Consider the following 57,671-nt stretch of genomic DNA (forward strand, 5'->3'; position numbering starts at 1 on the left):
GATGTATGTCCCAGACCCTTTTTATATAAATTAAATTCAAATGCTAAGAAGTTATTGTGCAAATTGGCTACTTCTTGATGACTCTGAAGTATGAGATGCTTTTTGACTTTTTAATGTTACGTCGATTTCTTTTGTATTTCCGTCTCTAATAATAGTTAAAGTTACCTTTTCACCAGGTTTTTTATGTTGATATAAGTACGTTCTTAAATCGGTATCTTCTTTAACTGTTGTATTATCTATCTTTGTAATAATATCACCTTTCTTGATCGTACTTCCATGTTCAACCTTAGCCACATATACGCCTTCTTTTCGATTTGTATGCAATTCTTCACGATACGAGTCTGGAATTTCACTTAAATTTAGTAATCCAATACCAATTGAAGGACGTTCGATTTTGCCGTTTTTTACAAGTTGTTCAATCGTAACTTTAACTTCATTACTAGGAATAGCAAAGCCGATACCTTCAACTTGTTCAGCGGCAATTTTCATTGAATTTATGCCCACAAGATTACCGTTTATATCAACAAGTGCACCTCCAGAATTACCTGGATTAATCGCAGCATCAGTTTGTAAGACAGTCACTTTTGTACCGCCAGACGATGTATTTGCATCGATGGTACGTTCGTTGGCTGAAATGATACCTGAAGTAACTGAATTAGCGAATTCAAGTCCTAAAGGATTACCCATTGCAAATACAGAGTCACCTGTCTGCACTTTGCTAGAATTAGCAAATTTAATGGCTTTAACTCCATTTGTTTGTTTGATTTTCAAAACTGCAATATCTGAAACCGCGTCTTTACCAACGAGTTTAGCATCAACTTGTTTACCATTATGTAATTGTACCTTAACTTCATTCGCGCCATCAATAACATGATTATTCGTTACAATATAAGATGAATCATTATTAACTTGATATATTACACCAGAACCAACACCTGCTTCTTGTGATTTTGTGGATTTACCACGCAGCAAGTCATCAATACTTGAAGCTTTTTGCATATTAATAACACCCACAATTGAAGGTGATACATCTTTAATCATTTGGTTGACAGAATTGTATTTTTCACTTTTACCATCCAGCCGATTGCCACCTTTAGAGTTTGTTGCCTCTTGCACTTGCGAACCATTTTGATTCAAGCTAGTATGATTTAGCGCTTTTCCAATACCTAAGACGATTAATGCACCTATGATTCCTGCAACAATAGCAATGACTATTGTTTTAAACAAAGGAAAACGAGGTTTTGGATTTCTATAATGTTGATTGAATATTGACATTGTCTACCTCCTATTTCATACATAATATTATTATGTATGGTTTTCAACAATAATTCTAGTAAATTACTATCAGACTTTAGAAGTATCTTTGACGCTACTTGTTAAGGCAAGAATATAATGATAAAATTCAATTTGTTGAAATAAAAGCAAAGAAGGTGCCATTATGTATCAAATCATCAGTAAATTATTAAATGTCTTGTTAGTAAAAGGGGCTAAATCTTTATATGTATTAGGGAAAGAAAATGTACCGAAGGATAGTAAATATATTGTGACATGTACACATGAAAGCTATAACGAAGTCATTATGTTAGCGCTAGCGCTTGTGCCAAATGAAATTAATTATATGGCTAAAAAAGAATTATTTAAAAATAAATGGATAGGTAAATTTTTAACTTCTTTAAACGCATTTCCAGTAGACAGAGAAAATCCAGGTCCTAGTACATTAAAACGTCCTATTAATTTATTAAAGCAAAATAAAACGGTAGGTATCTTTCCAACAGGACATCGAACATCTACAGAAGGCGCACCATTAAAAAGAGGTGCCTCTACAATTGCTTTGTTAAGTAAGTCGCCGATTTTACCAGCTGCTTACGTTGGACCAAAGCATATTTTAGGATTGTTGACTGGTCGTGCCACAATTAAATTTGGAAAACCTATTTATCTTAGTGATATTCCAAAAGAATTAAAACGTAATGAAAAGATTGAATATCTTACCAAAGAAATTGAAAAAAGAACAGGGGAATTACAGAAAGAGTTAAATGTCTTATATTATGAAAAATAATTAAATTGTTATATTACCAACAAATTTAAGTTTGAAGATAAAATATATAGTGAAACAAAGCGGATTTTTATTAAAATTTAATAGAAGTTCGCTTTTACTTTTTACACATTAAAGGTGAAACGATGATTAATTAAACTGCTATGTAATATTGCTAAAGGTAAATTCATAACTAAAATAGAAGCGTGCAAGCTATAAAGATTATGTAATATATACTTTGTATTAGAAGTTTCGTAATATTAAATATTTTGTTAACATTTTCAAATAAATCTATAAAAATACAAAATGCATATGGTTATTTATTTGTTTGGCAATTATAATAAATAAGTAATAAAAATAAATACGTATTAAGGATTGATAATATGGGTAAGTTTTTTCAAAATTTAGGTCGCTCGCTAATGTTACCAGTAGCAATATTACCTGCTGCTGCGATTATTACTGGAATAGGTAATGCATTAAATGCGTTGCATATCTGGGCACAAGTTGCTTTGTTCTTTACTACTGTTGGTTCAACCATACTGGAACAATTAGGTATTTTATTCGCAATTGGTGTAGCGATTGGTATGGCGAAAAAGAATGATGGGGCAGTTGCGCTTGCAGCAGTGACGGGTTATTTGCTAGTAACTGTTGTTTTGTCACCAGCCAAGATAGCTCCAGTTTTACATGTTAAAGAAAATAGTCTAGATTTAGCTTTTTCACAAATGAATAATTCAAATGTTTTTATTGGTATTGTTATCGGTTTAATAGCAGCGTATACATATAATAAATTTAGTGAAACAGAATTACCAGTTGCGCTATCTTTCTTCAGTGGACGTAGATTAGTGCCGATATTAACTGCATTTTTCTGTACGTTTTTGGTGTTGGTGCTTCTTGTAGCTTGGCCAGTTGTTTATAATGCTATAGTTACTTTTGGAAAAACAATCACAGGGTTTGGACCATTTGGCGCATTTTTATATGGATTCTTTAATCGGTTATTAATACCAACTGGATTACATCATGCATTAAATAGTGTATTCTGGTTCGATACTATTGGCATCAATGATATTGGTAAATTCCAAAGTGGTAAAGATGCCGTAAAAGGCATTACAGGACGTTATCAAGCAGGTTTCTTCCCAGTAATGATGTTCGGTATGCCAGCTGCTGCTTTAGCGATTTATCATACGGCTCAAAGCAAACAGCAAAAGCAAGTGTATGCTTGGTTTTTAGCTAGCTCAATTGGTGCATTCTTTGTTGGTGTAACTGAACCTATCGAATTTGCTTTCATGTTTGTAGCACCCGTTTTATTTGTTATTCATGCATTATTAACTGGGTTATCACTATTTATTGCAGCATTGTTTCATTGGACTGCAGGGTTTGCATTTAGTGCAGGATTGATAGACTATTCCCTATCATTAATTAATCCTGTTGCAAATCATCCGTTGATGTTATTAGTACAAGGCGTGTGTTTCTTTGTATTATATTATGTTATTTTTAGAGTTGTTATACAGGTCTTTAACTTAAATACAATTGGTAGAGGGGATAATTTGCTTGCTAATCCTACTGAAACTGATAACAATCATCACGCAGTTCCAGATAATGGTGAGGGTCAAAGTAAATATTACAATACTGCTAAACAGATTTTAGAAGGGCTTGGCGGTAAGGATAATATTGTATCATTAACGAATTGTGCGACACGTCTTAGAATGGAACTGAAGGATAATGTAGTGATAGACGAACAGAAAATAAAAAATGCTGGGGCAGTAGGTGTTACTAAGAGTGGCAACCATTCAGCGCAGGTAATTGTAGGAACGCATGTTCAACAAGTTGCTGATGAAATTGAAAAGCAATTGTAGAATTTAAATAGCATTAAAATGCGGTTAAGCAAATGTCTACATTGACGTACTGTTTAACCGCATTTTGCATTTGCACCAAACATATCAATTAGGTATGATTAAGAAAAGTAATAGAGAGGATGTGGTGTGAGTGAAATCTATATTATTTGATGTTGATGGCGTTTTTTTAAGTGAAGAACGTTGTTTTGATGTTTCAGCACTCACAGTTGATGAATTATTACATAGTGAAAATTATTTAGGTCTTCAACCTATTAAACAATATAGTGATTTAACAGATGATCAAATTCAACAAATTAGAAATGAGATATTTCAGAATGATAAGATTTTAAATCATTTTAAATCACTGGGTCTTAATTCGAATTGGGATATGTTATTTATTGTTTTTAGCATTCATTTTATACATATTTTGAAGGAGCTTTCTAAAGGAGATAGAGAGGCTGTGCTGTCAAGTCAGCATTTTACTGTAGACAGTATTGCATTTATTAAGCAACATTTAAATCAACAACCGAGCCTTTCACCACTAAATGTTAAGCATTTTTTATCAACGACAACACATGGGAAAACTCAAATATATGAATCATTAAAGCAATATGCACAACAGGAGCTAGAGATTGTTCAAGATGATATGTTTAATTTAAAAAGTACGCTGTGGCATTTTACGCAAGAGGTTTATCAAGAATGGTATTTAGGACAAAGTTTATATGAAGAGATTGAACAGAAAAAACCAAGAAGCACCTTTAAAAAAGGCTTTATTTTTCAAGAAATTTTATTACGGCCTGAAGCGGAAATTCAACAATTATTACATGATTTAAATGCAGCAGGCTATCAATTGGCTGTTGCAACAGGCAGACCTAGAACAGAAACAATTGTGCCGTTTAAATCATTTAGTTTATTACAATGGTTTGATCAGTCACATATTGTGACCGCATCAGAGGTATTAACTGCTGAATCACAATATCCATCTTCTGCACCATTAGGTAAGCCGAATCCATTTAGTTATATAGCAACATTAAATGGAAATCATCGTGAGCATTACAGTGAATATATCAAAAATCAAAATCATATCGTTTGTGGTACAGATGTTTATATTGTGGGAGACTCACTAGCAGATTTATTGTGTGCGAAAAAAATTGGAGCAACGTTTATTGGAACATTAACTGGATTGAGCGGCAAATCAGCTCGTCTTGAATTAGAACAGCATGGGGCAGACTTTATTATCAACCATGTTGGTGAAATTAGAAGCATTCTACTATAAATAAAGATTGGTAAGTTATATATAATAGATTATTTACGGATTATTTTGAACAGTCTGGGACATAAATGTAATGGATTGAAAATGACTAAATTTTTCTTAGGGCTTGGTTTCCACAATATCATGAATATGGTAGGTGATATCATTTGAAGATATTAAAACTGAAGTTTCTATTGGTAGTGTAGGTTGGGGTGGCTGAAGCTGTCCCCTAAGAAAGCGAGCCAACAATACGAAGTATTCAATAAAAAAGAAGCAGTCAGATGAGTTGAATTCAATTCATCTGACTGCTATTTTTCTGAGATTTATGTCCCAGCCTCATAATTTTGAGATTGATGGTCCATTCTGTATATATAGTTTATGATATTATTCTAAGTTCTTGGAGAAAACTTTATGCCTTAGACTCTGTGTTAGGAATCGATAGAATTGTTCCATGAATCTTTGTGAATTGCTGGGTTTGTTTGAGATGTTGAATAACTTTGTCTGTGATTGGTTGATCGACAGCAATAATCATCATGGCTTGTCCGCCTTCAGTATTTCTACCTAACGACATACTTGCAATATTGATTTGTTCTCGACCAAGCAACGCTCCTGTTCGACCGATAATTCCAGGCACATCGTTGTGATAAGTTATTAATTGATAAGCATTAGGCTGAAAATCGACTGAGAAATCATTAATTCTTATAATTCTTGGACCAAACCCTTCAATAACGGTTGCACCAATAGTTAGAGAATATGATTGATGTTGCAAACGTATTTCAACATAATTCTTAAAAGCTGAGCCAGCTGATGTTCTTGTTTCAACTTGATAATTAATTTCTTGTTCTTTTAATAATACTAAAGCATTGATTAAATTTGCACGATGGCCAAAATGTGGTTTTAGTAACTGTGTAATGGATGAACGCAAGATTAAATCTGCGTGCGGTTCAACAATTTCTCCGCTTACTGTGATTTTAATGTCTTCTGGTGCGTGATCAAATAATTGCACAGCAAGTTCAGCTGCAATTTCACTAACTTTAATGAATTCTCGAGCAGTGTTGCTAATATTAGAAAAATCTAATGTTGGCGCGTTAATCGCATGCTTAATTAATCCTTGCTCAAAATAGTCTACAAGTTCTTCCGAAACTGAAATGGCTACTTTGGTTTGGGCTTCAATAGTTGAGGCACCTAAATGAGGCGTTACAATAATATCGTCGTGACTAATTAAAGGTGAATTAGTTGGAGGTTCTTCTTCAAAGACATCGATGGCAGCTTTGGCAATTTGTTTTTTATCTATTGCTTCAAATAAAGCTGCTTCATCTATAATGCCACCACGTGCAACGTTAATCACTTGTAATGTTGATTTTGCTTTATTAAAGAAGTCCTTTCCAATCATACCTTTTGTCTTCTCAGTTAAAGGTGTATGCACAGTTAAAAAATCTGCTTTTTTAGCTATCTCATCTAGTGAGGCTATAACGATATTTAATTCTTTGGCTTTTTCTTTAGTTAAAAATGGATCATATGCTAAAACAGTCATACCAAAGCTTTGCAAACGTTTAATTACCCCAAGACCAATTCTCCCAGTGCCAATTACTCCCAGAGTTTTTTGATAAAGTTCTACACCACGAAATGCTTTACGATTCCATGCTCCTTGTTGTAATGAAGCATGTGCATTTGGAATATTGCGTGCCATTGCTAAGAGCATAGCAACTGAATGTTCAGTTGCTGAAATCGTATTTCCATCAGGTGCATTAATCACGATTATATCGTTTAATGTAGCAGCATTTATGTCAATGTTGTCAACGCCAACTCCAGCACGTGCAACAACTTTGAGGTGTGAGGCAGATTCTAATACTTTAGCAGTGACTTGTGTTTGGCTACGAACAATTAGAGCTTCATAACTATCAATCATTTCACACAATTCATTTTCTGATAAATTAGTTTGAATATCTAATTGAAAGTTGGGATTATTTATTAATGCCGTAAGACCTTCTTTAGATATAGGGTCTGCTACTAATATCTTATGCTTCATGATGAATTACCTCCATATATGCTTTCATGCCTTTACCAATATAATTCATTTTGCGATAGTCAGATAAAATCGTTTCTAACGCTGCAACAACAGAAAGAATATCAAATGGTGAAACCTTTCCCATATGACCAATGCGCAGAATCTGACCTTTAAGTTTGCCTTGGCCACCAGCAATTGTAATACGATAGTTTGCTTTTAATGAATCTTTAATGTATTTGAGCTCAGCACTATCTTTTGGTATAAAAGCAGTGACGGTAGGTGAGGCGTCTTGTGATTGTACTAATAAGTCTAAATCTAAAGCCTTTAGTGCTGTTCTTAAAGCTTGTTTAATGATATTATGTCGTTTAATAACATGTTCAAATCCTTCATTTTCGATTAACGCGCTATAGCGGTTAAGTGCTCTAAAGAGTGCTACATTTGGTGTGAAAGGTGTGCTATGTTGTATTAATGATGAATGATATTTAGTTAAATCTAAATAAAATCTGGGCGTCTTTACTTCTTGAAATCTTTCGAGTGCTCGATCATTGTATGCGACAAAAGCAAGTCCTGGTGGCAGCATAATAGCTTTTTGACTACCTGATATTAGCACGTCGATATTGTCCCGCTCCATATTTGCGTCAACAGCACCAATGCAACTGACACCATCAACGACAAAATAAATGTCAGGATCAAAAGATTTAATTGCATATCCTATTTGTCCAACGGGATGCAAGACACCAGTTGATGTCTCACAATACTGACAAAATACAGCTGTAATCGTTTCATTTAGATTAGATAAGTAATTTTTAAATGCATCAATGTTAACAGCTTCTCCCCATGCTACATTAAAAACATGTACATTTTGATAATATGTTTCTGCAATTTGTTTAAAACGATTACCAAAAGCTCCTGAAACAATAACGACAAAATGGTCATCTGGATTAACGATATTTAACATACTTGCTTCTAATACGCTTGTTCCACTTGAAGTTAATACCATAACATCATTTGTACTGCCAAAAATCTTTTTCAGAGATGTAAATGCCGTCTTAGCTATGTTTTCAAAGTCGGCCGAGCGATGACCTACCATAGGCAATTGAATGGCTTCATTGATTTCTTTCGGTACTGGGGTAGGACCAGGTGTTAATAATAAAGTTTCGTAATAGTGCATAATAAAACTTCCTCCAATATGATGATTTTTCAATTTTACCAAATATTCTGAAAATTTTAAAGGCAATTTCATATATTATATATTTAAAAATAGAGATAGTTGTACCTAATTTCAATTTGAATGCTGAAACAGGTTAAGACATAAATACCAAAAGACACAAAGAGGATTTCAACTTAAAAATCTTCTTCGTGTCTTTTTTCTCCGCATTGCAGGACTTTTGTTCATAGAATGCTGTACTTAGTCACTTGATATAAAATAATACGCATTGTTAATTCTCTGCTATTGTTGGTTCAATAATAATCTCTATATTTCCTCTGATAGAATTTGAAATCATACAATGTTCATCAGCAATTTGAGTTAGCTTTGAAATACGTTGTTGTAAACGATTGCTTTGCAATTTATCAATAAATATTGTTGGTTTATGAACAATTCTTATCATTGAAAATTTACCTTGATTAAATTGAGCAGTTCCTATAGATTCATTTTTAATAGTAATGTTATCAAACCTTGCACGTTCTAAAGCGGCTGCGAGTGATATGATATAACAAGATGAGGCAGCTGAAACTAACATTTCATCTGGGTTTGTCCCGGTGCCATTACCACCAAGAGATGAGGGAATGGAAATACGTTCATTCAAAATATCGCCTTCTACGGTACCAATACTTTCTCGTCCTCCTGTCCAATGTGTTTTTACTTTAAAATCATGCTTAACCATATAACTTTGACCTCCATGTTTGATATGTTAACTTTAGTTTAGATAATTTAAAATAGAAAGCAAGGAAGGGGACTTTTAATGACTATTTCAAGACCTAATTCAACGTTTAGCATCGTTGCACATCGTGGTTTATCAAAACGTTATCCTGAAAATTCATATATAGGCTTAAAAGCGGCTTTAGAATTACCAATAGATATGTTAGAAATTGATGTCCATTACACTAAAGATAAGCAACTTGTGGTCATACATGATGATACAATTGATCGCACTTCTAATGGGCGAGGAAAAGTCATAGATTATACATATGAACAATTACAACAATTTGATTTTGGAATCAAATGGGGAGAAGCCTTTAAGGGAACCCGAATCTCTAAATTAGAAGACATATTACAATTAGCACGACAATATTCAAAAATATTATTGATAGAGTTGAAAGTTCCTCAACAATATCCTGGTATTGAAGATATGTTACTCGACGTTTTGGATCGCTATCATATGCCGAAAAGGCAAGTGATTTTACAATCGTTTGACGAAGAAAGTGTGCGATCTATAGCAACAAAAACGACAGAATACAAACTTGGTGTATTGATAAGTAAGAAGAAATATTGGCATCGTTTACCAAATTTTGAAGATATTTCACAATATGCGGACTATATTAATCCCAATTACTCTATAGTAACTAAAAAATTTATCGATGGCGCACATCAAGTTAATCTCAAAGTTATGCCGTACACTGTAAATGAAGCCAAAGCTGCACAGTCACTTATTAAACTAGGTGTCGATGGCATTATTACAGATATACCAGATGAACTTTTTCAACTATAAAGAAAGCGTTAATAATTTTAAATTGTGACCTGTAAGTAAAAATACGATAATACAGGGAATATGAAGCCATACAGTCATCCGTAACGTAAAAAAGCCAGTAAATGCATTTACAAAATACGCATTTACTGGCTAATTTTTTAGGAATGATGTCCTAAAGTCTAACACTTATTATCTTGAGTAGTACTCAACGATTAATTGTTCATTGATTTCTGCTGGTAATTCGCTACGTTCAGGGAAGCGTACGAAAGTACCTTTTAAGTTATCTGCATCAAAATCTAAGTATTCAGGAACGAAATTATTGATTTCAACAGATTCTTTAATAATATCTAAGTTTTGTGATTTTTCACGTACAGTAATCACTTGACCAGGCTTTAATGAATATGATGGGATATCGACACGACGACCATCTACTTCAATATGACCATGACCAACTAATTGACGAGCTTGACGACGTGTGCGGGCTAAACCTAATGCATAAACAACTGCGTCTAAACGACTAGCTAATAAAATCATGAAGTTTTCACCATGTACACCATATTGCTTAGCAGCAATATCAAATGTATTACGGAATTGTCTTTCAGTCATACCATATAAATAACGTAATTTTTGTTTTTCACGCAATTGCATACCATATTCTGATAATTTTTTACGTTGGTTTGGACCATGTTGTCCTGGTGCGTAAGGACGTTTTTCTAATTCTTTACCAGTACCGCTTAATGAGATACCTAAACGACGAGATTTTTTCCAGTTTGAACCTCTGAATCGAGCCATAAATTGACTCCTCCTTTTCTTTTTTGTTGTTATGAATAAACAAAAAAGAGTGCTATATGCTCATCAAGATATGTTGTTTTATGTGTCTTCGCCTTATAGCTACAGTTACACGACACGTCCGCTTTGGGAACAACATAGTGCTTAATAATATATAGCTGCTACTTTCGTAAATTCACACAAATATTATTGTAACATTTTATGGTAAAGTGTCAATACTTAAATATAACTACAGAGAAAGTTGTTGTTCGATAATTGATACTAAGTTTTCTAATTGTCGCTGATCTTCCTCTTTAAAACGACTGTTAATAGGAGAATCAATATCTAATACACCAATAATTTCATTGTTTTGATGTAAAGGTATGACTATTTCAGATTTACTTTGTGCATCACAAGCGATATGTCCCGGAAATTGGTGGACGTCCGCAATGCGCTGTGTTTGGTTTTGTGCAACAGCAGTGCCGCACACACCTTTTCCAATAGCGATGTGAACACACGCTGGATGACCTTGAAATGGTCCTAATATTAGTTCTTGATTGTCTATTAAATAAAAACCAACCCAATTTATTTGGTCGAGATTATCATTTAATAAAGCAGATGTGTTACTTAATATAGCGATTAAATTAGTTTCATCTTCTATTAAACTCTGAAGTTGTTTTGAAAGTAAATTATAATTTGTAGATGTTGTACCAGTCATTAAATTACCTCGCTCATTTTTCTTCATATTATAATAGGTAAAAATAAATTCGGCAATTCATCTATTTTTCACTTAAATCACAGGGCAAATTACGTTATAATAAAATGTGATAAATTAGGAGGAGAATGAGATGGTCTTATACATTATTTTAGCAATTTTCATCATTTTATTGATTGCTATAGGAATTATGTTCTTTTTGCGCTCAAACAAGCGAACTTTAATTTCTAATGCTGAAGAACGTAAAGTTGAAATTCAACAGTTACCTTATGAAAGCAATCTAGAAAAATTAACAAAGCTAAACTTGAAAGGTGAAACAAAAACGAAATATGATGCATTGAAAAAAGCTACAATGGATAACACAACTAATTATTTAGCACCAGTAGAAGAAAAACTACAAAGTGCTGAAGAACAGCTTGATAAATTTAAATTTTCAGCAGCTCAGAATGATATCGATGATGCCAATGAATTAATGGATCATTATGAAGAAGGGTATCAGTCACAATTAAAAGAAGTTGATGAAATTGTAGCTTTACATAAAGATAGTGAGAGTATTTATCAACAATGTAAAACAAATTACCGTGAAATGAAACGTGATGTGTTGGCTAATAGACATCAATATGGTGAAGCAGCTGCACCTTTAGAACAACAAATTGAACAATTCGAACCGCAACTTGATCAATTTGAAACACTTAAAGCAGAAGGTAATTATGTTCAAGCACATAATCACATTGCTGGCTTAAATGAAACAATGACACAACTTAAAACATATATGGAAGAAATTCCGGAATTAATTCGTGAAGCCCAAAAGGAATTACCAGGACAATTCCAAGATTTAAAATATGGCTGTCGCGACTTAAAAGTTGATGGTTTTGATTTAGACCATGTCAAAATTGATGGCACGCTACAAAGTTTGAAAACGGAATTAAGTTTTGTTGAGCCAATGATTAGTCGATTAGAATTAGAAGCTGCAAATGAAAAATTAGACGCCATTAATGATAAATTAGATGAAATGTATGATTTAATTGAATATGAAGTTAAAGCCAAAAATGAAGTTGAAGAGTCTAAAGAGGACATTACTGACGCATTATTTAGAGCGAAAGAAATGAATTATACACTTAAAACTGAAATAGATTATGTTAAAGAAAATTATTTCATTAATGAGAGCGATGTTCATAGCGTGAGACAGCATGAAAATGAAATTCAAAATCTAATTGCAGTTTACGATGAAATATTACAAGAAATGTCTAAGTCAGCGGTCCGTTATAGTGAAGTTAAAGACAACTTAGAGTATTTAGACGATCATGTTGCAGAAATAAACGAGGATCAAGAAAAATTACAAAATCATTTAATTCAATTACGAGAAGATGAAGCAGATGCTGAAGATAATCTTTTACGTGTACAGTCTAAAAAAGAAGAAGTATATCGTCGATTGCTTGCATCTAATCTAACAAGTGTACCAGAACGATTTATCATTATGAAAAATGAGATTGATCACGAAGTTAGAGCTGTAAATGAACAGTTTAGTACCAAACCTATTCATGTCAAGCAATTAAAGGATAAAGTTGCTAAAATTGTAATTCAAATGAATACGTTTGAAGACGAGGCTAATGATGTATTAGTAAATGCAGTTTATGCTGAACGATTAATACAATACGGTAATCGCTATCGTAAAGATGATAATAGTTTAGATAAGAGTCTAAACGAAGCAGAACGCCTATTTAAAAACAATCGTTATAAACGATCAATTGAGCTTGCTGAACAAGCACTTGAGAAAGTTGAACCAGGTATAACAAAATATATAGAAGAACAAATGACAAAAGAATAATTGCACTATACAATAGAAATGCATAAAATAGGCTGGGACATTTGATTATGTTCCAGCCTACTTATACTATATTGACTCCGTAATAAAAATTAAATTGCACTACTGTTCTACGAATTCAATTGGGTAGTAGAATCTAAAAAGAGACAAATGAAGAAATTTACTTTTAATTTTTCAAAAAAATAGTATAATGCTTGAGTATTAATTTTTATAAAAATAGCAGATAATAGTTTTAATAGAATACAGTTAAATGAAAGAGAGTGTTGGTTTTGATTTATCTTGATAATGCGGCAACAACGAAAGCCAATCTAGACGTAATAGATTCTTTTGTAAAGGTGAATCAGTCATTATATTATAATCCGAATAGCCCACATTATGCTGGGTTACAAGCAGCGCAAATATTGCAACAAGCGAAAAAGCAAGTAACACAAATCATGAATTGTCCGCAATTTGATGTTCTATTCACTAGTGGCGCAACTGAATCAAACAATATCGCATTAAAAGGTATCGCTTATAGAAAAAGAGATACAGCTAATGTCATTATAACATCCGTTTTAGAACATCCTTCAGTGTTAGAAGTAATGCGTAGTTTAGAACAAGAAGGTTTTACATTAAAATATGTAAATGTTACTTCGCAAGGAATAATAGATGTGGAACATTTAAAACAATTAATGTCCGAAGATGTTGGTCTTGTAACGTGTATGCATGTTAATAATATTATGGGACAAATTCAACCTATACAAGCTATTGTAGATTTATTAAAGCACTATCCTAAAGCGCATTTTCATGTAGATGCTGTACAGGCATTTGGTAAAATACCTCTGTTAATAGAAGGAATCAATAGCATGAGTCTGAGTGGTCATAAATTTAATGGCTTAAAGGGACAAGGTTTACTTCTCATAGATAATGTTAGAAAGCTCACACCGATTATTCAAGGTGGCGGTCAAGAGTATGGTGTACGTAGTGGAACTGTTAACTTGCCTATGGATGTATCTTTGGTCAAAGCGTTAAAATTAGCTAATGAACACTTGTTATCACGGTATGAAAAATTTGCATCATTTAAACAGCAAATTGTAGATATGTTAAAAATTTATCCAGGTGTATACTTAAACTCGCCAGAAAATGCTGCACCACACATTGTTAATATCGCATTTCCAGGCGTTAAAGGAGAAGTACTTGTCAATGCATTTTCTAAACTGGATGTTATGGTTTCAACAACGAGTGCTTGCTCTTCTAAAAGAGAAAAACTTAATGAAGTATTGTTAGCTATGGGATTGTCAGATAAACGCATTGAAGGAAGCATTAGAATATCCTTTGGTGATACTACAAGCCAAGAAGATATAGATACATTCAAAAAAGCATTTAATGAAATATATGGAGAAGTGAAGGAGTTATTAAAGTAATGAATTATGATCATATTTTAGTTAGGTATGGTGAGCTCACTTTAAAAGGGGCTAACCGTAAAAAATTTGTCAACTGCTTAAAGGACAATGTGAATAAAGCATTAAAATCAATCAATGGCACGCATGTCATGGGAAAAAGAGATCGCATGTACATAGATTTAGAAGAAGAAACGGATTGTAATGAAGTCATCCAGCGCTTAACTCAAATTTACGGTATTAAATCAGTAAGTCCAGTATTAAAAACTGGCAAAACTGTTGATGAAATCAATCAACTATGTATCAAATTAGCATTAAATTTTAACACAAATGCTTCTTTTAAAATTGATGTTAAACGCTCAGATAAAACTTTTCCATTAGATACTTATGAATTACAACGTATAGTGGGTGGCGCTGTTATTGAAAATGTTCCTGGACTTACAGTGAACGTAAAACAACCAGACTATGAACTACGTGTTGAAGTTAGAAAAGACGCGATTTATGTATATCATGAAATCTTTGAAGGCGCTGGTGGGTTGCCAGTTGGTACAGGTGGCAAAACATTATTAATGTTATCAGGAGGTATTGACTCACCGGTTGCAGGAATTGAAGTAATGCGTCGTGGTGTAACCATTGAAGCCATACATTTCCATAGCCCACCATTTACAAGTGAAAAAGCCAAAGAAAAAGTCATTGAACTTACACGCATTATGTCTCAACGTGTAGGTCCAATTAAATTGCATATTGTTCCATTTACAAATTTACAAAAACAAATCAACAAAGTTGTTCACCCAAGATACACAATGACATCTACGCGTCGTATGATGATGCGTATTGCTGACAAAGTTGTTCATGAAATAGGTGCACATGCGATTGTTAATGGAGAAAATCTAGGACAAGTAGCAAGTCAAACGTTGAAAAGTATGTATGCTATTAATCATGTTACTTCTACACCTGTATTACGTCCTCTTTTGACACTTGATAAAGAAGAAATTGTTAAAATGGCACGCAAGATTGGTACATATGACGTATCAATTCAACCGTTTGAAGATTGTTGTACTATTTTTACACCAAAAAATCCTGTAACAGAACCAGATTTTGATAAGGTTGAAAAATATGAGCGTGTGTTTGATTTTGATAGTTTGATACAACAAGCGGTAGAGCAGATTGAAACATTAACAATAGATAAAAATTATAAAAGCAAAAAAGATGAAGACACAGCTGCTTTAATAAATGAATTATTTTAGTATCTTTGATAGTTATTAAGTGTAAGGGGATGCTGTGATGGATATAAATATTTACATTGTTTTAATTATCATTTTATTTGGCTTTTTAGCTGCATTCATTGATGCTGTTGTAGGTGGGGGTGGCTTAATATCAACGCCCGCTTTGTTGGCAATTGGTTTACCACCTGCATTAGCATTAGGTACAAATAAACTTGCAAGCAGTTTTGGATCCTTGACGAGTACGATTAAATTTATTCGGTCTGGACATGTGGATTTGAACATCGTTCTCAAGCTCTTTCCATTTGTATTCATATTTGCAGCTGGAGGGGCTAGTTTAGCTATCTTTCTGCCAGCAGAAGTACTTAAACCATTAATTATTATCATATTGACATTAGTAATGGTATATACACTAGTGAAAAAAGATTGGGGAAGTGTACGTACTTTTACTAAATTAACGCCTGTAAAAGCAATAATTTTTGTAACACTCATGCTTATTATTGGTTTTTATGATGGTTTTTTGGGTGGAGGTACGGGTTCATTTATGCTGTTTGTATTATTGCTATTTGGTTTTGATTTTTTAAGTGCAGCTGGAAATGCTAAAGTTTTGAATTTTGCGTCAAATATAGGTGCACTTATCTTGTTTATGATTTTGGGGCATGTTGATTATATGATTGGTTTCATTATGGCTATAAGCATGATTGTTGGATCATATGTTGGTGCGCGCTTTGCGATTGCCAAGGGTGTAGGATATATAAAATTATTATTTGTCACTGTCACTTCAATGTTAATATTAAAAAATATTTTTGATTATGTCAGAGATTGGTTATAAGAAAAAATAGTACTTTCTTTATAGATTAAATGATTGATTTTGTAATTATGTATGGCGTATGATGACATATATGAAGTATATAACATTATTAGGAGGTCATCGATTATGGCTGAAGTCACATTCAATAACCAACCTATTCATTTATTAGGTTCAGAAGTACAACAAGGAGATCAAGCGCCGAATTTCACAGTATTGGCTAATGATTTAAGTGAGGTAACATTAGATACTTATCAAGGACAAAAGAAATTAATTAGTGTGGTTCCTTCTATAGATACTGGTGTTTGCGATCAACAAACGCGTAAATTTAATGAAGAAGCAGCGAAAGAAGACGGTGTTGTATTAACGATTTCTGTAGATTTACCTTTTGCACAAAAGAGATGGTGTGCAGCGAATGGTTTAGATAATGTCATTACGTTAAGTGACCATAAAGAACTTTCATTCGGTAAAAATTTTGGTGTAGTTATCGAAGAAATGCGATTATTAAATCGAGCAGTATTCGTCTTAGATAAAAATAATAAAGTTGTATATAAAGAAATTGTAAGTGAAAACACTGATTTTCCAAACTTTGATGCTGCATTAGAAGCATATCAACAAATATAATCTGTTAATAATATTAAATTGATGTGTCCACAGTTATTTCAATCGATGAGAACATAAAGATATTGACTTCTCAAGAAATAATGTGGACATTTTTTATGAGAAAGGAAGTCTCGTTATCATGCAAGAACAAGAAACCATCATGGAAACGTTATTTAAAACGCTTGATGAAAAGGCTAAGAGCTTGAATAAAGAAAATGGACAAAGCTTTATCGAAAATCTAGGATTAGCGATGGAATATGTGTATCAACAGCGTCGAGATTTACTTGAACAAGCTACATTACAAGATCGTCGTAAAGCCTTTCAATTTGCCTATTTAAGTTTATTACAGGAAGAAACCATACAGGCCAATCATCAAATCACCCCTGACTCAATAGGATTGATTTTGGGATTTTTAGTTCAAAAGTTTATGGCAAAATCGCAAGAATTACATGTTGTTGATATGGCAAGTGGTGCTGGCCATTTAAGCGCAACAGTAAATGAAGTATTGAAAGAATCGACGCTCATGCATCATCTTATTGAAGTTGATCCCGTGTTATCAAGAGTAAGTGTCCATTTAGCGAACTTTTTAGAAATACCTTTTGATGTATATCCTCAAGATGCTATCATGCCACTACCTTTAGAAGAAGCCGACGTTGTGATTGGAGATTTTCCTATTGGATATTATCCTGTTGACGAGCGGAGTAAAGATATGGTTTTAGGATTTAAAGAAGGACATAGTTTTTCACATCATTTATTGATTGAACAGAGTATAACAGCTTTACGTCAAGGTGGTTATGCATTTTTAGTAGTACCTAGCTCTATATTTGAAGGGGATAGGGTACAACAGCTGCAGAATTTTATTGCTACAGAAACAGAAATGCAAGCATTTTTAAACTTACCTAAAACACTGTTTAAAAGTGAACATGCGCGTAAATCTATTTTAATTTTACAAAAGAAAAAACCACATGTGACTAAATCGGTTGAAGTTTTATTGGCTAATATACCTGATTTTAAGAATCCACATCAATTTCAATCATTTATTGCTGAATTGAATGATTGGTTAGTAACAAATCATCCAGAAAATTAAACTGTATTACTCTTGAATTACTACTGTATTAATGGTTAAATAGTATAGGATACTATTATAAAAAATGGAGGCCAAGGACAAATGTCGAAATTAATTTTGGCGATTAACGCTGGTAGTTCTTCTTTGAAATTTCAATTGATTAGAATGCCTGAAGAAAAATTAGTAACAAAAGGTTTAATTGAACGTATTGGATTAAAGGATTCAATTTTTACTGTAGAAGTAAATGATGAAAAAGTAAAAGAAGTAAGAGATATTAAAAATCATGAAGAAGCAGTTAATATCATGTTAGATAGTTTTGAAAAACATGGCTTCATCGAAAATATCAATGATATTGAAGGAACTGGTCACCGTGTTGTTCATGGTGGTGAATTGTTCCCAACATCAGCTCTTGTAACTGATGAAGTAGAGAAACAAATTGAATCATTATCTGAATTAGCACCGCTTCACAACCCAGCTAATTTGATGGGAATTAGAGCATTTAAAAAATTATTACCTAATATTCCACATGTGGCAGTATTTGATACTTCATTCCATCAAACAATGCCAGAACAAGCTTATTTATATAGCTTACCTTATCAATATTACGAAGATTATGGCATTCGTAAATATGGTTTCCATGGTACGAGTCATAAGTATGTCTCACAACGTGCTGCAGAGTTATTAGGTAAACCAATTGAAGAATTACGTATTATTACATGTCATATTGGTAATGGTGCCTCAATTGCAGCTATTGATGGTGGAGAATCTATTGATACTTCTATGGGCTTCACACCTTTAGCTGGTGTGACTATGGGTACACGTTCAGGAAATATTGACCCAGCACTTATTCCTTTTATTATGGAAAAAACAAATAAATCAGCTGAAGAAGTTCTAAATGTATTGAATAAAGAATCTGGTTTATTAGGTATTTCTGGTACTTCAAGTGACTTGCGTGACCTTGAAGGAGATGCTCAAGAAGGTAATAAACGTGCACAAATTGCTTTAGATGTCTTTGCAGAGAGAATTCATAAATACATTGGTTCGTACGCTACAAGAATGCATGGGGTGGATGTCATTGTATTCACAGCTGGTGTTGGAGAAAACTCTGATGTTGTTCGTGCAAAAGTTCTTGAGGGCTTAGAATTTATGGGCGTATATTGGGATCCTAAGAAGAATGAAGGATTACGTGGTAAAGAAGCCTTTATCAATTACCCACATTCACCAGTAAAAGTCTTAGTTATTCCAACAAATGAAGAAGTTATGATTGCAAGAGACACAGTTAAATTTGGCGATTTATAATAATTTAAAGTTAAAAAGGAGACGTTTCTGAAATAGGGACGTCTCCTTTAATTATAAGGGTGTATTACAGGTTTGACATAAATTAGCTTTGTGTTTCTTTTATACTCAATATTGTGAATTGTTGTTTCTCATACATAGGTGAGAACTTCAGCTACCCAACTTGCTTTGCTAAAAAAGGTTTAACCAGCTTTACTGTGCTTTGGACTCCTTGTTCTGTTTTCTCATGTGACTGTGTCGCCTATGGAATTCGAACTTAAAAGCACTTAGCTATGTCTTAGTATCGTTTAATATAGTAACAAAAAAGGGCAAAGACATTTATGTCTTTGCCTCGTCAATATAATATAAATAAAAGTGATTTAATTACGCTTGATATTGCTTACGAAGTTCTGCTGTAGCCACTTGTGGTTGGAAATCTTCTGGGATTTCTTCAGTACGAACCACTAATACGTCACATGGTGCATGACGTACAATAGCTTCTGAAACAGAGCCAACGATAAATCGTTCAACTGCATTAAGACCTGATGTACCGCACATAATTAAATCTGCATGTAATTCAGATGCTAGTTTTTTTGGAATAATAGCTTTTGGTGAACCGAATTCCAAACGCGTTTCAACTGTTGGAACACCTGCTTTTGTAGCAACTTCTTTATAGCCTCTCAGTAAATCCTCTGAGAAGTTTTTAGATTTCTCAGTAAACTGAGCATCATATACTTCATATGAAGAATACGTTCTTGAATCAATGATGTTAACAATCGTTAATTTAGCCTCATTACGTTTTGCAACATCTACAGCTTTGTTAAAAGCCCATTCAGCTTCATGTGATCCATCTACTGCGATTAGAATATTTTTATAAGTTAACATTGCGGTTGCCCCTTTCGCTTTTCTTAATTTTATTTTACCACAATTTACAGAATATTAAATTAATATAGTTTTACAATTTTGTGTATATTTTGATTGCGCTTTCATAGTGATAGCGTTACGATATGAATGGAGGTGGAAGGAATGAAAATAGGGATTCCAAAAGAAATAAAAAACAATGAAAACAGAGTGGGCTTATCACCCAGTGGTGTGCATGCTTTAGTTGAGCAAGGGCATGAAGTTCTTGTTGAAACTAACGCTGGTATGGGCTCATTTTTTGAAGATATTGATTATGAACAGGCAGGTGCTAAAATTATAAATGATGCATCTGATGTTTGGGATGTTGAAATGGTTATCAAAGTAAAAGAGCCATTGGAATCAGAATATCAATATTTTAAAGAAGGTCTTATTTTATTTACTTACTTACATCTGGCTAATGAAGAAAAATTAACACAGGCACTTATCGATAATAAAGTGGTTGGGATAGCATATGAAACAGTGCAATTACCAGATCGTTCATTACCATTGCTTACACCAATGAGTGAAGTTGCAGGTCGAATGTCAGCTCAAATCGGTGCAGAATTTTTACAAAAAGTTAAAGGCGGAATGGGCATCTTGCTAGGTGGTGTTCCAGGGGTACCTAAAGCACGTGTATCAATCATTGGTGGAGGACAAGCTGGTACAAATGCTGCTAAGATTGCACTTGGTTTAGGTGCAGATGTAACAATTTTAGATGTAAATCCTAAGCGATTACAGGAACTTGATGATTTATTTGATGGTCGTATTCATACTATTATGTCAAACCCACTTAATATTGAAAATGCAGTGAAAGAAAGTGACTTAGTTATTGGTGCAGTACTTATTCCAGGAGCTAAAGCACCAAATCTTGTTACAGAAGATATGATTAAACAAATGAAAGATGGCGCGGTCGTAGTTGATATTGCCATAGACCAAGGTGGTATCTTCGAAACGACAGATAAAATTACGACACATGATGATCCTACGTATATTAAACATGGCGTGGTGCACTATGCAGTTGCGAATATGCCTGGAGCAGTACCACGCACATCTACGATTGCATTGAATAATGCAACACTACCATACGCACAATTACTAGCTAATAAGGGGTATAAAGAAGCATTTAAAGCTAATCAACCATTGTCTCAAGGTTTAAACACGTATAAAGGTCATGTTACAAATAAAGGTGTTGCTGAAGCATTTAATTTAGAATACCTTTCAGTTGAAGATGCGCTTAAAGAAAAATAATTGAGGTAAAAAACGTCCGGATTAAAGTTATCCGGACGTTTTAGTATAGCAATATTTTATTTATCATAACGCGTAAGTATTTCATAACCATTTTCAGTAACTAGAATATCGTCTTCAATTCTCACTCCTGCTACGTTAGGTACATAAATGCCAGGCTCAATTGTTATGACCATTCCAGCTTCTAATACGTTTTCATTTGTACTAGAAACATCTTGATATTCATGCTCTTCTAATCCAAGTCCATGTCCCAAACGATGTGGGAAATATTCTCCATAACCTGCCTCAGAAATAATATCTCGTGCTATTTTATCAATTGCTTTAAGCTTTACACCTGGCTTAATAGCTTTAATTGCAGTTGTTTCTGCTTTTAATACAATATCATATATTTCCTGTGCTTGATTTTCAGGTGTACCGAATTTCACAGTTCGAGTCATATCACTGCAATAGTGGTTAACGATTACACCTAAATCAAAGAGGACATATTCATTGTCTTGTAACTCACGATCTCCTGGTGTGCCATGAGGTGATGCAGCATGGTCTCCAAATAATACCATGGTATCAAAACTCATTTCAGAAACACCATATTTTTTAATTTCATTTTCAATATGATTTACAACATCGCGTTCTTTTACACCAACTCTTAAGAAAGAAACACCAATTTCTATACATTTATCAGCGAGTTGGGCCGCTTTTTTGACGTTTTCAATTTCAGAAGCTGATTTAATATTTCTTAACTGTTTAATAGTAAAATCAATGTCATCAAATGATTTTACGTTAAAGCCTTGTGCCAATTCACGTTGTCGTTTAACAGTTAAATGCTCACTTTCTATCAACATTTTATTAAATGTTTGTGTCATTAAATTAAATGGATTTTCAGTATCTAGATAGCCAATGATTTTACCTTCAAAGGGAGATGCTTTTACTTCTTCAACTTCCATTTTAGGACAGTATAATATTTGTTCTCCATTTTTTTTAATTAGCAGAGCAAATAATCGTTCATGTGGTTCACTGCGATAACCAGTAAAATAAAAGATATTAAGTGGTGTTGTAATCCATGCAGCGTCAGCTTGCTGATCCTTTAACGTTTCAATGATTGTATCTGTGTTTGTCATGTGTTTACCTCCTAAATCATCTTAAATCCATAATACGGCTATTTAGGTTATTTTTCAAAATATACTCATTAATGAATCCTATCTTTAACTTATAATTTATTGTTAAAATTGTAATATGTAGGGTATAACTAAATTACAGACGTTTTAAGGAGGAAATATGATGAAACTTTCATTTCACGGACAATCAACAGTTTATTTTGAGAGCAACGGTAAAAAAGTTATTATCGATCCTTTTATTTCAGGTAATGACAAGTGTGACTTAGATGAACAAACGTTAGAGGTTGATTATATTATATTAACTCATGCACACGAAGATCATTTTGGTGATACGGTTGAATTAGCAAATCGTAATCATGCTACGGTGATTGGTTCAGCAGAATTAGAGGGTTATTTAACTACAAACAAAGGTGTAGAAAATGTTCGCGGTATGAATATTGGAGGAAAGGCAGAATTCGAATTTGGAACTGTGAAATATGTCCAAGCCTTCCATAGTTCAAGCCTAACAAATGAGGACGGAATTCCAATCTACTTGGGTATGCCGATGGGTGTAATTATTGAAACAGAAGGTAAGACAATTTATCATACAGGAGATACAGGTCTATTCAGCGATATGAAGTTGATTGCACAACGTCATCCTGTAGATGTTTGCTTCATTCCAATAGGTGATAATTACACAATGGGGATTGATGATGCAAGCTATGCGATTAATGAATTTATTCAACCCAAAATTTCTGTACCAATACACTACAATACATTCCCATTAATTGAACAAAATCCACAAGAATTTAAAGAAGCTGTAACATATGGTGATGTACAAATACTTGAACCAGGTGAAGCGGTTAAGTTTTAAGATAGAATTAGTGTAAAAGTTTAAGGACTCAGAAACCTTAGTAATAACTGAGTCCTTTTTAATATTCATACAGAATTGAAACTATTTAACGATTAATACAGGGATGTGTGCGCGCTTAGCTACCTTATGACTGACACTACCGAGAACAAATTTCTTTTGTTCTTCAGCTTTGCGGTTACTTAAAACAACGATATCGTATTTGCCACTATTTGCGTGCTTAAGTAATTCTTCTTTTGCACTGCCACGCACAATAATTTGGTCATATTTAATACCGTAGTCATCGAGTATTTTTCTTGTTTTTGCAAGACCTTTGTCACGATCTTCGCATATCTTATCAAGATGAACACCAGCTCTTATAGATGCTTGAGCATCTTGTTCTCCAATAGCGTTTAAAATAGTAACCACAGTATCTTTACCAGCTAATTTGGACACTTCTTTTAATGCTTTTTCGTTTTTAAGTTGAATATCTACACCCAATAAAATATTTTTATACATAGATACATCCCTCCTCACCCTTATTGTAGTAGAATTATGCTTGTTTTCCAATAATAATTGTGTGAAAAATAAACTTTATTCAAAATAAAATAACTTTACAAGTAATGAATAATATGTAATTAAAGAATAAGGTGAGCATTTTAATTAAAAGGCTTTATTTTTTGTGATATTAAATCGATTTTTTAGCTTTAAAAAGTTATAATACATATAACAATGTCCAAAAATAGTAGAGGTATTAAAATGACTAAACATGAACAAATTTTAGCTTATATCGAAGCCTTATCAGTAGGTCAAAGAATTTCGGTCAGAAAAATTGCTAAAGTGTTAGAAGTATCAGAAGGCACGGCTTATCGAGCGATTAAGGATGCTGGACAACTTGGCTTAGTGACGACGATAGATCGTGTAGGCACAGTTCGAGTTGAAAAGAAGAAGCGTGATGAAATTGAAAACTTAACTTTCAGCGAAATCGTTAAGATGATTGACGGCGAAGTTATAGGTGGTAGACAAGGACTGCACAAAACAGTGTCAAAATTTGCGATTGGTGCAATGGAAATTAGAGATTTGATAAAATATATTAGTAAACAGACACTACTTATTGTTGGAAACAGAGAAGATGCACAATTTGAAGCGTTGAAAAGAGGATGTGCTGTTTTAATTACCGGTGGCTTTAAGACGTCAAAAAGAATAATAAATTACGCTAATGAGCATCAATTACCTATTTTATCGTCAAACTATGATACATTTTTAGTTGCAAATATTATTAACAGGGCCATGTTTAATCAAATTATTCGTAAAGAAATTTTGATTGTTGAAGATATTGTTAAACCAGTTAATGAAACGACCGTAATTTTTTCGCACATGGGTCTAAAAGAGTATAAAGAAAAAGCAAAGACTACTGGCCATAGTCGTTTTCCTGTTGTGGATCAAAATTGGAAACTAGTAGGCATTATTACGAGCAAAGAAACCATCGATATGGATCATGATGATGTCATACAAAGTGTGATGACAAAACCACCTATAAATGTTGAATTATCAACGACTGTGGCGAGCTGTGCACATATGATGATTTGGGAAGGAATTGAAATACTTCCAGTAACTACAACTAACAAGAAAATATTAGGTGTTATCACAAGAGAAGATGTTTTGAAATCTATGCAATTATTAGGACGGCAACCACAAATTGGTGAGACAATCAACGACCAAATTGCTAAACATATTGCAGTTACTCCAGAATCAATTGCTGTTGAAGTATCACCATTACTAACTAATCAATATGGTACATTGAGCAAAGCGGTCTTTGTAGCAATTATAGAAGAAACAGTGCAATATAAAATGAGAAAATATAAAAAAGTCGATGTGATGATTGAAAGTTTAAATATTATATATATTAAAACTGTTACAATCGAATCTTCAATTGAAGTTAAATACGATATATTAGATGTTGGACGGAATTTTGCAAAACTTGAAGTAGCGATGAATTGTAATAATCAAAAAGTTGCTAAAGGTATGATAATGTGTCAAATGTTTGAAGATATTATCTAATTAGGGGAGTTGGATTATGGAAAAAATATGGAATCAAATTATGGATGAAATAGAACGTGCGAAGACAATCATTATACACCGTCATGTAAGGCCAGATCCAGATGCTTATGGTTCACAACTAGGCTTAAAGTATTATTTGCAAGCTAAGTTTCCTGATAAGCGCATTTTTGCTACTGGAGAAGCTGAGCCATCATTGTCATTTATAGGGGATTTAGATTCAATCTCAGATAGAGATTATCAAGATGCACTTGTCATTATTTGCGATACAGCAAATGCACCAAGAATTGATGATTTACGATATAATTTAGGTAAGTCTTTGATTAAAATAGATCACCATCCACCAGTAGATCAATATGGGGACATCAACTATGTAAACGACAAAGCTTCGTCTACAAGTGAGATTATTTATGATATGATTGCACATTTTAATGACAATTATTTAATGTCTTCTAAAATAGCGCGGGTCTTGTATTTAGGTATTGTTGGTGATACGGGTCGTTTCTTATTTAATAATACAACGCCTCATACAATGAAAGTAGCTAGTTTTTTATTAACTTTCCCATTTAATCATAATGCAGAGTTGAATAAATTATCTGAGAAAGATCCGAAATTAATGCCGTTTCAAGGTTATGTTTTACAAAATTTCCAACTTAAAGATGATGATGCATTTTGTCAGATCAAGATTACAAATGATGTACTTGACCATTATCATATTAAACCGAATGAAGCATCACAGTTTGTAAATACAGTAGCTGATATTAAAGGATTGAAAATTTGGGTATTTGCAGTCGATGAGGGTGAACAGATTCGTTGTCGAATACGGTCAAAAGGTATCACAATTAATGATGTAGCCGCTCAATTTGATGGTGGTGGACATCCCAATGCATCAGGTGCCTCTGTATATTCTTGGGAAGAATTTGAACAACTTGCACGATTGTTACGTCAAAAGCTAACTGTTTAAAAAGAAAGGAGTGTTAATATTGGTTGTACATCTTAATATTCATACGTCATATGATTTGTTGAATTCAAGTTTAAAAATTGAAGATGTTGTGGCTAAAGCTTCAAAGCAAGGTTATACAGCATTAGCTATTACTGATACCAATGTGTTATATGGCTATCCAAAATTTTATGACGCGTGTGTGTCTGCCAATATTAAACCTATCTTTGGGATGACTGTCTATATTACTGATGGATTATCTTCTGTAGAAGCTGTACTTTATGCGTTAAATAATGAAGGATTAACAGCGATGTACCAGTTATCTTCAGCTATCAAAATGAAAGATAAATCATTGGTGCCATTTGAATGGATTACTAAATACCAAAGCAACATTGCTATTGTTTTTAAACAAGTAGAACAAAAGCACGGACATATATTAGAAAAATTTTTAAATGATGAGTTTATATATGTAAATAGTGATAGCAAAAATGATTTTGGATTGCCACGAGTCTGGTTACGAACTGCACGTTATTTAAATGATAATGATGCAGATACCATTGCCGCCCTTCAGGCTATTAAATTGAATGAAAAGTTAGATTTAGTTAATGAGATGGATAATTTAAATGAACATTTCCTTGAAGCTAGTGAGCTAGACGAATTGACAGTTTCACAAGAGGAGTGGGCACAAACGCAAGCATTAGCTGAAAAGTGTAATGCAGAAATACAATATCATCAATCATTGTTGCCACAATTTAAAACACCAGATAATAGTAGTTCTAAAGCATACCTATGGAAACAGCTTGTGCAGCGTTTAAAAACATTACAATTAAATCAAAAAAATTATATAGACAGACTAAATCATGAATTTAAAATCATTACAAATATGGGATTTGAAGACTATTTTCTGATTGTTAGTGACTTAATTCATTATGCCAAAACCCATGATGTAATGGTAGGACCGGGCCGTGGGTCTTCTGCAGGATCATTAGTTAGCTATTTATTGGGAATAACAACGATTGATCCTATAAAATATAATTTGCTGTTTGAGCGATTTTTAAATCCTGAACGTGTTACGATGCCAGATATTGATATTGATTTTGAAGACACGAGACGTGAGCGCGTCATTGAGTATGTGCAACAAAAATATGGCGAATATCATGTGTCAGGAATTGTTACCTTTGGACATCTATTGGCAAGGGCTGTTGCAAGAGATGTAGGTCGAATTATGGGATTTGATGAAATTACACTTGCTGAAATATCAAAAATTATTCCTCATCAATTAGGTATTACGTTAAACCAAGCCTATGACAATGATAAATTCAAAGACTTTGTTCATCGCAATTATCGACATGAAAAATGGTTTGAACTATGTAAGAAATTAGAAGGATTACCGCGTCATACATCTACACATGCTGCAGGAATTATTATTAACGACCAACCTTTATTTAATTTCGTTCCTTTAACAATAGGTGATACAGGATTATTGACTCAATGGACAATGACAGAAGCAGAACGTTTAGGATTATTAAAAATTGACTTTTTAGGATTGCGTAATCTATCTATTATCCATCAAATAGTGACACAAGTTAAATATGATTTAAATGTTGAGATCGATATTGAAGCAATACCTTTCGATGATCCTAAAGTATTTGCACTGTTATCACAAGGTGAAACAACAGGTATTTTCCAACTAGAATCAGAAGGCGTCCGTCACGTGTTACAGCGCTTGAAACCGCAACACTTTGAAGATATTGTTGCAGTAACTTCTTTATATCGTCCGGGTCCAATGGAAGAAATACCCACATATATTACACGACGTCACGAACCATCAAAGGTAGCATACTTACATCCAGATTTAGAGCCCATTTTAAAAAGTACATATGGTGTTATCATTTATCAAGAGCAGATTATGCAAATTGCTAGTCGATTTGCTGGCTTCAGTTATGGAGAAGCGGATATATTAAGACGTGCAATGAGCAAGAAAAATCGTGCTGTATTAGAAAATGAACGACAACATTTTGTTGAAGGCGCCCAAAGAAATGGCTATGAAGAACAAATAAGTAAACAAATCTTTGATTTAATTTTAAAATTTGCTGATTATGGTTTCCCTAGAGCGCATGCAGTTAGTTATTCTAAAATAGCTTATATCATGTCGTATTTAAAAGTACACTATCCACATTACTTTTACGCTAATATTTTAAGTAATGTTGTAGGAAATGAGCAAAAAACAGCGGCAATTATTGAAGAAGCAAAGATACAGGGAATTGCAATTTTACCACCACATATTAATCATAGTCATTGGTTTTATAAAGCAACACCACAAGGTATTTACCTATCTTTAGGTGCAATTAAAGGTGTAGGCTATCAAAGCGTGAAAACAATCGTAAATAATAGAAAAGAACAAGGAAATTTTAAAAGTTTTAAAGATTTTTCTAAACGCATACCCAAACGTATAAAAACACGTAAACTTTTAGAGTCTTTAATTTTAGTTGGGGCATTTGATTCGCTGGGGCACAATCGCGCAACATCACTTCAAATGATAGATGAAGCAGTCGATGATATTACACATGTTGGTTTAGATATTTTTGACATTGCGGGTATGACCCCTAAAGATGAGATTGAGGAACAAGAAGAATTGAATGATTTACAGTTAAGCACGTATGAAAAAGAATATCTTGGGTTTTATATTTCAAAACATCCAGTTGAAAAAATGTTTCATCGCAAACAGTTCTTAGGAATTTATACATTGGCTAATGCTGCTAATCATCAACCTATTCTTGTGCAGTTCGATCAAATCAAACAGATAAGGACGAAGAAAGGCCAACAAATGGCTTTTGTTGTTGTAAATGATGGTATTAAAGTTATTGATGGTGTGATTTTTCCAGAGCAATACCGTCAATATGGTAATCAGATACAAGAAAATGAAATGTATATTGTCAGTGGGAAGTTTGAACAACGTAATCAGAAGCAGCAATTAGTTATTCAGCAAATTACTTACTTAGAAGACTATCAGCAGCACAAGATTAGCCATGCGAAGCAAATTGTATTGCGCCATATCAATGATAAACAACGATTAAAACAACAGTTACAAACTGAGAAATCTTTTAAAAGTATTGATGTGAACTATTTTGATGAAACTACGAAACAAATGCAAAATGTTGGCTACATTGAGCGTGAACAAGGTAAAATCGAACAGCTTATAGATAACTATAAGCCAGAAGACATAAGAATTATATAACTTTTAACAAACATTAAATTATGATATAGTAAACTGATGATTAAATGTAAACAATCATGAGTTTACTATTTTTATATACATAAAATGATGGTTAGAATTATGATTTGTTTCTATACGTAAGAAGAGGTCGAGTGTTTGATTAATCGTGGTTTTGTCTCAACATCTTCATTATAAGTATCCAAAAAATGAATAGGGGTTGATGTAATGTCTTTAAGAGATGACGCTTTACAGATGCATAAAGAAAATCAAGGTAAATTGCAAGTTACACCCAACGTTAAAGTAACGAATAAAAAAGAATTAAGCTTAGCTTATTCTCCAGGTGTTGCTGAACCTTGTAAAGAAATACACGAAGATCCTAGAACGGTTTATGATTATACTATTAAGAGAAATACTGTAGCAGTGGTTACAGATGGTACAGCTGTATTAGGACTAGGTAATATAGGAGCAGCTGCGAGCATTCCTGTTATGGAAGGCAAAGCGGTACTATTTAAAAGTTTTGCAGGTATTAATGGTGTACCAATTGCTTTAGATACTACTGACACTGAAGAAATAATCCAAACAGTCAAATTAATCTCACCGAACTATGGAGGCATTAATTTAGAAGATATATCAGCTCCACGTTGTTTTGAAATTGAAGAGCGCTTAAAGAAAGAAACCAATATACCTGTATTCCATGATGATCAACACGGTACTGCTATCGTTACTCTGGCTGGACTTATAAATGCATTAAGAATTGTAGACAAGCCACTATCTGATATTAAAATAGTATTAAATGGTGCTGGCGCAGCTGGCATTGCTATTTGTAAATTATTGGATGCATATGGCGTACGTCATATGATTATGTGTGATTCTAAAGGTGCAATATATGAAGATCGACCATATGGAATGAATGAAACAAAATCATTTGTTGCTAAATTTACAAATAAAGATAAAATAGAAGGAAGCTTACAAGATGTTATTAAAGAGGCAGATGTTTTTATAGGTGTATCAATTGCCGATTTATTAACTAAGGAAATGGTACAATCAATGTCTAAAGATGCCATAATTTTTGCTATGGCTAATCCCAATCCTGAGATTAAACCGGAAGATGCCAAAGAAGCAGGAGCAAAGGTTATTGGTACAGGTCGGTCGGATTTTCCAAATCAAATCAATAATGTACTTGCTTTTCCTGGAATATTCCGTGGCGCATTAGAAGTTGAAGCAACGCATATAAATGAAGAAATGAAAAAAGCTGCAGTAGAAGCAATTGCGAATCTTATTCAACCGGATGAATTAAGACCTGATTATTGTATTCCTGATCCATTTGATAAGCGTGTAGCACCATCTGTTGCTAGAGAAGTTGCAAGAGCTGCAATGGAAACTGGTGTAGCTCGAATTGAAGTTGAACCACAAGCAATTTATGATAAAACGATGAAACTAACAGATATACAATAAGCAAGTAAACATAAGATATTAAAGATATATCAGATAACTTTAAATATAATATAGTGCTTTAGATGTTTAGTGACGTGGAGGTTTATGCATGTTTAAAGATTTTTTTAACAGAAGTAGTAAGAAAAAGAAATATTTAACAGTACAGGATTCCAAGCAAAATGATGTGCCAGCGGGTATTATGACCAAGTGTCCTAAATGTAAAAAGATTATGTATACAAAAGAACTAGCGGAAAATTTAAATGTCTGTTTCAATTGTGACCATCACATTGCTTTGACAGCTTATAAACGTATTGAAGCTGTCTCTGATGAAGGTAGTTTTCAAGAATTTGATAAAGGCATGACATCAGCAAATCCTTTAGATTTTCCAGGTTACGAAGAAAAAATTGAAAAAGATCAACAAAAGACAGATTTACAGGAAGCAGTTGTCACTGGCATTGCAACATTAGAAAATCTACCATTTGGTATTGCTGTAATGGATTCAAGGTTTCGTATGGGGAGTATGGGATCGGTAGTAGGTGAAAAAATATGTCGCATTATTGATTATTGTACTGAACATCGATTACCTTTTATCTTATTCTCTGCAAGTGGTGGAGCAAGGATGCAAGAGGGTATTATTTCTTTAATGCAAATGGGTAAAACAAGCGTATCATTAAAACGTCATTCTGACGCAGGTTTACTCTATATTTCATATTTAACTCATCCCACAACAGGTGGGGTTTCCGCAAGTTTTGCTTCGGTTGGTGATATCAACTTGAGTGAGCCAAAAGCATTAATCGGATTTGCAGGGCGACGTGTTATCGAACAAACAATTAATGAAAAATTACCTGAAGATTTTCAAACGGCTGAGTTTTTATTAGAACATGGACAACTTGATAAAGTCGTTCATCGTAAAGACATGAAAGAAACATTAGCCCAAATCTTAAAAATGCATCAAGAGGTGAATTAGGATGCTTGACTTTGAAAAACCGCTATATGATATAAAGAACAAAATTGAATCATTAAAAGAATCTCAACAAAAAAATGATGTGGATTTACAAGATGAAATTGATTTATTAGAGGCTTCATTAAAAAGAGAAACTAAAAAGATTTATACAAATTTGAAACCTTGGGATCGAGTTCAAATTGCTCGTTTACAAGAGAGACCTACTTTATTGGATTATATTCCACATATCTTTGATGCATTTATAGAATTTCACGGTGATCGAAACTTTCGTGATGATCCTGCTATGGTAGGAGGCATTGCGTACTTAAATGAAATGCCAGTAACTGTGATTGGTCAACAACGCGGTAAAGATACGAAAGATAATATTTATCGTAATTTTGGAATGGCTCACCCAGAAGGTTATCGCAAAGCGTTACGATTAATGAAACAGGCTGAGAAATTTAATCGTCCTATCTTTACATTTATTGATACGAAAGGTGCTTATCCAGGAAAGGCAGCAGAAGAACGTGGGCAAAGTGAATCTATAGCGAAAAATTTAATCGAAATGGCATCATTAACAGTCCCTGTCATTGCTATTGTTATAGGTGAAGGTGGTAGCGGTGGTGCATTAGGAATTGGTGTTGCCAATCGCATTTTAATGCTGGAAAATAGTACATATTCTGTAATATCACCAGAAGGCGCTGCAGCATTACTTTGGAAAGATAGTAGTTTAGCTAAGATGGCAGCTGAAACGATGAAAATTACCGCTAATGATTTATTACAATTAAAGATTATTGATAATGTTATTGAAGAACCTTTAGGTGGTGCACATAGAGATATTGAGATTCAAGCACAACATATTAAAGCGGCATTTGAAAACGAACTTGCTGAATTGTCAAAATTAAATAAAAAACAATTAGCAGAAGACCGATATAATAAATTCAGACATATTGGTTCATTTGTTGATTAATTAAGTGTAAAAGAGTGAAATGGTTACCATTTCACTCTTTTAATATAAACTTAACAATTAAAACGTTTACATCAATAAACCTTAATAATATTGATGGAATGACCCCAAAAAGTGTGGTAATTTAGAGTTAAAGAGAAATCTAGTTAAGAAAGGTATGTCGTCATGAAAAAAATTGCAGTATTAACTAGCGGTGGTGACTCACCAGGTATGAACGCTGCAGTAAGAGCAGTTGTTCGTACAGCGATTTACAACAACATCGAGGTTTATGGCATTTATCAAGGTTACCAAGGTTTACTAGATGATAATATCCATAAATTAGAACTTGGCTCTGTAGGGGATACCATACAACGTGGAGGTACATTTTTATACTCAGCGAGATGTCCTCAATTTAAAGAAGCAGAGCATCGTAAAGTTGGGATAGATAATCTTCGAAAGAGAGGGATTGAAGGTCTGGTTGTCGTTGGTGGCGATGGTAGTTATCGAGGCGCACAACGTATTAGCGAAGAATGTCCTGAAATTCAAACTATAGGTGTTCCAGGTACGATTGATAACGATATTAATGGTACTGATTTTACAATCGGTTTTGACACAGCATTAAATACAATCATTGAATGTGTCGATAAAATAAGGGATACAGCTTCTAGCCATGCTCGAACATTTATTGTAGAAGTAATGGGACGTGATTGTGGAGATCTAGCTTTGTGGGCTGGTCTATCAGTAGGTGCCGAAACGATTATGGTGCCAGAAGTTAAAACAGAAATTAAAGACGTTGCCGAAAAAATAGAGAGTGGTATTAAACGTGGTAAGAAACATTCAATTGTAATGGTTGCTGAAGGTTGTATGAGTGGCCAAGAATGTGCGGATGAATTAATGAAATATATAAACGTTGACACACGTGTTTCAGTATTAGGTCACATTCAACGTGGTGGAAGCCCTTCAGGCACTGACCGTGTACTCGCATCAAGGTTAGGCGGTCATGCAGTTGATTTGTTAATTCAAGGTAAATCTGGTCTTGGCGTAGGTATTACGCATAACCAACTTACAGCTACGCCATTCGATGAGATTTTCAAAATTTCAGATCATAAATTTAACAATGATATTTATGAACTAGCTAAAAAGCTATCTATTTAATTTAGGAGGCAATTAGAATGAGAAAGACTAAAATAGTATGTACAATAGGACCTGCATCTGAATCAGAAGAAATGTTAGAAAAATTAATGAAAGCTGGCATGAATGTTGCCCGTTTGAATTTTTCTCATGGCAGTCATGAAGAACATAAAGCACGAATTGATACGATTCGAAAAGTAGCGAAAAAACTTGGGAAAACAATTGGAATCTTACTTGATACTAAGGGTCCTGAAATTCGTACTCATGACATGAAAGATGGCCTAATTATGTTAGAAAAAGGCAAAGAAGTTATTGTGAGTATGACTCAAGTAGAAGGAACACCAGAAAAATTTTCAGTAACTTATGAAAATTTAATTAATGATGTTCAAGTAGGTTCATACATTTTATTAGACGATGGCTTAGTTGAACTTGAAGTTAAGGAAATAGATAAAGCTAACGGCGAAGTTAGATGTGAAATTTTAAATACAGGTGAATTAAAAAATAAAAAAGGTGTCAATCTCCCTGGTGTCGGAGTAAACTTACCTGGTATTACAGATAAAGATGCAGATGATATTTTATTTGGAATTAAAGAAGATGTCGATTATATCGCTGCAAGTTTTGTTCGACGTCCAAGCGATGTTTTAGATATTCGTGAAATTTTAGAAAGAGAAAACAATCATAATATTACCATCTTCCCTAAAATTGAAAACCAAGAAGGTATTGACAATATTGAAGAAATATTAGAAGTATCTGACGGATTAATGGTAGCACGTGGAGACATGGGTGTTGAAATTCCACCAGAATCTGTACCAATTGTTCAAAAAGATTTAATTAGAAAATGTAATAAATTAGGAAAACCTGTTATTACTGCTACGCAAATGTTAGACTCTATGCAACGTAATCCACGTGCAACTCGTGCTGAAGCAAGTGACGTAGCTAATGCCATTTATGATGGAACGGATGCCGTAATGTTATCAGGTGAAACAGCTGCTGGTTTATACCCAGAAGAAGCAGTGAAAACAATGAGAAATATTGCTGTATCTGCTGAAGCTGCGCAAGACTACAAAAAATTATTATCAGATCGTACAAAACTAGTTGAAACATCATTTGTTAACGCGATTGGGGTTTCTGTAGCACATACAGCTCTTAATTTAAACGTTAAAGCTATCGTTGCAGCTACTGAAAGTGGTTCGACTGCAGTAACAATTTCTAAATATCGACCACATTCAGATATCATTGCTGTTACACCAAGTGCACATACAGCTCGCCAATTAGCACTTGTTTGGGGTGCATATCCAGTTATTAAAAAAGGTCGTAAAACCACTGATGATTTATTAAATAACTCTGTCGCAACTGCTGTTGAAACAGGACGCGTAACAAATGGGGATTTAATCATTATTACTGCTGGTGTTCCAACTGGTGAAAAAGGTACAACTAATATGATGAAGTTACATCTTGTTGGTGATGAAATTGCAAAAGGTCAAGGTGTTGGCCGTGAATCAGTTGTAGGTCAATCTGTTGTTGCAGATGATGCCAGCGATTTAGAAGGAAAAGACTTAAGCAATTCAATTATTATTACTACTTCAGTTGACGAAACTTTAGTACCATACATTGAAAAAGCAGCCGGCTTAATCACTGAAGAAAACGGTATTACTTCTCCAAGTGCTATTGTTGGTTTAGAAAAAGGCATTCCAACGATTGTTGGCGTAGAACATGCTACTAAAGAAATTAAAGATGGTATATTAATTACAGTTGATGCTGCACAAGGAAAAATCTTTGAAGGCTATGCAAACGTACTTTAATAACTTAAACATTAAATAGTAATAGAGTCTGGGATATAATTATATTTTAGACTATGGACTATATATTGGCAGTAATTGACTGGGTTGAAAATACGCTTATACCAAGCTTTTTTCAATCCTAGTCAACCTTGCCGGGGCGGGACGATGAATTCAGTCCCGCTCCTTTTTTACAATAAATAGAGCATGATAGAGATAAATAGTATAAGAAATAACGGGCTGAGATATAAATGTCTTTAACAAGCTGAAGACGGGGTGCCAATAAAGAGAAATGCAAAAAACATTTTATCAAGCAAAGCAAGGTGGGGTGGTCCCCAACAAAGAAAATACGAAAAAAATTTCACCAAGCAAAATAATAATATGAAATATTGAATATTAAAAAAGCATAAAGATGATTTTTAATTTCCAATCATCTTTATGCTTTTATTTTGGGATTTACATCCCAATCTGTCCATAATTGAGATTTAAATAACCGAATCCTAGCTGCAAATTAACATTTAAGTTGTTTTTAAATGTTAAATAACTTATTTACAAATCTTTATATTTGGTTATTATTTAGTTTTCTTCGCCATTTGTTTATATCTATAATACATAAGTCCTAAAATAATAAACCAAACGGGCGTAAAGTAAATCGCTCTTCTTGTTTCAACATTTACAAATAGCAATGCAAAAACAAAAACAAAGAACAATAGAATGATATATCCCATGTATTTGCCGCCTGGTAATTTATATGTCGACTGTTTATGTAGCTCTGGATTTCTTCTACTATAATTAATATATGCCCAGAGAATAAGTCCCCAAACTACAAGAAATAATACAGTTGAAATAGTCGTAACATACGTGAATACTAAAGTTGCATCTGGGAAAATATAGTTCAATAGTGCTGCAACTAATAAAAATACAGATGAACCAATAATAGCAATATGTGGCACACCTTGTTTATTAGTACTTCTAAAAATAGGTGGTGCTTGTTGTTGATCGGCAAGTCCAAATAACATACGACTATTTGAGAAAATACCACTATTACAAGATGACGCAGCAGCTGTTAGAACAACAAAATTAATGAGTCCTGCAGCGAATGGTATACCGATTAACGCGAATAGTCTAACAAATGGACTATCGTCAGGACTAACTTTATCCCAAGGTATAATTGACATAATAACTGCTAATGCACCGACGTAAAAGACTAAAATACGTAATGGTACAGAGTTGATTGCTTTAGGTATAGTTTTTTGTGGATCTTTTGTTTCACCGGCTGTAACACCAATCATTTCGATACCTACGAAAGAGAACAATGCCATTTGGAATGACATAAAGAATCCAGATGCACCTTTCGGAAAAATACCGTTTTGATATAAGTTAGCAAAACTAGCAGATCCAAATTGCGTTTTGTAAGCCATAAGTATCATCACTAGACCAACGACAATTAACCCGACAATTGTTGCAATTTTAATAATGGCAAACCAAAATTCTAATTCACCAAATAATCTTGCACTCAAAAGATTGAACGTCATTAATATGAGTACACAGAAAAGTGCACTGACCCAGTTTGGAATTTGCGGAAACCAAAAACTTACGTATTTTGCTACCGCAGTTACTTCAGCCATCCCCGTAATAATCCAACAGAACCAATAAGTCCAACCAGTCACGAAACCAGCGAAAGGTCCAATATATTTATTAGTTACATCAGCAAAAGACTTAAATTCAGTATTTTGAATAATAATTTCCCCTAAGCCTCTCATAAACATGAATAACATAAATCCAATGAGGATGTACGTTAATAAGATGGATGGACCTGTCATTGCAATCGTTTGTCCGGCACCTAAGAATAATCCAGTACCAATTGCACCACCAATGGCGATTAATTGCACGTGACGGTTACTCAATTCTCTTTGTAATTTATCCTCCATAAGACAACTCCCTTACATTTAGATATTATTATTATGCACTTATAAACTTCATTCGACAATTATTTTTCATAAATTTTATAAAATTTTCCTTAAAATCGTGTTAACAAATTGTTATCAAATATAATAAAAAATTGAAATATTCAATAAAATCAGACTAATGAACAACATAAATTTGTATAGAATTGTTATAACAGCGCTGATTTTGGGGTATAAGAGTATTAATAGTTTGTTAACTATTATCTTTACACGTTTACATGTATAAAGAATAAGCGTTCACAAATGAAAATTGATTAGCTATAATATTAGTTGAAAGCCATTATAAAAGAAAAGAAAAGGGGAATTTCATATGGCAGAATTAAAAAAGGGTTTAGAAGGGGTTATTGCAGCTGAAACAAAAATCAGCTCAATTATTGGAAGTCAATTAACTTATGCAGGATACGATATTGATGATTTAGCAGAAAATGCTGAATTTGAAGAAATCGTCTTTTTATTAAAAAATTATCGTTTACCAACTGAAGAGGAATTGGCAGATTTAAAGAAGAAATTAAACTATTATATGACATTAAATCCTCGAGTTTATAAACATTTTGAGGAATATGTAACTGATAATGTTCATCCTATGACAGCTTTACGTACATCAGTTTCATACATTGCACATTTTGATCCGAATGCTGAAGGAGAAAGTGAAGAAAAAATTCTTGAAAGATCTATACGTATTCAAGCAAAAGTAGCATCATTAGTGACAGCATTCGCTCGAGTAAGAGACGGTAAAGAACCGCTTAAACCGAAAGCAGAATTAAATTATGCGGGGAATTTTTTATATATGCTACGAGGAGAGTTACCTACAGATATTGAAGTTGAGGCGTTTAATAAAGCGTTAGTTTTACATGCGGATCACGAATTAAATGCATCTGCATTTACAGCTCGCTGTGCAGTTTCTTCTTTATCAGATATGTACTCTGGTATTGTAGCAGCCGTTGGTTCTTTAAAAGGGCCTTTGCATGGTGGAGCGAACGAACGAGTAATGAACATGTTATCTGAAGTAAAGTCTGTAGACCAGGTTGACGATTATTTAGATGAAAAATTTGCAAATAAGGAAAAAATAATGGGATTTGGCCATCGTGTATATAAAGAAGGCGACCCACGTGCGAAATATCTCAGAGAAATGAGCCGAAAAATCACTTCAGAAACTGGAAGAAGTGAATTATATGATATTTCAATTGCTATTGAAAAACGAATGAAGGAAGAAAAAGGGCTTATTCCTAATGTCGATTTCTTTAGTGCTACTGTTTATCATAGTATGGATATCCCACATGATTTATTTACGCCAATATTTGCTGTCAGCCGTACAGCTGGATGGACAGCCCATATTTTAGAACAATATAGAGATAATCGTATTATGAGACCGCGAGCTAAATATATTGGTGAGAAAGATCGAAAATATATCCCTATTGAAGAAAGATAGCAGTTAATTAATTACTAATGTGAATTTTTATAATGGAGGTTCAAATTATGTCAGCAGAAAAAATTGTTAAAACACAAGATGGGTTACAAGTTCCAAATGAACCTATTATTCCATTTATTATTGGGGATGGTATTGGACCAGATATATGGAAAGCAGCTAGCCGCGTGATTGATGCCGCAGTTGAGAAAGCTTATAACGGTGAAAAACAAATTGTGTGGAAAGAAGTATTAGCTGGGCAAAAGGCTTATGACGAAACAGGAGAATGGCTACCTAGCGAAACTTTAAAAACGATAGAAGAATATTTAATAGCTGTTAAAGGACCATTAACAACACCAATTGGTGGAGGTATTCGTTCACTTAATGTAGCTTTACGTCAACAACTTGATTTATTTACATGTCTCCGCCCAGTTCGTTGGTTTAAAGGTGTACCATCTCCAGTAAAACGACCACAAGATGTAGATATGGTGATTTTTAGAGAAAACACAGAAGATATATACGCTGGAATCGAATTTAAAGAAGGTACTGAAGAAGTTAAGAAAGTGATTGATTTCTTACAAAATGAAATGGGTGCATCGAACATTAGATTTCCTGAAACATCTGGAATTGGTATTAAACCTGTATCAAAAGAAGGTACTGAGCGTTTGGTCAGAGCCGCTATACAATATGCCATTGATAATGGTCGTAAATCTGTCACATTAGTTCATAAAGGTAATATTATGAAATTTACTGAAGGTTCATTTAAACAATGGGGTTATGATTTAGCGCATAATGAATTTGCTGATAAAGTATTTACTTGGCAGCAATATGATGAGATTGTAGAAAATGATGGTAAAGAGGCTGCCAATAAAGCTCAAGAAAGAGCTGAACAACAAGGTAAGATTATCATTAAAGATTCTATTGCGGATATTTTCTTACAACAAATATTAACGCGTCCTGCAGAGCATGATGTTGTTGCTACTATGAATTTAAATGGAGATTATATTTCAGACGCCTTAGCAGCACAAGTTGGTGGTATTGGTATTGCACCAGGTGCTAATATCAACTATGAAACTGGACATGCTATATTTGAGGCTACACATGGTACTGCCCCTAAATATGCAGGATTAAATAAAGTTAATCCATCATCTGAATTATTAAGTTCTGTCTTAATGTTAGAACATCTTGGCTGGCAAGAAGCAGCTGATAAAATTACAGATGCCATTGAGTCAACTATCGCTTCAAAAATAGTAACATATGATTTTGCTCGCTTAATGGATGGTGCAACAGAAGTTTCAACTTCTGAATTTGCTGATGAATTAATTAAAAATTTAAAATAAGACTTGGTTTGTAGATATGAATCGAAATTCATTTATAAAATGGATTTCGATTTTATCTTTTAAATGGGTACATAATCTCTTAATATTAGGTTATATTTAAATTAATGTAAAAATTATGTAAAGTTAATGTTTGATATGTTATTTTTTTTTAAACTTCAGTTATAATGAATGTGAAAATGCAATTACAATATAGGAGGCACATCATGTCACAAAAAATTTTAGTGGTAGATGACGAGCAATCAATCGTAACATTACTAAAATACAACTTAGAAACGGCAGGATATATCGTCGAAGTCGCATATGACGGTGAAGAAGCACTAGAAAAGGTAGAAAAAGTACAACCAGATTTAATTGTACTGGATGTTATGTTACCTAAAAAAGATGGAATTGAAGTATGTAAGACGATTCGTTCAGACAAAAACTTAGTTCCTATTTTAATGTTAACAGCTAAAGATGATGAATTCGATCGTGTTTTAGGCTTGGAATTAGGCGCTGATGATTATATGACAAAACCGTTTTCACCTAGAGAAGTAGTTGCAAGGGTTAAAGCAATTTTAAGACGTTCTCAGTTTGTTAATGAAGCTGCAAATGATGCAGCAAACGAAGAAGATATTTTAATTGAAAATATACGCATTCGTCCAGAATTTTTTGAAGTTTATAAAGATGATGAATTATTAGAACTGACACCTAAAGAATTTGAACTTTTACTCTACCTTATTGAACGACAAGGAAGAGTTATTACTAGAGAACACATGCTTAATTCAGTTTGGAATTATGAATTTGCTGGTGATTCTAGAATTGTGGATGTACATATTAGTCATTTAAGAGATAAATTAGAAGAAAATCCTAAACAACCAAAATTGATTAAGACGGTTAGAGGTTTAGGTTATAAATTGGAGCGTCCTAAAGCTTAATGCTTAAATTTCATCAACGGTTACTCTTACTATTATGTACAATAACAATAATAAGTTTTATCGGATTAGGCGCTATTATGCATCATTCAATATATCAGACGCTCACGGACAAAAAAGTTGCTGATTTAACTAAGAAAACTGAAAACTATTCAAAATTAGAAGAACAAGGTAAAACTGAAGAAATTAAAAATATCGCAAAAAATGAAAACATTTCTGTCAAAATAACAGAGGGAAATAAAATTATATTTGAAACAAAAAGCCATTATGATATTAACCCTGCAATTGATAATGCAGCTAATCCATCTAATATTATTTATGACCGCGCTGATGACGGATACCACTATACTTTTAAAAATAAATTTAGCAATGAGGCTATATACATTAGTGGAATAGACGATGAGATGGTTAATTTACAGAAAGAGCTTTGGAAATATATAGCGTTAATTGGTGTTGTTGTACTTATCGCAATTTATTTAGCAGTTAGAAGTATTAAACGTACATATATTAGACCGATTAACGAAGTTACATATGCGACCTCGTTACTCGCTGATGGATATTATCATGTTCGAGTACCTGAAAGTAACGTCAAAGAAACAAAGGCGTTGTTTGTTACAACAAATGAACTTGCACGCCGTTTACAAAAATTAAATAATAAACAAAAAATTCAATCAAACCGTTTAAAAACTACATTAGAAAATATACCAAGTTCTGTATTAATGATTGATAAGTATGGTGAAATTGTTGTAGCCAATCATTCATATTATGAAGTTTTTGGTTTAGAAGAAAAGGTTGAAAACAAGGATTATAATGATTTTATTGATGATAAGATAAAACAACTGATTCTAGAAGCATTTAAAACCGAAAAAAGCATGTATAATCAAGTTGAAGTTAATATCAATAATGTACATCATAAATATTTTGATGTTTCTTGCGTGCCAATTCTGTCAAAATCTAAAAAACATTTGCAAGGTATGGTAGTTGTTTTACATGATATAACTAACTTAAAGAAATTGGAAAATTTAAGACGAGAATTTGTTGCTAATGTATCACATGAGCTTAAGACTCCAATCACTTCTATTAAAGGTTTTGCTGAAACATTGATAGAAGGTGCAAAAGATGACGTGGCATCTTTAGATATGTTTTTAAATATTATTTTAAAAGAATCTAATCGAATCGAGTCTTTAGTTATGGATTTATTAGATTTGTCACATATAGAACAGCAACGTGAATTACAGACAGCGTATGTCAATTTATCGGAACTTGCACACAATACTGTAGATAACTTACAAAATCAGGCGAAAGACAAAAATATCGAAATTATAGATGAAATTAGCCCAGATATTATTTTCAAAGCGAATAAAAATAAAATTGCACAAGTCATTACGAACTTGCTATCAAATGCTATTAACTATTCTTTGGAGAATAATCGAGTTATTGTGCGAGTTTATCGTCAACAATCAAAAGTATATTTAGAAATACAAGATTTTGGTATTGGTATTAGTAAAGAAGAACAAAAGCATATTTTCGAACGCTTTTACCGTGTTGATAAAGCAAGAAGTCGAGATTCAGGTGGTACAGGCTTAGGTTTATCAATTACGAAGCATATTGTTGAAGCACACCATGGTGTTATTAGTGTCAAGAGTGAACCGAATAAAGGATCAACATTCAAAGTAACTTTTACAGATAATTATAGTAATAACGAAGTATAAAATTATTCATACATTCAATAGATATTATTTTAAACTGACGACAAAACTTAGAACTTGTCGTCAGTTTTTTGCGTATTTCAATTTTCAAATGAAGGGAGAACTAAAGGTAGTTAAAAGAAAATGGAACGCCTTTGCAGAGCAAATGCATAAGAATCTGGGACATCATTATGTTCTAGGATATGAACTAAATATTGGCAGTAGGTGACTGGATTGAAAATACCCTGATACCAAGCTTTATTTCAATCCTAGTCAACCTTGCCGGGGCGTGACTACGAATTCATTATGAATTCTGTCCCGCTCCCTATAAAACTCGCCATGCTCGTTAAGTGCAATAAAGGAATACCTGAGCTGAAGCTCATGGAGAAAATGGAACGCCTTTGCAGAGCAAATGCATAAGTTCCACTAGCCCAAAGACAGTGGAACTATAAAACTCGCCATGCTCGTTAAGTGCTTCTTTATATGCTAGAATATAGGTAAATATGGTCTGGAGGTTTGATTGTGGATAAATTAGTTTTAATTGATGGAAATAGTTTGAGTTTCAGGGCATTTTACGCTTTGCCTTTGCTGTCGAATAAGGCTGGTATTCATACAAATGCAATATATGGCTTTGCTATGTTACTAGAGAAAATATTGAAAGAAGAGCAACCTAATCATTTTTTAGTAGCATTTGATGCAGGTAAGACGACTTTCAGACACGAAAAATATAGTGAATATAAAGGTGGGAGACAAAGTACGCCTCCAGAATTAAGTGAACAATTCCCATATATTCGACAGTTATTAGATGCATATCATATTAAGTATTATGAATTAGAAAATTATGAGGCTGATGATATTATTGGTACGTTGAGCAAACAAGCTAAAGCGTCAGGGTTAGAAACGATTATTATTACAGGAGATCGTGATTTAACACAATTAGCAACGGACCATGTAACAATTTATTACACGAAAAAAGGGGTTACTGATGTAGATCATTACACACCAGAATTCATTGCTGAAAAATATAATGGATTGTTACCAAAACAAATTATTGATATGAAAGGTCTTATGGGAGATACTTCTGATAATATACCTGGAGTAGCTGGTGTTGGAGAAAAAACGGCAATTAAGTTACTTAACCAGTTTCATTCTGTTGAAGGTGTGTATAATCATCTTGATGAAGTTTCTGGAAAAAAACTTAAGGAAAACCTTGAGAATAGTAAAGCCGATGCGTTTATGAGTAAAGATTTAGCTACAATTAATTGTGACAGCCCTATAAAAGTGAATCTTAAAGATACAATTATGGGCGATTTAAATGATAATAAAGATAAAATTGAGCTTTTCCAAAAATTAGAATTTAAACAATTACTTAATGATATAGACAGTAGTGCTAGTGAAAATAACAGTGAGACTGAACACAATTTTGAAGTGATCCATCATTTTGATAATATAAATTTTAAAAAGCTAGATAATGCAATCATACATTTTGAAATTGATGGTAGTAATTATTTAAAGGATAAAATTTTAAAGTTTGGATTATATGCACAAAATCAATATATCGTTATTTCGGCTGAGGATATCCATCAATATACTGAACTCATTGAGTGGTTAGAAAATGATCATAATAATAAAATTGTTTTTGATGCTAAAAAGACTTATGTTGCTGCACATCGTTTAGAGATTAATCTGCAGCATATTGATTTTGATGTTATGTTAGCAAGTTATATTATTGATCCATCTCGTACTATAGAAGATGTTCAATCCGTAGTAAGTTATTATAATCAAAATTTTGTCAAAAGTGATATTGCTGTATATGGTAAAGGGAAAAAACGACAAGTTCCACTAGATGATGTGTTGGAAGTGCATATCGCTGCCATTATGCAAGCTATTTATAATTGTAAACCATTAATGTCAGACATTCTGTCAGACCATAATCAAATGGACTTGTTGAATAATTTAGAGTTGCCATTAGCGAGAATACTTGCTGACATGGAAGAAACAGGTATTTATACAGACGTAAATGATCTTAAGGAAATGCAAAACGAGCTTCAAGAAAAATTGGATAATCTTGTTTCAGAAATATATGAAGCAGTAGGTGAATCATTTAATATTAATTCACCTAAACAATTGGGCATTGTTTTATTTGAAACATTAAAATTACCTATTATTAAAAAAACAAAGACGGGTTATTCTACTGCGGTTGATGTACTTGAACAGTTACAAGGTAAACATCCTATTATTGATTACATTCTTGAGTATCGACAGTTGTCAAAATTACAATCAACATATGTAGAAGGCTTGCAAAAAGTCATAAGTGACGATCAACGTATCCATACGCGTTTTAATCAGACATTAGCGCAAACTGGACGTCTTTCATCAATTGATCCGAATTTACAAAATATACCGATTCGTCTTGAGGAAGGTCGTAAAATTCGTAAAGCCTTTAAACCAACGTCAGATGATTATGTTATTTTATCTGCGGATTATTCTCAAATTGAACTTCGTGTATTAGCACATATGACTCAAGATGAAAGTTTAAAAGAAGCTTTTATACATGGAGACGACATTCATGCTGCTACTGCTATGAAAGTGTTTGGAGTTGAAAAAGATCAAGTTAATGATTTAATGCGTAGACAAGCAAAAGCGGTTAATTTTGGTATTGTTTATGGTATAAGTGATTATGGTCTTAGCCAAAATTTAGGTATTACACGTAAAAAAGCAAAAGCTTTTATTGATGATTATTTGGCTAGTTTTCCAGGTGTTAAACAATATATGACCGATATTGTTAAAGATGCAAAAGCCAATGGTTATGTTGAAACATTATTACATCGACGCCGTTATATTCCAGATATTACGAGTCGCAACTTTAATTTAAGAAGTTTTGCTGAAAGAACAGCCATGAATACGCCTATTCAAGGTAGTGCTGCAGATATTATTAAATTGGCAATGGTTCAATTTGACAAAAATGTAAGAGAAACAAACTATCATGCCAAATTATTACTTCAAGTGCATGATGAATTAATATTTGAAGTTCCAAAGTCTGAGGTACAAGATTTTAGTGAATTTGTTGAAGAAATTATGGATAATGCATTAACACTTGCTGTCCCATTGCTTGTAGATTCTAGCTATGGAGCTACATGGTATGATGCTAAATAGAAAGAGGAAATAAAGTATGCCAGAATTACCAGAAGTTGAACATGTTAAAAGAGGTATTAAACCTTTTATAATTAACACGATTATAAAATCAGTAACATTTTCTTCAAAAGTCATTGACGGCAAGTCAGACGGGAAAGAAACAATCATTAAAGGGATTAATCTTGATGGTTTTAGGCAGTTTACAGAGGGTTATAAAATATATAAAGTAGAGCGACGCAGTAAATACATTAATATTTATATTGAAAAGAATCAGGAGTGCCGTGTATTGATTAGTCATTTAGGAATGGCAGGTGGTTTTTTTATCGTAAATCATTTAGATGAGATATATGCTCCAAACTATAGAAAACATTGGCATGTTATTTTTCATTTAAGTAATGGTAAATTACTTGTTTATTCAGATATTCGACGTTTTGGTGAAATTAGAAATGTACAAGCACTAAATAATTACGCATCGTTCAAAAATATGGCGCCCGAACCTTTTGACGAAAGCGCATTAGATCATTATTTGACTTATTTAAACCAACCTAAAGTACAGCACAAACCTATTAAACAATTAATCCTTGATCATAAAGTTATTGCAGGTTGTGGGAATATCTATGCTTGTGAGGCATTATATAGAGCTGCAATACATCCCGCCACTGAAGTGCAAAGCTTAAATCAGCAAGCAAGACAAAATCTTTTTTTAGAAGTTCAAGCCGTTTTGAATGAGGGTATTGAGTATGGCGGAACGAGTATCTCGGATTATCGTCATGCAGATGGTAAGACAGGCACGATGCAGTTACGCTTAAATGTATATAAACAACAGCAATGTAAAAAATGTGGACATAAAATAGAACAGCAAGTGATTGCTACACGTAATAGTCATTTTTGTCCGGTTTGTCAAAAATAATGAAAGAGTGAGTTTATGCCAAAAGTAATAGGACTAACAGGTGGGATAGCCACTGGTAAATCAACAGTATCAGAATTACTTACAGCCTATGGATTTAAAGTCGTAGATGCAGATATTGCAGCTCGAGAAGCAGTTAAAAAAGGTTCTGCTGGATTGGAGCAAATCCGCCAAACATTTGGGAACGAAGCCATTAATGATGATGGTGAAATGAATCGTCAATATATGGGTCAACTCGTGTTTAATCACCCTGATAAAAGAACAGAATTAAATGAAATTGTACATCCTATCGTGCATCAACTAATGGATAAAGAAAAATCACACTACCTTAATCAAGGTTATAATGTGGTGATGGACATTCCGTTACTTTTTGAAAATGAATTAGAAGATACGGTAGATGAAGTTTGGTTAGTATATACTTCAGAAAGTATTCAGATTGACCGGTTAATGGAAAGAAATAATTTAAGTTTGGAAGAAGCCAAAGCACGCGTATATAGTCAAATTTCTATTGATAAAAAAAGTAGAATGGCTGATATAGTAATAGATAATTTGGGGGATAAATTAGAATTAAAACAAAACGTAGAACGCATTTTGACTGATCAAGGATATATAAATCAAGAATAAATATAGAGGAACCTTTTACATACATTTGTAAAAGGTTTTTTATATAAAAAATTTCTAAAAACTAAAAGTAAACGCTTCCAATGAAGATAAATTATGTTATACTAATTGCATAAAGTATAACATAAAGAATATAAGGGGTGCTTTTAATGTCAACGAATATTGCAATTAATGGAATGGGTAGAATTGGAAGAATGGTGCTAAGAATAGCACTAAAGAATGAGGCATTGAATGTAGTTGCCATCAATGCTAGCTATCCTCCTGAAACAATTGCACATTTAATTAATTATGACACAACACATGGGAGATACGATAAAAGAGTAGAACCTATTGAAAGTGGAATTCGAGTGGAAGGCCATGATATTAAATTAGTGTCTGATAGAAACCCAGAAAATTTACCCTGGAAAGATTTAGAAATAGATATCGTCATTGAAGCGACCGGTAAATTTAACCATGGTGATAAAGCTAAGGCACATATTCAAGCAGGAGCTAAAAAAGTGTTATTGACAGGACCATCAAAAGGCGGAAAAGTACAGATGGTGGTTAAAGGTGTTAACGATCAAGACTTAGATACAGATACATATGACATATTTAGTAATGCGTCGTGTACTACGAATTGTATCGGACCAGTTGCAAAAGTTTTAAATGATAGTTTTGGCATTGAAAATGGCTTAATGACAACGGTACATGCAATTACAAATGATCAAAATAATATAGATAATCCGCATAAAGATTTGAGAAGAGCGCGTTCTTGTGGGGAAAGTATTATACCAACATCAACAGGTGCTGCTAAAGCATTAAAAGAAGTTATGCCAGAATTGAATGGCAAACTACACGGCATAGCACTTCGTGTGCCAACTCAAAATGTATCATTAGTTGATTTAGTCGTTGATTTAAAACAAAAAGTGACAGTAGATGAAGTTAATCATGCATTTAGAGATGCAAACTTACAAGGAATTATTGATGTTGAAGAGGCCCCTCTAGTTTCTAAGGACTATAATACAAATCCTCATTCAGCAGTTATAGATGCTAAAAATACAATGGTCATGGGAGACAATAAGGTTAAAGTTATAGCCTGGTATGATAACGAATGGGGATATTCTAATAGAGTAGTTGAGGTAGCAAATCAACTTGGAGAACTAATTAAATAAACAATTTATTACTGCATCAATACGAGGTAAGTTGGAAACTTACCTCGTTTTATATTTTAAGTCTTAACAGAAATAGAACAAGTATATTGTAAACTTAAGAATGTTTAAGGTTTACAATATTGATATCAAAGACTAAGATATAACTATATTGAAAGCAGAAAGGTATGTGGGGAAATGAACTTAGCAAATCAAATTATTAACGGGAAATATTTAACTCAGGCTGAGTGCTTAAAAATTTACAGGGATGCTTCTTTAGCTACATTAGATTTAGTGCATGAAGCTTATTTAATTAGACGACATTATTTCGGTCATAAAGTCAAACTAAATATGATTTTGAATGCAAAAAGTGGAATTTGTTCTGAAGATTGTGGCTATTGTGGTCAATCTAGAGAGATGAAGCACAAACAACGATACGCCTTGGTGTCAAATGAAACAATATGTAAGGGCGCAGATGTTGCTTCAAATAATAAAATTGGTACGTATTGTATTGTTATGAGTGGTAGAGGACCAAGTGACAAAGAAGTAGAACATATTACAAAAACGGTAAAAGATATAAAAAAGGATCATCCACAATTAAAAATTTGTGCCTGTCTTGGATTGGCTAACGAAGAGCAGGCAGAAAAATTAAAAGCTGCTGGAGTTGATCGCTATAATCATAATATTAATACTAGCGAGTCGTATCATGGGCAAGTTGTTTCAACACATACATATAATGAACGTATACAAACGTTATCATATATGAAAGAACATCATATTTCACCATGTTCAGGCGTAATATGTGGTATGGGTGAAAGCGATGAAGACATAATTGATATGGCTTTCGCATTGAAAAAAATAGATGCTGATAGTATTCCAGTGAATTTTTTACATCCGATACAAGGAACAAAATTTGGTAGTATGGATGATTTAACGCCTATGAAGTGTTTAAGAATATTATCTATATTCCGCTTAATAAACCCAACAAAAGAAATTCGTGTTGCAGGTGGCCGTGAAGTAAATTTGCGATCATTGCAACCACTTGCATTACAAATTGCAAACTCGATATTTGTAGGTGACTATTTAATTACCGGTGGTCAACCAAATGAGTTAGATTATCAAATGCTCGAAGATCTAGGTTTTGAAATTGATTATGGCAATGACGATGAAATTACTTTTAGTCATCCACAATTCAAATCAAAGTAAATACAGAAAAAACAACGTTACAATTCAACAAGCAACATCAATTAAAAAATATTTAATATATTGTTCTACTATTGAGAATAAGTAATATTTATTATGGAGGGGCAAACTGTAAAGTAAAGCCATGATTGAATAATTTTTCTTGAAAAAAGTAAAATAGAAAAGGTTTTATAAATATATAAGACTAGCGTGTATAAAAAAGTTATGTTAAATTGCTATTTGTTAAAATTCTGTATGGATTCAATGAACATGTCACTGCTTTTGTCAAAATAGAAAATATAGTATAATGAAGCATAATCTAATCAAGAGGGTGATATAAATGAAATGCCCAAAATGTAGCTCTACACATTCAAAAGTTGTTGATTCAAGACATGCAGATGAAGCAAATGCAATTCGTCGCCGCCGTGAATGCGAGAAATGCGGCACGCGTTTTACTACTTTTGAACACATAGAAGTGAGCCCATTAATCGTTGTTAAAAAAGATGGTACACGTGAACAATTTTTAAGAGAAAAAATATTAAACGGTTTGGTAAGATCTTGTGAAAAAAGACCTGTGCGTTATCAACAATTAGAAGATATTACAAACAAAGTAGAATGGCAATTGCGTGATGAGGGTCACACTGAAATTTCTTCGAGAGATATTGGGGAACATGTAATGAATTTACTTATGCATGTCGATCAAGTTTCTTATGTCAGATTCGCATCCGTATATAAAGAATTTAAAGATGTTGATCAGCTTCTAGCTTCCATGCAAGGTATCTTAAATGATAATAAACGGAGTGACTCTTAAATGACCATGCAAGCTTACCAATTTGATTTAAGACCAAGAGACAGTTTTGAAGTTATTCGTCATTTTGAGCTTAGTCAGGCTCACTTAGAAATATTAAATCGATTATATGCTCCATTGATTGGTACGCATGCCATTGGTTTATACCATTATTTAAATCAGTTTGTATCTGAAAATAATCAGGAATTGCTAACGCATTATACCATTATGAATGAGTTAAAGGTTAATTTATTAGATTTTAGAAAGACAATGGATTATTTAGAGGGGATTGGCTTGCTTAAATCTTTTGTGCGCCATCAATCTGATAATTCAAATTTTATCTATGAACTAATACAACCACCTACAGCTTATCAATTTTTTAATGATCCTATGCTGTCAGTTTTTTTATTTAGTGAAGTCGATAAAAAGCGCTTTGTACAGTTAAAACAATATTTTGAGCAAGATAGAAAAGATTTAACAAATTATCAAAATATTACGCACAAATTTACTGAAGTTTTTAAAATGCCTAATAAAGATATTAAAATTGATAGTCAAAACATTAAATCATCTCAATATTATAAAGGTCTTGATTTGTCTAATGAGCACTTTGATTTCGAATTACTTAAAGAGTTACTTCAACATCATTTTATTAGTAGTGAAATAGTTACAGATGAAGCTAAAGCTTTAATCTTACAATTGGCAACTTTATACGGTTTAACCGTTGAGGCAATGAAACGCATAATTTTAAACTCAATTACAAGTGCACAAACTTTATCGTTTGAAGAGTTACGCAAACAAGCAAGATCATATTATTTAATTGAGCATGAACAGCAATTGCCTAAATTAGCGATAAATGCTGATAAATATTATGATTCTGAGAGCCAACATACGCGTGATAACTCGACTAATACAAAACAAGACGAGTGGTTATCTAGTTTAGATAATATAAGCCCAGTTGATATGCTCTCCTCATGGTCGGGTTCAGAACCGACTCATCAACAAAAGCTGATGATAGAAGAATTGGTTAGTAGAGAAAAACTACCGTTAGGCGTCATAAATATATTATTACAATTTGTGATGTTAAAAAACGAAATGATGTTGCCTAAAAAATATATATTTGAAGTTGCTTCTAATTGGAAAAAATTAGGCATTTCAAATGCAAAAGAAGCATACGAACGAGCACTAAAAATGAATGAACCAAAACAAGTAGAGCGAAAACCTCAAAATGCAAAGAATCGTTATTATGGAAAACAAATTGTTTCTAGAGAGAAAACACCGAAGTGGCTGGAAAACAGAGACACTGCTAAAAGACAAGAGAAAATAAAGAAAAAAGATGACAATTTGGAGAAAGATAGACAACAATTCCTAGAGCAATTAAAAAAAGATTGGGGTGATGATTAATGAAAAGCTTTAAAAATATTATGGGATCAGATTCAAATTTAGAACAGCGTATTTCACAAATCAAGCAACAAGTTATTAACGATTCAGATGTTAAGCAATTTTTAACTATGCACCAAAGTGAATTAACAAATGCCATGATTGATCGTGATTTAAATGTATTGCAAGAATTTAAAGACCAGCAAAAGCATTATGATGGTCATGATTATCATTCATGTCCCAACTTTGTTAAAGGACACATACCTGAACTTTATGTTGAAGATGAACGCATAAAAATAAAATATTTACCATGTCCTTGCAAAATTAAATACGATGAAGCGCGTTTTGATAGCCAACTAGTTACTTCCCACCATATGCAGCGTGACACACTTAATGCAAAGTTAAATGATATATTTACTGAAGATCGAGATCGATTAGAAATAGCGATAAAAGCTAATCACATATGTAAAAGTATTATTAATGGTAAAAGTGTCAAAGGCTTATACATTTATGGACCATTTGGAACAGGAAAATCGTTTATTTTAGGTGCGATGGCTAATCAGTTAAAATCACAAAAAGTTGCCTCAACTATCGTATATTTGCCTGAATATATTAGAAGCTTAAAGAATGGTTTTAAAGACGGCAGTTACGAACAACGATTAGCTCGAATTAGAGAAGCTGGAATATTAATGTTAGATGATATAGGTGCTGAAGAAGTAACTCCATGGGTTAGAGATGAAATTATTGGACCTTTATTACATTATCGTATGGTTCAAGAATTGCCAACTTTCTTTAGTTCTAATTTAAGCTTTGAAGAGTTGGAACATCATTTGTCTATAACACGTGAAGGGGCAGAAAAAACAAAAGCTGCAAGGATTATAGAGCGTATAAAAAGCTTAGCTGATGATGTATATTTAGAAGGAAAAAATTATAGAAACAATTGATATTTTAAATATGTGTTGTATAATGAACGTAAATCTATATCGTTGAAATTTTTGAAGATATGACATGTTAAGGGTATTATTTAGAAAGCCATTGGTTGATGAAAAATGGTTAATAACTTTTCGTGTTACTCCTTCATTTGTAGACATTTGTAATGAATGTCCGGCTCAAGACCGTTATCTTATGTAGAGGTAGAGTGATGATATATTCATGTAAGTACTTTAAGATATATGAATTTTCATTACTTAATTAGGGTGGCATCGCGATAATCTCGTCCCTTTGTTGGGATGGGATTTTTATTTTGCTGCTATATATAATAAAGAATCAACGATACTAGTTCATATTTTAGGAGGATGTTAGTATGACCAAAATAAATATTCAATTTCCTGACGGTAATAAGAAGGCTTTCGATAAAGGTATTACTACTGAAGAAATTGCACAGTCAATTAGTCCTGGATTACGTAAAAAAGCTGTAGCTGGTAAGTTTAATCAGCAACTCATTGACTTAGCACGACCACTTGAAGAAGATGGAGAAATCGAAATTGTTACTCCTGGTAGTGAAGAAGCATTAGAAGTGTTAAGACATTCAACAGCACATTTAATGGCAAATGCATTAAAACGTTTATATGGAAATGTACAATTTGGAGTTGGTCCGGTTATTGAAGGCGGGTTCTATTATGACTTTGATATGGAAAATAAAATTTCCTCAGACGATTTTGAAAAGATTGAAAAAATGATGAAACAAATCGTTAATGAAAATCATAAAATTGAACGTAAGGTTGTTTCTAGAGAAGAAGCTAAAGAATTCTTTAAGGATGACCCTTATAAATTAGAATTAATTGATGCAATTCCTCAAGATGAGATGGTCACATTGTATTCACAAGGCGACTTCACAGATTTATGTCGTGGGGTACATGTACCTTCAACAGCAAAAATCAAAGAATTTAAGTTATTATCTACTGCAGGGGCATATTGGCGTGGAGATAGCAATAATAAAATGCTTCAACGTATATATGGAACTGCTTTCTTCGACAAAAAAGACTTAAAAGCACATTTACAATTACTTGAAGAACGTCGTGAACGTGATCATCGTAAGATTGGTAAAGATTTAGAGTTGTTTACAAATAATCAGTTAGTTGGTGCTGGATTACCTCTTTGGTTGCCAAACGGTGCGACAATACGACGTGAAATTGAGCGCTATATCGTTGATAAAGAAGTTAGTATGGGATATGACCATGTTTATACACCTGTTTTAGCAAATGTCGATTTATATAGAACTTCTGGTCATTGGGCTCATTATAGAGATGATATGTTTCCACCGATGAAATTAGATGAAAATGAAGAAATGGTATTACGTCCAATGAATTGTCCTCATCATATGATGATTTATAAAAATAAACCACATTCTTATCGTGAGTTACCAATCCGTCTTGCTGAATTAGGCACAATGCATCGTTATGAAGCAAGCGGTGCAGTATCAGGCCTACAGCGTGTTAGAGGTATGACTTTAAATGACTCACATATTTTTGTTAGACCTGACCAAATTAAGGATGAATTTAAGCGTGTAGTTCATATGATTCAAGATGTATATAAAGACTTTGGATTTGAAGATTATACATTCCGCTTAAGTTACAGAGACCCTGAAGATAAAGAGAAGTATATGGATGACGATGATATGTGGAATAAAGCAGAGTCAATGTTAAAAGAAGCAGTTGATGAGCTTGGTTTGCCTTATGTTGAAGCAATAGGTGAAGCGGCATTTTATGGTCCTAAACTAGATGTTCAGGTTAAAACTGCTATGGGCAAAGAAGAAACATTATCAACAGCACAACTGGACTTTTTATTGCCAGAGCGCTTTGAATTAACTTATATTGGTAGTGATGGTGAGTATCATAGACCAGTCGTGATACATCGTGGCGTTGTATCTACGATGGAACGTTTTGTCGCTTTCTTAACAGAAGAAACAAAAGGCGCTTTTCCAACATGGTTGGCACCTAAGCAAGTTGAAATTATCCCAGTCAATGTTGATTTACATTATGACTATGCAAGAAACTTGCAAGATGAATTAAAATCCCAAGGTGTACGAGTTGAAATTGATGATCGCAATGAAAAAATGGGTTATAAAATACGTGAAGCACAAATGCAGAAAATTCCATATCAAATTGTTGTCGGTGATAAAGAGGTTGAGAATAACCAAGTTAATGTTCGTCAATACGGCTCTCAAGATCAACAGACGCTTGAAAGGGACGAATTTATATGGAATTTAGTTGATGAAATCAGACTAAAAAAACATAGATAGTCTTGTAATATAGTAGGAATTAATGTATATTCATTATATAAAATTTTAAATTTGAGTTAGAGGTTGCAACTTTAATAAGTAACTTATCTATAGTTTTTATGGGACGCATATAGGTGAGTGAAAGGTAATGTTGCCGAAGCAAATGTTTATCCATAATAAATGTTTGTTGGGACAGTTATCGAATAGATACTGTACTGTCACAATATGTGATGTGCTACCAATATAGAAAAAATGGTTGTATATCTCTTATAGATATGTAACCATTTTTTATGCTTTAACATCGATTCGTTTGATAAAAAGAAAAGGACGCGATAAAACACTTGTAAAACAATAATAATTTCTCAACGGAAATTTTTGTGTATTTGACGATATAAAGATACGTTCATCATGTGTTTTGTCCCTTATCTACAATTGAAAACGGGTGTATTTAGCTAGCCTCTACGTAAAAGAAAGGGAGCTTTTATGTCTAAGATTGAAAGTCAAAATGGCGGTATTATACGAGGATTAAAAGACCGTCATATTTCTATGATTGCTATGGGAGGGTGTATTGGTACAGGACTGTTTATGACTTCTGGTGGTGCCATACACGATGCAGGTGCGCTTGGCGCATTGATAGCATATGCAATTATTGGTATTATGGTATTTTTCTTAATGACTTCTTTAGGAGAGATGGCAACATACTTACCTGTCTCAGGTTCATTTAGTACTTATGCAACGCGCTTTGTAGATCCTTCATTAGGTTTTGCATTAGGTTGGAATTATTGGTTTAACTGGGTTATTACGGTTGCTGCGGATGTAACTATTGCCGCGCAAGTTATTCAATATTGGACACCAATGGCAGGGATACCTGCATGGCTATGGAGCTGTATCTTTTTAGTCATCATATTCTCATTGAATTCATTATCTGTAAGAATCTATGGTGAGAGTGAATACTGGTTCGCTTTAATTAAAGTTGTTACGGTTATTATTTTCATTGCTATAGGTCTTCTAACTATTATTGGAATAATGGGTGGTAAATTTGTTGGCTTTGAAACATTTACTAAAGGCGAAGGACCTATACTTGGTGGGAATTTCGGCGGAAGCTTGCTATCTATATTAGGTGTGTTCTTAGTAGCAGGTTTTTCATTCCAAGGTACAGAACTTATAGGGATTACTGCTGGAGAATCTGAAAATCCAGAGCGTGCCGTGCCAAAGGCGATTAAACAAGTGTTTTGGAGAATATTGTTATTTTATATTTTAGCAATTTTTGTTATTGGAATGTTAATACCTTATGATAGTAATGCCTTAATGGGCGGAGATAATAGCATCGCAACTTCTCCATTTACATTAGTTTTTAAAAATGCTGGATTAGCTTTTGCCGCATCATTTATGAATGCAGTTATTTTAACTTCAGTATTATCCGCTGGTAACTCTGGAATGTATGCATCAACAAGAATGCTTTATTCAATGAGTAAAGATAAATTAGCATTCCCGATTTTCGGGAAAACTAATAAATATGGTGTGCCATATTTATCTTTATTACTCACAGCAATATTAGTGATCATTATCTTTTTAGTTCAAAAGGTTAGTGGCAATGCATATGAATATATCGTTGCGGCAAGTGGCATGACTGGTTTTATCGCATGGGTAGGTATTGCTGTAAGTCACTATCGATTTAGACGTGCATTCCAACGACAACACCATAATAAAAAAGAATTAAAATACAAAGCTAAATGGTTCCCATTTGGACCTATTTTTGCTGGTATTCTATGCGTTATTGTTATCATAGGTCAAGATGTGGATTTCATTAAAACTGGTGAATTTGATTTAAATCGCTTTGTTATTACTTATATGGGTATTCCGGTATTCTTAGTGTTCTTTATCTATCATAAATTAAGATACAAAACCAAAAAGATTCCACTAGAAGAAGTTGATTTAAGACAAGATGTTCACATGAATGAAATAAAACACCATTAATTTATAAAAGTAATTGAC

45 protein-coding genes and 1 riboswitch are annotated in these 57,671 nt (G+C 33.3%); of the genes, 35 read left to right on the forward strand and 10 right to left on the reverse strand.

What is annotated here, in order from left to right; all coding sequences use genetic code 11:
* Nucleotides 1-51: 51 nt before the first annotated feature.
* Nucleotides 52-1,275, reverse strand: a complete 1,224-nt coding sequence (locus CD041_RS01420; protein ID WP_002492617.1) for a S1C family serine protease — start codon at nucleotides 1,273-1,275, stop codon at nucleotides 52-54.
* Nucleotides 1,276-1,438: 163 nt separating this feature from the next.
* Here CD041_RS01420 and CD041_RS01425 point away from each other — a divergent pair, with 163 nt between their 5' ends.
* From CD041_RS01425 to CD041_RS01435, 3 genes are all read left to right on the forward strand, one after another.
* Nucleotides 1,439-2,056 (forward strand): lysophospholipid acyltransferase family protein, encoded by a 618-nt coding sequence (locus tag CD041_RS01425; RefSeq protein ID WP_002458847.1) that lies wholly within the window; start codon nucleotides 1,439-1,441, stop codon nucleotides 2,054-2,056.
* A gap of 359 nt (nucleotides 2,057-2,415) precedes the next feature.
* Complete coding sequence (gene nagE / locus CD041_RS01430) at nucleotides 2,416-3,885, forward strand: N-acetylglucosamine-specific PTS transporter subunit IIBC (RefSeq protein WP_070648397.1); 1,470 nt, start codon at nucleotides 2,416-2,418, stop codon at nucleotides 3,883-3,885.
* A gap of 130 nt (nucleotides 3,886-4,015) precedes the next feature.
* Nucleotides 4,016-5,140: an HAD family hydrolase gene (locus CD041_RS01435; RefSeq protein ID WP_002478030.1), complete on the forward strand. Its 1,125-nt coding sequence runs from the start codon at nucleotides 4,016-4,018 to the stop codon at nucleotides 5,138-5,140.
* A gap of 385 nt (nucleotides 5,141-5,525) precedes the next feature.
* Here CD041_RS01435 and serA read toward each other — a convergent pair whose 3' ends face one another.
* From serA to CD041_RS01450, 3 genes are all read right to left on the reverse strand, one after another.
* The gene (gene serA / locus CD041_RS01440; RefSeq protein WP_070648399.1) at nucleotides 5,526-7,145 is read right to left on the reverse strand and encodes a phosphoglycerate dehydrogenase; all 1,620 of its coding nucleotides are present in this window, start codon (nucleotides 7,143-7,145) and stop codon (nucleotides 5,526-5,528) included.
* Nucleotides 7,135-8,295, reverse strand: coding sequence for a pyridoxal-phosphate-dependent aminotransferase family protein (locus tag CD041_RS01445; protein ID WP_037545480.1), 1,161 nt, complete (start codon nucleotides 8,293-8,295; stop codon nucleotides 7,135-7,137). Before CD041_RS01445 ends, serA begins: the two co-directional genes overlap by 11 nt.
* Nucleotides 8,296-8,563: 268 nt before the next feature.
* The gene (locus CD041_RS01450) at nucleotides 8,564-9,010 is read right to left on the reverse strand and encodes an SACOL1771 family peroxiredoxin (RefSeq protein ID WP_002458853.1); all 447 of its coding nucleotides are present in this window, start codon (nucleotides 9,008-9,010) and stop codon (nucleotides 8,564-8,566) included.
* A gap of 78 nt (nucleotides 9,011-9,088) precedes the next feature.
* Between CD041_RS01450 and CD041_RS01455 the strand changes: the two genes are divergently transcribed.
* On the forward strand, nucleotides 9,089-9,835 hold the full coding sequence (locus CD041_RS01455; RefSeq protein ID WP_002458854.1) for a glycerophosphodiester phosphodiesterase: 747 nt from the start codon (nucleotides 9,089-9,091) through the stop codon (nucleotides 9,833-9,835).
* A 168-nt stretch (nucleotides 9,836-10,003) separates the two neighbouring features.
* On the opposite strand, the gene rpsD is transcribed toward CD041_RS01455, so the two are convergent.
* Nucleotides 10,004-10,606: a 30S ribosomal protein S4 gene (rpsD, locus tag CD041_RS01460; protein WP_002458855.1), complete on the reverse strand. Its 603-nt coding sequence runs from the start codon at nucleotides 10,604-10,606 to the stop codon at nucleotides 10,004-10,006.
* A gap of 226 nt (nucleotides 10,607-10,832) precedes the next feature.
* A complete protein-coding gene (gene msrC, locus CD041_RS01470) occupies nucleotides 10,833-11,300 on the reverse strand; it encodes a free L-methionine (R)-S-oxide reductase MsrC (protein WP_070648401.1) in 468 nt (155 codons plus the stop codon).
* Nucleotides 11,301-11,430: 130 nt separating this feature from the next.
* On the opposite strand from msrC, the gene ezrA reads away from it, so the two are divergent.
* The 7 genes from ezrA to CD041_RS01505 all read left to right on the forward strand — a co-directional run bounded on the left by ezrA (nucleotide 11,431) and on the right by CD041_RS01505 (nucleotide 19,500).
* A complete protein-coding gene (ezrA, locus tag CD041_RS01475; RefSeq protein ID WP_080606556.1) occupies nucleotides 11,431-13,125 on the forward strand; it encodes a septation ring formation regulator EzrA in 1,695 nt (564 codons plus the stop codon).
* 266 nt (nucleotides 13,126-13,391) lie between these two features.
* The gene (locus CD041_RS01480) at nucleotides 13,392-14,525 is read left to right on the forward strand and encodes a cysteine desulfurase family protein (RefSeq protein ID WP_037542886.1); all 1,134 of its coding nucleotides are present in this window, start codon (nucleotides 13,392-13,394) and stop codon (nucleotides 14,523-14,525) included.
* Nucleotides 14,525-15,748 carry a tRNA uracil 4-sulfurtransferase ThiI gene (gene thiI, locus CD041_RS01485; RefSeq protein WP_002478038.1) on the forward strand — a complete coding sequence of 408 codons (1,224 nt, stop codon included), beginning with the start codon at nucleotides 14,525-14,527 and terminating at the stop codon, nucleotides 15,746-15,748. Before CD041_RS01480 ends, thiI begins: the two co-directional genes overlap by 1 nt.
* A gap of 37 nt (nucleotides 15,749-15,785) precedes the next feature.
* A complete protein-coding gene (locus tag CD041_RS01490) occupies nucleotides 15,786-16,556 on the forward strand; it encodes a TSUP family transporter (RefSeq protein WP_002458860.1) in 771 nt (256 codons plus the stop codon).
* A 105-nt stretch (nucleotides 16,557-16,661) separates the two neighbouring features.
* Nucleotides 16,662-17,156 carry a thiol peroxidase gene (gene tpx, locus CD041_RS01495; RefSeq protein ID WP_002478039.1) on the forward strand — a complete coding sequence of 165 codons (495 nt, stop codon included), beginning with the start codon at nucleotides 16,662-16,664 and terminating at the stop codon, nucleotides 17,154-17,156.
* A gap of 118 nt (nucleotides 17,157-17,274) precedes the next feature.
* Complete coding sequence (locus CD041_RS01500) at nucleotides 17,275-18,222, forward strand: class I SAM-dependent methyltransferase (RefSeq protein ID WP_070648403.1); 948 nt, start codon at nucleotides 17,275-17,277, stop codon at nucleotides 18,220-18,222.
* 81 nt (nucleotides 18,223-18,303) lie between these two features.
* Nucleotides 18,304-19,500: an acetate kinase gene (locus tag CD041_RS01505; RefSeq protein ID WP_080606557.1), complete on the forward strand. Its 1,197-nt coding sequence runs from the start codon at nucleotides 18,304-18,306 to the stop codon at nucleotides 19,498-19,500.
* Between the two features lie 360 nt (nucleotides 19,501-19,860).
* On the opposite strand, the gene CD041_RS01510 is transcribed toward CD041_RS01505, so the two are convergent.
* A complete protein-coding gene (locus CD041_RS01510; RefSeq protein WP_002458864.1) occupies nucleotides 19,861-20,361 on the reverse strand; it encodes a universal stress protein in 501 nt (166 codons plus the stop codon).
* Nucleotides 20,362-20,502: 141 nt separating this feature from the next.
* Between CD041_RS01510 and ald the strand changes: the two genes are divergently transcribed.
* The gene (ald, locus tag CD041_RS01515) at nucleotides 20,503-21,624 is read left to right on the forward strand and encodes an alanine dehydrogenase (protein ID WP_070544743.1); all 1,122 of its coding nucleotides are present in this window, start codon (nucleotides 20,503-20,505) and stop codon (nucleotides 21,622-21,624) included.
* Between the two features lie 56 nt (nucleotides 21,625-21,680).
* On the opposite strand, the gene CD041_RS01520 is transcribed toward ald, so the two are convergent.
* Nucleotides 21,681-22,736: a M24 family metallopeptidase gene (locus CD041_RS01520; protein WP_070648405.1), complete on the reverse strand. Its 1,056-nt coding sequence runs from the start codon at nucleotides 22,734-22,736 to the stop codon at nucleotides 21,681-21,683.
* Nucleotides 22,737-22,896: 160 nt separating this feature from the next.
* Between CD041_RS01520 and CD041_RS01525 the strand changes: the two genes are divergently transcribed.
* Complete coding sequence (locus CD041_RS01525; RefSeq protein WP_002478042.1) at nucleotides 22,897-23,586, forward strand: metal-dependent hydrolase; 690 nt, start codon at nucleotides 22,897-22,899, stop codon at nucleotides 23,584-23,586.
* 81 nt (nucleotides 23,587-23,667) lie between these two features.
* On the opposite strand, the gene CD041_RS01530 is transcribed toward CD041_RS01525, so the two are convergent.
* The gene (locus tag CD041_RS01530) at nucleotides 23,668-24,081 is read right to left on the reverse strand and encodes a universal stress protein (RefSeq protein ID WP_037545469.1); all 414 of its coding nucleotides are present in this window, start codon (nucleotides 24,079-24,081) and stop codon (nucleotides 23,668-23,670) included.
* Nucleotides 24,082-24,321: 240 nt separating this feature from the next.
* Here CD041_RS01530 and CD041_RS01535 point away from each other — a divergent pair, with 240 nt between their 5' ends.
* From CD041_RS01535 to pyk, 8 genes are all read left to right on the forward strand, one after another.
* Nucleotides 24,322-25,623 carry a DRTGG domain-containing protein gene (locus tag CD041_RS01535; RefSeq protein WP_002478044.1) on the forward strand — a complete coding sequence of 434 codons (1,302 nt, stop codon included), beginning with the start codon at nucleotides 24,322-24,324 and terminating at the stop codon, nucleotides 25,621-25,623.
* A gap of 16 nt (nucleotides 25,624-25,639) precedes the next feature.
* Nucleotides 25,640-26,584: a DHH family phosphoesterase gene (locus tag CD041_RS01540; protein ID WP_002478045.1), complete on the forward strand. Its 945-nt coding sequence runs from the start codon at nucleotides 25,640-25,642 to the stop codon at nucleotides 26,582-26,584.
* Between the two features lie 19 nt (nucleotides 26,585-26,603).
* Complete coding sequence (locus tag CD041_RS01545) at nucleotides 26,604-29,798, forward strand: DNA polymerase III subunit alpha (RefSeq protein WP_070648406.1); 3,195 nt, start codon at nucleotides 26,604-26,606, stop codon at nucleotides 29,796-29,798.
* Between the two features lie 204 nt (nucleotides 29,799-30,002).
* A complete protein-coding gene (gene ystJ / locus CD041_RS01550; protein WP_002458872.1) occupies nucleotides 30,003-31,232 on the forward strand; it encodes an NADP-dependent malic enzyme in 1,230 nt (409 codons plus the stop codon).
* Nucleotides 31,233-31,320: 88 nt separating this feature from the next.
* Nucleotides 31,321-32,178 carry an acetyl-CoA carboxylase, carboxyltransferase subunit beta gene (gene accD, locus CD041_RS01555; RefSeq protein ID WP_002458873.1) on the forward strand — a complete coding sequence of 286 codons (858 nt, stop codon included), beginning with the start codon at nucleotides 31,321-31,323 and terminating at the stop codon, nucleotides 32,176-32,178.
* Between the two features lies 1 nt (nucleotide 32,179).
* On the forward strand, nucleotides 32,180-33,124 hold the full coding sequence (locus CD041_RS01560; RefSeq protein ID WP_002478048.1) for an acetyl-CoA carboxylase carboxyltransferase subunit alpha: 945 nt from the start codon (nucleotides 32,180-32,182) through the stop codon (nucleotides 33,122-33,124).
* Between the two features lie 162 nt (nucleotides 33,125-33,286).
* The gene (gene pfkA, locus CD041_RS01565) at nucleotides 33,287-34,255 is read left to right on the forward strand and encodes a 6-phosphofructokinase (RefSeq protein ID WP_002458875.1); all 969 of its coding nucleotides are present in this window, start codon (nucleotides 33,287-33,289) and stop codon (nucleotides 34,253-34,255) included.
* A 17-nt stretch (nucleotides 34,256-34,272) separates the two neighbouring features.
* Nucleotides 34,273-36,033 (forward strand): pyruvate kinase, encoded by a 1,761-nt coding sequence (gene pyk, locus CD041_RS01570; RefSeq protein ID WP_080606558.1) that lies wholly within the window; start codon nucleotides 34,273-34,275, stop codon nucleotides 36,031-36,033.
* A 548-nt stretch (nucleotides 36,034-36,581) separates the two neighbouring features.
* Here pyk and CD041_RS01575 read toward each other — a convergent pair.
* On the reverse strand, nucleotides 36,582-37,940 hold the full coding sequence (locus CD041_RS01575) for an amino acid permease (RefSeq protein WP_002458877.1): 1,359 nt from the start codon (nucleotides 37,938-37,940) through the stop codon (nucleotides 36,582-36,584).
* A 346-nt stretch (nucleotides 37,941-38,286) separates the two neighbouring features.
* On the opposite strand from CD041_RS01575, the gene CD041_RS01580 reads away from it, so the two are divergent.
* From CD041_RS01580 to CD041_RS01645, 14 genes are all read left to right on the forward strand, one after another.
* Complete coding sequence (locus CD041_RS01580) at nucleotides 38,287-39,405, forward strand: citrate synthase (RefSeq protein ID WP_002458878.1); 1,119 nt, start codon at nucleotides 38,287-38,289, stop codon at nucleotides 39,403-39,405.
* Nucleotides 39,406-39,452: 47 nt separating this feature from the next.
* Nucleotides 39,453-40,721 carry an NADP-dependent isocitrate dehydrogenase gene (gene icd, locus CD041_RS01585; RefSeq protein WP_002478051.1) on the forward strand — a complete coding sequence of 423 codons (1,269 nt, stop codon included), beginning with the start codon at nucleotides 39,453-39,455 and terminating at the stop codon, nucleotides 40,719-40,721.
* A gap of 203 nt (nucleotides 40,722-40,924) precedes the next feature.
* Nucleotides 40,925-41,635, forward strand: a complete 711-nt coding sequence (locus CD041_RS01590) for a response regulator transcription factor (RefSeq protein ID WP_002478052.1) — start codon at nucleotides 40,925-40,927, stop codon at nucleotides 41,633-41,635.
* A complete protein-coding gene (gene pnpS / locus CD041_RS01595; protein WP_070648411.1) occupies nucleotides 41,635-43,344 on the forward strand; it encodes a two-component system histidine kinase PnpS in 1,710 nt (569 codons plus the stop codon). Before CD041_RS01590 ends, pnpS begins: the two co-directional genes overlap by 1 nt.
* 498 nt (nucleotides 43,345-43,842) lie before the next feature.
* A complete protein-coding gene (gene polA, locus CD041_RS01600; RefSeq protein ID WP_070648412.1) occupies nucleotides 43,843-46,476 on the forward strand; it encodes a DNA polymerase I in 2,634 nt (877 codons plus the stop codon).
* A gap of 16 nt (nucleotides 46,477-46,492) precedes the next feature.
* The gene (mutM, locus tag CD041_RS01605) at nucleotides 46,493-47,365 is read left to right on the forward strand and encodes a bifunctional DNA-formamidopyrimidine glycosylase/DNA-(apurinic or apyrimidinic site) lyase (protein WP_070648413.1); all 873 of its coding nucleotides are present in this window, start codon (nucleotides 46,493-46,495) and stop codon (nucleotides 47,363-47,365) included.
* 15 nt (nucleotides 47,366-47,380) lie between these two features.
* A complete protein-coding gene (gene coaE / locus CD041_RS01610) occupies nucleotides 47,381-47,986 on the forward strand; it encodes a dephospho-CoA kinase (protein ID WP_002478055.1) in 606 nt (201 codons plus the stop codon).
* Nucleotides 47,987-48,132: 146 nt separating this feature from the next.
* The gene (gene gap, locus CD041_RS01615) at nucleotides 48,133-49,134 is read left to right on the forward strand and encodes a type I glyceraldehyde-3-phosphate dehydrogenase (protein ID WP_002458885.1); all 1,002 of its coding nucleotides are present in this window, start codon (nucleotides 48,133-48,135) and stop codon (nucleotides 49,132-49,134) included.
* Nucleotides 49,135-49,308: 174 nt separating this feature from the next.
* Nucleotides 49,309-50,316 (forward strand): biotin synthase BioB, encoded by a 1,008-nt coding sequence (gene bioB, locus CD041_RS01620; protein WP_062077719.1) that lies wholly within the window; start codon nucleotides 49,309-49,311, stop codon nucleotides 50,314-50,316.
* A 316-nt stretch (nucleotides 50,317-50,632) separates the two neighbouring features.
* Nucleotides 50,633-51,103, forward strand: a complete 471-nt coding sequence (gene nrdR / locus CD041_RS01625) for a transcriptional regulator NrdR (protein WP_002458887.1) — start codon at nucleotides 50,633-50,635, stop codon at nucleotides 51,101-51,103.
* Nucleotides 51,104-52,480: a replicative helicase loading/DNA remodeling protein DnaB gene (dnaB, locus tag CD041_RS01630; RefSeq protein ID WP_103284503.1), complete on the forward strand. Its 1,377-nt coding sequence runs from the start codon at nucleotides 51,104-51,106 to the stop codon at nucleotides 52,478-52,480.
* Entirely contained in the window at nucleotides 52,480-53,400 is a 921-nt protein-coding gene (gene dnaI / locus CD041_RS01635) for a primosomal protein DnaI (protein ID WP_002478058.1), read from the forward strand. The genes dnaB and dnaI overlap by 1 nt, the downstream gene beginning before the upstream one ends.
* A 359-nt stretch (nucleotides 53,401-53,759) precedes the next feature.
* A complete protein-coding gene (gene thrS / locus CD041_RS01640; RefSeq protein WP_002458891.1) occupies nucleotides 53,760-55,697 on the forward strand; it encodes a threonine--tRNA ligase in 1,938 nt (645 codons plus the stop codon).
* A 49-nt stretch (nucleotides 55,698-55,746) separates the two neighbouring features.
* Nucleotides 55,747-55,922: riboswitch (Lysine riboswitch) on the forward strand.
* 237 nt (nucleotides 55,923-56,159) lie between these two features.
* Nucleotides 56,160-57,653, forward strand: a complete 1,494-nt coding sequence (locus CD041_RS01645; RefSeq protein ID WP_002458892.1) for an amino acid permease — start codon at nucleotides 56,160-56,162, stop codon at nucleotides 57,651-57,653.
* The last annotated feature ends 18 nt before the right edge of the window (nucleotides 57,654-57,671 follow it).

Origin of the sequence: Staphylococcus lugdunensis, assembly GCF_002901705.1 — a bacterium.
Lineage (GTDB): Bacteria > Bacillota > Bacilli > Staphylococcales > Staphylococcaceae > Staphylococcus > Staphylococcus lugdunensis.

Bases quoted from the DNA above. Each gene is read 5' to 3' on its own strand.
- CD041_RS01420 (WP_002492617.1), bottom strand. From the start codon at position 1,275: ATGTCAATATTCAATCAACATTATAGAAATCCAAAACCTCGTTTTCCT.
- CD041_RS01425 (WP_002458847.1), top strand. From the start codon at position 1,439: ATGTATCAAATCATCAGTAAATTATTAAATGTCTTGTTAGTAAAAGGG.
- nagE (WP_070648397.1), top strand. From the start codon at position 2,416: ATGGGTAAGTTTTTTCAAAATTTAGGTCGCTCGCTAATGTTACCAGTA.
- serA (WP_070648399.1), bottom strand. From the start codon at position 7,145: ATGAAGCATAAGATATTAGTAGCAGACCCTATATCTAAAGAAGGTCTT.
- CD041_RS01445 (WP_037545480.1), bottom strand. From the start codon at position 8,295: ATGCACTATTACGAAACTTTATTATTAACACCTGGTCCTACCCCAGTA.
- CD041_RS01450 (WP_002458853.1), bottom strand. From the start codon at position 9,010: ATGGTTAAGCATGATTTTAAAGTAAAAACACATTGGACAGGAGGACGA.
- CD041_RS01455 (WP_002458854.1), top strand. From the start codon at position 9,089: ATGACTATTTCAAGACCTAATTCAACGTTTAGCATCGTTGCACATCGT.
- rpsD (WP_002458855.1), bottom strand. From the start codon at position 10,606: ATGGCTCGATTCAGAGGTTCAAACTGGAAAAAATCTCGTCGTTTAGGT.
- msrC (WP_070648401.1), bottom strand. From the start codon at position 11,300: ATGACTGGTACAACATCTACAAATTATAATTTACTTTCAAAACAACTT.
- ezrA (WP_080606556.1), top strand. From the start codon at position 11,431: ATGGTCTTATACATTATTTTAGCAATTTTCATCATTTTATTGATTGCT.
- thiI (WP_002478038.1), top strand. From the start codon at position 14,525: ATGAATTATGATCATATTTTAGTTAGGTATGGTGAGCTCACTTTAAAA.
- CD041_RS01490 (WP_002458860.1), top strand. From the start codon at position 15,786: ATGGATATAAATATTTACATTGTTTTAATTATCATTTTATTTGGCTTT.
- tpx (WP_002478039.1), top strand. From the start codon at position 16,662: ATGGCTGAAGTCACATTCAATAACCAACCTATTCATTTATTAGGTTCA.
- CD041_RS01500 (WP_070648403.1), top strand. From the start codon at position 17,275: ATGCAAGAACAAGAAACCATCATGGAAACGTTATTTAAAACGCTTGAT.
- CD041_RS01505 (WP_080606557.1), top strand. From the start codon at position 18,304: ATGTCGAAATTAATTTTGGCGATTAACGCTGGTAGTTCTTCTTTGAAA.
- CD041_RS01510 (WP_002458864.1), bottom strand. From the start codon at position 20,361: ATGTTAACTTATAAAAATATTCTAATCGCAGTAGATGGATCACATGAA.
- ald (WP_070544743.1), top strand. From the start codon at position 20,503: ATGAAAATAGGGATTCCAAAAGAAATAAAAAACAATGAAAACAGAGTG.
- CD041_RS01520 (WP_070648405.1), bottom strand. From the start codon at position 22,736: ATGACAAACACAGATACAATCATTGAAACGTTAAAGGATCAGCAAGCT.
- CD041_RS01525 (WP_002478042.1), top strand. From the start codon at position 22,897: ATGAAACTTTCATTTCACGGACAATCAACAGTTTATTTTGAGAGCAAC.
- CD041_RS01530 (WP_037545469.1), bottom strand. From the start codon at position 24,081: ATGTATAAAAATATTTTATTGGGTGTAGATATTCAACTTAAAAACGAA.
- CD041_RS01535 (WP_002478044.1), top strand. From the start codon at position 24,322: ATGACTAAACATGAACAAATTTTAGCTTATATCGAAGCCTTATCAGTA.
- CD041_RS01540 (WP_002478045.1), top strand. From the start codon at position 25,640: ATGGAAAAAATATGGAATCAAATTATGGATGAAATAGAACGTGCGAAG.
- ystJ (WP_002458872.1), top strand. From the start codon at position 30,003: ATGTCTTTAAGAGATGACGCTTTACAGATGCATAAAGAAAATCAAGGT.
- accD (WP_002458873.1), top strand. From the start codon at position 31,321: ATGTTTAAAGATTTTTTTAACAGAAGTAGTAAGAAAAAGAAATATTTA.
- CD041_RS01560 (WP_002478048.1), top strand. From the start codon at position 32,180: ATGCTTGACTTTGAAAAACCGCTATATGATATAAAGAACAAAATTGAA.
- pfkA (WP_002458875.1), top strand. From the start codon at position 33,287: ATGAAAAAAATTGCAGTATTAACTAGCGGTGGTGACTCACCAGGTATG.
- pyk (WP_080606558.1), top strand. From the start codon at position 34,273: ATGAGAAAGACTAAAATAGTATGTACAATAGGACCTGCATCTGAATCA.
- CD041_RS01575 (WP_002458877.1), bottom strand. From the start codon at position 37,940: ATGGAGGATAAATTACAAAGAGAATTGAGTAACCGTCACGTGCAATTA.
- CD041_RS01580 (WP_002458878.1), top strand. From the start codon at position 38,287: ATGGCAGAATTAAAAAAGGGTTTAGAAGGGGTTATTGCAGCTGAAACA.
- icd (WP_002478051.1), top strand. From the start codon at position 39,453: ATGTCAGCAGAAAAAATTGTTAAAACACAAGATGGGTTACAAGTTCCA.
- CD041_RS01590 (WP_002478052.1), top strand. From the start codon at position 40,925: ATGTCACAAAAAATTTTAGTGGTAGATGACGAGCAATCAATCGTAACA.
- pnpS (WP_070648411.1), top strand. From the start codon at position 41,635: ATGCTTAAATTTCATCAACGGTTACTCTTACTATTATGTACAATAACA.
- mutM (WP_070648413.1), top strand. From the start codon at position 46,493: ATGCCAGAATTACCAGAAGTTGAACATGTTAAAAGAGGTATTAAACCT.
- coaE (WP_002478055.1), top strand. From the start codon at position 47,381: ATGCCAAAAGTAATAGGACTAACAGGTGGGATAGCCACTGGTAAATCA.
- gap (WP_002458885.1), top strand. From the start codon at position 48,133: ATGTCAACGAATATTGCAATTAATGGAATGGGTAGAATTGGAAGAATG.
- bioB (WP_062077719.1), top strand. From the start codon at position 49,309: ATGAACTTAGCAAATCAAATTATTAACGGGAAATATTTAACTCAGGCT.
- nrdR (WP_002458887.1), top strand. From the start codon at position 50,633: ATGAAATGCCCAAAATGTAGCTCTACACATTCAAAAGTTGTTGATTCA.
- dnaB (WP_103284503.1), top strand. From the start codon at position 51,104: ATGACCATGCAAGCTTACCAATTTGATTTAAGACCAAGAGACAGTTTT.
- dnaI (WP_002478058.1), top strand. From the start codon at position 52,480: ATGAAAAGCTTTAAAAATATTATGGGATCAGATTCAAATTTAGAACAG.
- thrS (WP_002458891.1), top strand. From the start codon at position 53,760: ATGACCAAAATAAATATTCAATTTCCTGACGGTAATAAGAAGGCTTTC.
- CD041_RS01645 (WP_002458892.1), top strand. From the start codon at position 56,160: ATGTCTAAGATTGAAAGTCAAAATGGCGGTATTATACGAGGATTAAAA.